49 protein-coding genes (1 of these 49 running past the window's edge) are annotated in these 57671 nt (G+C 68.2%); 26 read left to right on the forward strand and 23 right to left on the reverse strand.

Features of this window, described 5'->3' with window-relative positions; all coding sequences use genetic code 11:
* The 5 genes from ACFSJG_RS09565 to ACFSJG_RS09585 form a co-directional block, all read right to left on the reverse strand.
* Positions 1 to 1022 (reverse strand): inositol-3-phosphate synthase (locus tag ACFSJG_RS09565; protein ID WP_378484962.1); only part of this gene is annotated, 1022 nt, incomplete at its 3' end.
* The gene (locus ACFSJG_RS09570) at positions 1015 to 1575 is read right to left on the reverse strand and encodes a PadR family transcriptional regulator (protein WP_378484963.1); all 561 of its coding nucleotides are present in this window, start codon (positions 1573 to 1575) and stop codon (positions 1015 to 1017) included. The genes ACFSJG_RS09570 and ACFSJG_RS09565, both read right to left, overlap by 8 nt.
* A gap of 229 nt (positions 1576 to 1804) precedes the next feature.
* Positions 1805 to 2617: a DUF1707 SHOCT-like domain-containing protein gene (locus tag ACFSJG_RS09575; protein ID WP_378484964.1), complete on the reverse strand. Its 813-nt coding sequence runs from the start codon at positions 2615 to 2617 to the stop codon at positions 1805 to 1807.
* A gap of 10 nt (positions 2618 to 2627) precedes the next feature.
* Positions 2628 to 3482, reverse strand: coding sequence for a DUF1707 SHOCT-like domain-containing protein (locus ACFSJG_RS09580; RefSeq protein ID WP_378484965.1), 855 nt, complete (start codon positions 3480 to 3482; stop codon positions 2628 to 2630).
* Between the two features lie 10 nt (positions 3483 to 3492).
* On the reverse strand, positions 3493 to 4329 hold the full coding sequence (locus ACFSJG_RS09585; RefSeq protein WP_378484966.1) for a DUF1707 SHOCT-like domain-containing protein: 837 nt from the start codon (positions 4327 to 4329) through the stop codon (positions 3493 to 3495).
* A 150-nt stretch (positions 4330 to 4479) separates the two neighbouring features.
* Here ACFSJG_RS09585 and ACFSJG_RS09590 point away from each other — a divergent pair, with 150 nt between their 5' ends.
* The 3 genes from ACFSJG_RS09590 to ACFSJG_RS09600 all read left to right on the forward strand — a co-directional run bounded on the left by ACFSJG_RS09590 (position 4480) and on the right by ACFSJG_RS09600 (position 9433).
* Positions 4480 to 4905 carry a DUF5318 domain-containing protein gene (locus ACFSJG_RS09590; RefSeq protein ID WP_378484967.1) on the forward strand — a complete coding sequence of 142 codons (426 nt, stop codon included), beginning with the start codon at positions 4480 to 4482 and terminating at the stop codon, positions 4903 to 4905.
* A 214-nt stretch (positions 4906 to 5119) separates the two neighbouring features.
* Positions 5120 to 7735, forward strand: a complete 2616-nt coding sequence (locus tag ACFSJG_RS09595) for a transglycosylase domain-containing protein (RefSeq protein ID WP_417716643.1) — start codon at positions 5120 to 5122, stop codon at positions 7733 to 7735.
* Positions 7736 to 7828: 93 nt separating this feature from the next.
* The gene (locus ACFSJG_RS09600) at positions 7829 to 9433 is read left to right on the forward strand and encodes a glycosyltransferase family 87 protein (RefSeq protein WP_378485268.1); all 1605 of its coding nucleotides are present in this window, start codon (positions 7829 to 7831) and stop codon (positions 9431 to 9433) included.
* Positions 9434 to 9453: 20 nt separating this feature from the next.
* On the opposite strand, the gene ACFSJG_RS09605 is transcribed toward ACFSJG_RS09600, so the two are convergent.
* Complete coding sequence (locus ACFSJG_RS09605; RefSeq protein ID WP_378484969.1) at positions 9454 to 10827, reverse strand: hypothetical protein; 1374 nt, start codon at positions 10825 to 10827, stop codon at positions 9454 to 9456.
* 171 nt (positions 10828 to 10998) lie between these two features.
* Here ACFSJG_RS09605 and rpsF point away from each other — a divergent pair, with 171 nt between their 5' ends.
* From rpsF to ACFSJG_RS09635, 6 genes are all read left to right on the forward strand, one after another.
* Positions 10999 to 11286: a 30S ribosomal protein S6 gene (gene rpsF, locus ACFSJG_RS09610; protein ID WP_378484970.1), complete on the forward strand. Its 288-nt coding sequence runs from the start codon at positions 10999 to 11001 to the stop codon at positions 11284 to 11286.
* 82 nt (positions 11287 to 11368) lie between these two features.
* Positions 11369 to 11887, forward strand: coding sequence for a single-stranded DNA-binding protein (locus ACFSJG_RS09615; protein WP_378484971.1), 519 nt, complete (start codon positions 11369 to 11371; stop codon positions 11885 to 11887).
* A 70-nt stretch (positions 11888 to 11957) separates the two neighbouring features.
* Positions 11958 to 12200, forward strand: a complete 243-nt coding sequence (rpsR, locus tag ACFSJG_RS09620) for a 30S ribosomal protein S18 (protein WP_007537290.1) — start codon at positions 11958 to 11960, stop codon at positions 12198 to 12200.
* A 17-nt stretch (positions 12201 to 12217) separates the two neighbouring features.
* Positions 12218 to 12670, forward strand: a complete 453-nt coding sequence (gene rplI, locus ACFSJG_RS09625) for a 50S ribosomal protein L9 (protein WP_378484972.1) — start codon at positions 12218 to 12220, stop codon at positions 12668 to 12670.
* Positions 12671 to 13216: 546 nt separating this feature from the next.
* Positions 13217 to 15460 carry a replicative DNA helicase gene (dnaB, locus tag ACFSJG_RS09630; protein WP_378484973.1) on the forward strand — a complete coding sequence of 748 codons (2244 nt, stop codon included), beginning with the start codon at positions 13217 to 13219 and terminating at the stop codon, positions 15458 to 15460.
* A gap of 281 nt (positions 15461 to 15741) precedes the next feature.
* The gene (locus ACFSJG_RS09635) at positions 15742 to 20322 is read left to right on the forward strand and encodes an NACHT domain-containing protein (RefSeq protein WP_378484974.1); all 4581 of its coding nucleotides are present in this window, start codon (positions 15742 to 15744) and stop codon (positions 20320 to 20322) included.
* A gap of 300 nt (positions 20323 to 20622) precedes the next feature.
* On the opposite strand, the gene ACFSJG_RS09640 is transcribed toward ACFSJG_RS09635, so the two are convergent.
* Positions 20623 to 21804, reverse strand: coding sequence for a hypothetical protein (locus tag ACFSJG_RS09640; RefSeq protein ID WP_378484975.1), 1182 nt, complete (start codon positions 21802 to 21804; stop codon positions 20623 to 20625).
* Positions 21801 to 23387, reverse strand: a complete 1587-nt coding sequence (locus ACFSJG_RS09645) for an ABC transporter substrate-binding protein (protein WP_378484976.1) — start codon at positions 23385 to 23387, stop codon at positions 21801 to 21803. The genes ACFSJG_RS09640 and ACFSJG_RS09645 overlap by 4 nt, the downstream gene beginning before the upstream one ends.
* Before the next feature lie 124 nt (positions 23388 to 23511).
* Between ACFSJG_RS09645 and ACFSJG_RS09650 the strand changes: the two genes are divergently transcribed.
* The 4 genes from ACFSJG_RS09650 to ACFSJG_RS09665 all read left to right on the forward strand — a co-directional run bounded on the left by ACFSJG_RS09650 (position 23512) and on the right by ACFSJG_RS09665 (position 28768).
* Complete coding sequence (locus ACFSJG_RS09650) at positions 23512 to 24243, forward strand: IclR family transcriptional regulator (protein WP_378484977.1); 732 nt, start codon at positions 23512 to 23514, stop codon at positions 24241 to 24243.
* A gap of 230 nt (positions 24244 to 24473) precedes the next feature.
* Complete coding sequence (locus tag ACFSJG_RS09655) at positions 24474 to 24956, forward strand: type III secretion system chaperone family protein (RefSeq protein WP_378484978.1); 483 nt, start codon at positions 24474 to 24476, stop codon at positions 24954 to 24956.
* A 48-nt stretch (positions 24957 to 25004) separates the two neighbouring features.
* Positions 25005 to 26855, forward strand: a complete 1851-nt coding sequence (locus ACFSJG_RS09660) for an HSP90 family protein (RefSeq protein ID WP_378484979.1) — start codon at positions 25005 to 25007, stop codon at positions 26853 to 26855.
* The gene (locus ACFSJG_RS09665) at positions 26852 to 28768 is read left to right on the forward strand and encodes a hypothetical protein (protein ID WP_378484980.1); all 1917 of its coding nucleotides are present in this window, start codon (positions 26852 to 26854) and stop codon (positions 28766 to 28768) included. Before ACFSJG_RS09660 ends, ACFSJG_RS09665 begins: the two co-directional genes overlap by 4 nt.
* Positions 28769 to 29024: 256 nt before the next feature.
* Here the strand turns inward: ACFSJG_RS09665 and ACFSJG_RS09670 are convergent, their stop codons facing one another.
* From ACFSJG_RS09670 to ACFSJG_RS09690, 5 genes are read right to left on the reverse strand one after another with little or no spacing between them, the layout of a single operon-like run.
* Positions 29025 to 31193 (reverse strand): hypothetical protein, encoded by a 2169-nt coding sequence (locus ACFSJG_RS09670; RefSeq protein WP_378484981.1) that lies wholly within the window; start codon positions 31191 to 31193, stop codon positions 29025 to 29027.
* A gap of 12 nt (positions 31194 to 31205) precedes the next feature.
* Entirely contained in the window at positions 31206 to 31787 is a 582-nt protein-coding gene (locus ACFSJG_RS09675; protein WP_378484982.1) for a GTP-binding protein, read from the reverse strand.
* 6 nt (positions 31788 to 31793) lie between these two features.
* Complete coding sequence (locus ACFSJG_RS09680; RefSeq protein WP_378484983.1) at positions 31794 to 32183, reverse strand: DUF742 domain-containing protein; 390 nt, start codon at positions 32181 to 32183, stop codon at positions 31794 to 31796.
* A gap of 5 nt (positions 32184 to 32188) precedes the next feature.
* On the reverse strand, positions 32189 to 32602 hold the full coding sequence (locus ACFSJG_RS09685; protein ID WP_378484984.1) for a roadblock/LC7 domain-containing protein: 414 nt from the start codon (positions 32600 to 32602) through the stop codon (positions 32189 to 32191).
* Positions 32603 to 32604: 2 nt separating this feature from the next.
* A complete protein-coding gene (locus tag ACFSJG_RS09690; protein WP_378484985.1) occupies positions 32605 to 35043 on the reverse strand; it encodes a sensor histidine kinase in 2439 nt (812 codons plus the stop codon).
* Between the two features lie 681 nt (positions 35044 to 35724).
* Here ACFSJG_RS09690 and ACFSJG_RS09695 point away from each other — a divergent pair.
* Positions 35725 to 37185, forward strand: coding sequence for a cytochrome P450 (locus ACFSJG_RS09695; RefSeq protein WP_378484986.1), 1461 nt, complete (start codon positions 35725 to 35727; stop codon positions 37183 to 37185).
* Between the two features lie 95 nt (positions 37186 to 37280).
* Positions 37281 to 38255: a GAF domain-containing protein gene (locus ACFSJG_RS09700; protein WP_378484987.1), complete on the forward strand. Its 975-nt coding sequence runs from the start codon at positions 37281 to 37283 to the stop codon at positions 38253 to 38255.
* Between the two features lie 55 nt (positions 38256 to 38310).
* Here ACFSJG_RS09700 and ACFSJG_RS09705 read toward each other — a convergent pair whose 3' ends face one another.
* A complete protein-coding gene (locus tag ACFSJG_RS09705; protein WP_378484988.1) occupies positions 38311 to 38949 on the reverse strand; it encodes a TetR/AcrR family transcriptional regulator in 639 nt (212 codons plus the stop codon).
* Positions 38950 to 39104: 155 nt separating this feature from the next.
* On the opposite strand from ACFSJG_RS09705, the gene ACFSJG_RS09710 reads away from it, so the two are divergent.
* Complete coding sequence (locus ACFSJG_RS09710; RefSeq protein ID WP_378484989.1) at positions 39105 to 40244, forward strand: oxygenase MpaB family protein; 1140 nt, start codon at positions 39105 to 39107, stop codon at positions 40242 to 40244.
* Between the two features lie 12 nt (positions 40245 to 40256).
* On the opposite strand, the gene ACFSJG_RS09715 is transcribed toward ACFSJG_RS09710, so the two are convergent.
* Positions 40257 to 40751, reverse strand: coding sequence for a hypothetical protein (locus ACFSJG_RS09715; RefSeq protein WP_378484990.1), 495 nt, complete (start codon positions 40749 to 40751; stop codon positions 40257 to 40259).
* Between the two features lie 164 nt (positions 40752 to 40915).
* Positions 40916 to 41545, reverse strand: coding sequence for a maleylpyruvate isomerase family mycothiol-dependent enzyme (locus tag ACFSJG_RS09720; RefSeq protein WP_378484991.1), 630 nt, complete (start codon positions 41543 to 41545; stop codon positions 40916 to 40918).
* A 295-nt stretch (positions 41546 to 41840) separates the two neighbouring features.
* On the opposite strand from ACFSJG_RS09720, the gene ACFSJG_RS09725 reads away from it, so the two are divergent.
* Complete coding sequence (locus ACFSJG_RS09725) at positions 41841 to 43298, forward strand: glyceraldehyde-3-phosphate dehydrogenase (protein WP_378484992.1); 1458 nt, start codon at positions 41841 to 41843, stop codon at positions 43296 to 43298.
* A 130-nt stretch (positions 43299 to 43428) separates the two neighbouring features.
* A complete protein-coding gene (locus ACFSJG_RS09730; protein ID WP_378484993.1) occupies positions 43429 to 43857 on the forward strand; it encodes a hypothetical protein in 429 nt (142 codons plus the stop codon).
* A gap of 49 nt (positions 43858 to 43906) precedes the next feature.
* Here the strand turns inward: ACFSJG_RS09730 and ACFSJG_RS09735 are convergent, their stop codons facing one another.
* Complete coding sequence (locus ACFSJG_RS09735) at positions 43907 to 44485, reverse strand: TetR/AcrR family transcriptional regulator (RefSeq protein ID WP_378484994.1); 579 nt, start codon at positions 44483 to 44485, stop codon at positions 43907 to 43909.
* 86 nt (positions 44486 to 44571) lie between these two features.
* On the opposite strand from ACFSJG_RS09735, the gene ACFSJG_RS09740 reads away from it, so the two are divergent.
* The 5 genes from ACFSJG_RS09740 (at position 44572) to ACFSJG_RS09760 (ending at position 48297) form a co-directional block, all read left to right on the forward strand.
* Entirely contained in the window at positions 44572 to 45396 is an 825-nt protein-coding gene (locus ACFSJG_RS09740) for an alpha/beta fold hydrolase (protein ID WP_378484995.1), read from the forward strand.
* Positions 45397 to 45483: 87 nt separating this feature from the next.
* The gene (locus tag ACFSJG_RS09745) at positions 45484 to 46350 is read left to right on the forward strand and encodes an alpha/beta fold hydrolase (protein ID WP_378484996.1); all 867 of its coding nucleotides are present in this window, start codon (positions 45484 to 45486) and stop codon (positions 46348 to 46350) included.
* A gap of 35 nt (positions 46351 to 46385) precedes the next feature.
* Positions 46386 to 47003, forward strand: coding sequence for a class I SAM-dependent methyltransferase (locus ACFSJG_RS09750; protein WP_378484997.1), 618 nt, complete (start codon positions 46386 to 46388; stop codon positions 47001 to 47003).
* A 37-nt stretch (positions 47004 to 47040) separates the two neighbouring features.
* On the forward strand, positions 47041 to 47667 hold the full coding sequence (locus ACFSJG_RS09755) for a TMEM175 family protein (RefSeq protein ID WP_378484998.1): 627 nt from the start codon (positions 47041 to 47043) through the stop codon (positions 47665 to 47667).
* Between the two features lie 45 nt (positions 47668 to 47712).
* Positions 47713 to 48297: a DinB family protein gene (locus ACFSJG_RS09760; protein WP_378484999.1), complete on the forward strand. Its 585-nt coding sequence runs from the start codon at positions 47713 to 47715 to the stop codon at positions 48295 to 48297.
* Positions 48298 to 48305: 8 nt separating this feature from the next.
* Here the strand turns inward: ACFSJG_RS09760 and ACFSJG_RS09765 are convergent, their stop codons facing one another.
* From ACFSJG_RS09765 to ACFSJG_RS09790, 6 genes are all read right to left on the reverse strand, one after another.
* Positions 48306 to 49175, reverse strand: coding sequence for an STM4011 family radical SAM protein (locus ACFSJG_RS09765; protein ID WP_378485000.1), 870 nt, complete (start codon positions 49173 to 49175; stop codon positions 48306 to 48308).
* A 2-nt stretch (positions 49176 to 49177) separates the two neighbouring features.
* Positions 49178 to 50542, reverse strand: coding sequence for an STM4012 family radical SAM protein (locus ACFSJG_RS09770; protein ID WP_378485001.1), 1365 nt, complete (start codon positions 50540 to 50542; stop codon positions 49178 to 49180).
* Positions 50539 to 51366 (reverse strand): STM4013/SEN3800 family hydrolase, encoded by an 828-nt coding sequence (locus ACFSJG_RS09775; protein ID WP_378485002.1) that lies wholly within the window; start codon positions 51364 to 51366, stop codon positions 50539 to 50541. Before ACFSJG_RS09775 ends, ACFSJG_RS09770 begins: the two co-directional genes overlap by 4 nt.
* 25 nt (positions 51367 to 51391) lie before the next feature.
* The gene (locus ACFSJG_RS09780) at positions 51392 to 52465 is read right to left on the reverse strand and encodes an STM4014 family protein (RefSeq protein WP_378485003.1); all 1074 of its coding nucleotides are present in this window, start codon (positions 52463 to 52465) and stop codon (positions 51392 to 51394) included.
* 181 nt (positions 52466 to 52646) lie between these two features.
* Entirely contained in the window at positions 52647 to 53597 is a 951-nt protein-coding gene (locus ACFSJG_RS09785) for an STM4015 family protein (protein WP_378485004.1), read from the reverse strand.
* A gap of 136 nt (positions 53598 to 53733) precedes the next feature.
* Positions 53734 to 54693, reverse strand: a complete 960-nt coding sequence (locus ACFSJG_RS09790; protein WP_378485005.1) for a DUF808 domain-containing protein — start codon at positions 54691 to 54693, stop codon at positions 53734 to 53736.
* 210 nt (positions 54694 to 54903) lie between these two features.
* Between ACFSJG_RS09790 and ACFSJG_RS09795 the strand changes: the two genes are divergently transcribed.
* The 3 genes in view from ACFSJG_RS09795 to ACFSJG_RS09805 are tightly spaced (each overlapping or abutting the next) and all read left to right on the forward strand, a layout consistent with a single transcriptional unit that may run on beyond the window.
* The gene (locus tag ACFSJG_RS09795) at positions 54904 to 55959 is read left to right on the forward strand and encodes a FecCD family ABC transporter permease (RefSeq protein ID WP_378485006.1); all 1056 of its coding nucleotides are present in this window, start codon (positions 54904 to 54906) and stop codon (positions 55957 to 55959) included.
* A complete protein-coding gene (locus ACFSJG_RS09800) occupies positions 55956 to 57047 on the forward strand; it encodes a FecCD family ABC transporter permease (protein WP_378485007.1) in 1092 nt (363 codons plus the stop codon). Before ACFSJG_RS09795 ends, ACFSJG_RS09800 begins: the two co-directional genes overlap by 4 nt.
* Positions 57044 to 57671, forward strand: the 5' portion of a protein-coding gene (locus ACFSJG_RS09805) for an ABC transporter ATP-binding protein (protein WP_378485008.1). 242 nt of this gene lie beyond the right edge of the window; only the first 628 of its 870 coding nucleotides appear in the window; the start codon lies at positions 57044 to 57046; its stop codon lies off the right edge, out of view. The genes ACFSJG_RS09800 and ACFSJG_RS09805 overlap by 4 nt, the downstream gene beginning before the upstream one ends.

Genomic DNA, 57671 nt, shown 5'->3' on the forward strand with positions numbered 1-57671 from the left:
ATCAGGTACGCGGAGGCCGGGTAGACCGGTCCGCCGATGCCGCGGTCCTTGGCGATCTTCGCCGCACGGACGGCGTCGATGATGATGCCTGCCGAGTTCGGGGAGTCCCAGACCTCGAGCTTGTACTCCAGGTTCAGCGGGGCGTCACCGAAGGCACGGCCCTCGAGGCGGACGTACGCCCACTTGCGGTCGTCGAGCCACTCGACGTAGTCCGACGGGCCGATGTGCACGTTGCGGTCGTGCACCTTGCCTGCGAGGGGGCCCTCGAGGTTGGAGGTGACGGCCTGAGTCTTCGAGACCTTCTTGGACTCCAGGCGCTCACGCTCGAGCATGTTCTTGAAGTCCATGTTGCCGCCGACGTTCAGCTGGTACGTGCGGTCCAGCACGACACCGCGGTCCTCGAACAGCTTCGCCATCACGCGGTGGGTGATGGTGGCACCGACCTGCGACTTGATGTCGTCGCCGACGATCGGGACGCCGGCGTCCTTGAACTTCGCGGCCCACTCGGGGTCGGAGGCGATGAAGACGGGCAGCGCGTTGACGAACGCGACGTTCGCGTCGATTGCGCACTGCGCGTAGAACTTGTCGGCCTCCTCGGAACCCACCGGGAGGTAGGAGACGAGCACGTCGACCTGAGCGTCCTTGAGGGCCTTGACCACGTCGACGGGCTCGGCGTCGGAGAGCTCGATGGTCTGCGCGTAGTACTTGCCGATGCCGTCGAGGGTCGGGCCACGCTGGACGGGGACGTCGAGCGGCGGCACGTCGGCGATCTTGATGGTGTTGTTCTCGCTGGCGTTGATGGCCTCGGAGAGGTCGAACCCGACCTTCTTGGCGTCCACGTCGAACGCGGCGACGAACTTCACGTCGCGGACGTGGTACTGCCCGAACTTGACGTGCATCAGGCCGGGAACGGACGAGTTCTCGTCTGCATCCTGGTAGTACTGGACGCCCTGGACCAGGGACGAGGCACAGTTCCCCACGCCCACAATGGCCACGCGCACCGCGGTGCTGTTCTCACCCATGGTCGGGTTCTCCTTCTTTCTTGGGTAACGCTGTTGGTGTTTGCTCGGCAGCGATCAGTTCGTTGAGCCACCGCACCTCACGCTCGCTCGACTCGAGTCCGAGTTGGTGGAGCTGGCGGGTGTAGCGGTCCAGCGAGCCACTGGCCCGCCCGATCGCGTCGCGGAGCCCCTCCCGGCGCTCCTCGACCTGACGGCGTCGACCTTCGAGGATCCGCATCCGCGCTTCTGCGGGGGTGCGGCTGAAGAAGGCGAGATGCACCCCGAAGCCGTCGTCGGTGTAGTTCTGCGGTCCGGTGTCGGCAACCAGTTCGGTGAACCGCTGCCGGCCCTTGTCGGTCAGCTTGTAGACGCGGCGGGCGCGGCGCTTGACCGTCCCGTCCGGACCGGCGTCCTCGGCGATCAACCCGTCGGCCTGCATGCGGCGCAGCGTCGGGTAGAGCGACCCGTAGGAGAAGGCGCGGAACGCGCCGAGCAGCCCGGTCAGCCGCTTCCGCAGCTCGTATCCGTGCATGGGCGATTCGAGGAGCAGCCCGAGAACCGCGAGCTCGAGCATCCTGTCCACCTCCTCGATCGTCCGGACCTAACCGCATGATGCGATGCCCAACTATATCGCGCCGATATATACGAACGCACGGGTAGTACGTGTGATGTGGTGGAACAGTCAGTTCGACCGCGGGATCGGACAGCGAGGTTTGCGCCGCAGGCAGCGTTGTGACCTGCACATTCGCAGCGAAGCCTCGGACGTGACGCGGAGACGAGCATGACGGCACCGCGCGACGACCTCAGTCCGACGGGACCATCACCTCGAGAATCTCACCGTCGAAGGTGACGGTCATGAACGTGGATTCGTCGTACTCGTCCTGCACGTAGATCTGCACCACCGGTTCGGCGATGCGGTCGTTCGTCCCGTACTCGAACCGGACCTGCGACATCGTGCCGTCGGGTATCCGCACCGACTGCGGGGCGCCCGACACGAGTTGCGCGATCGCAGCCACGTTCACCGCGCCGAGGTCGAGGGTGCGGGTGTCCCGGGGGCGGGCCGAATCGCTCCCCCACGAATCGAACTCGCCGTCGTAGAGGTAGCCCGAGTACCGTGCCGGGTCGGTCTCCGACTGGCGTTCGGTCACTGCGTGCTCGGGGTAGAGCAGGACCTCGTCGGCAACCGTGTCACCGAACGTTGCCCGATAGTTGTCGATGAAGTGCGCGATCCCTTCACCGGTGGTGAGGGTGGGGATCGACGGGGACGACAACCCGGCGACGCCGCCGTCCGAACACGAACCGGCGAGGGCGCCGATCCCGGCCGCGACCACGACGAGTCCCGCAGCGCCGGCCCACCGCCGGCTGTCGACGGACTCCGTGTCCCGCGGTCGGCGGTCCGGGCGAACCACCGCAGACTTGGCGTACCGCGACGGGATCTGCAGATCGTCGACGAGCTTGCCCAACTGCTCGAAGGTGACCGCCTTCATCGCCCGATCGGTGCGAGTCGCGTGCTCGGCGTCGGTGAGCTGGCCTTCCGCGTGTGCGGTGTCGAGCAGACCGCACGTCTCGACGCGATCGGTGTCTCGCGCACGCAGCTGCGCGCCGGTCGTGGACATCGGGGACTCCTTATTGTCCGTACGGCGAGACGTCGAGTATCTCGCCGGCGAGGGACGCCTCGAGGTTGCCGCTCTCGCTGAAGTCGTTCCCGACGAAGATCCGGACGGACGCCGGACCGTACCGGCCCGGGGGATCCACGGAGATGTGCGTGATCTCCCCGCCGGGAACGTTGAGCATCGGAACGGCTTCGGCGAGCAGGCGCGCCAGCGCGGTCTGGTCGACGGCGGCGAGGTCCACGGTCGGCGTGTCCAGGCTCCGTGTCGTCGGGTCGTACCGCGGTGCGAACCCGTACCGGTAGGAGTACTCGACCTCCCGGTTCGGTTGCTGCGGCATCGCGCGGGTGAACATCGCGTACTCGTCCCAGATCGTGAGGTCGTCGACGACGGTGTCACCGAACTTGGCTCGATAGTCCTCGACGAACTGCGCGAACCCCTCGGCCGTCCGTAGATCGGGCGTCGCGACGACGCGAGCCGGCAGTGCAGCCACATCCGGAGCCGTCGTTGCTTCGGCAGGAGCGGCCACCGCCGGCGGTTCCTCCCTACCGACGAACCAGAACGCGGCGATCGCGGCAGCGGCGGCGGCAACCAGTGTTCCGACGAGAAAGCGGCGGGCACGGGTCGCGGGGCCCGCGGGCCCCGAGCTCGCGCGGACCGATGTGGTGGGCCGAGGCGGCGTCGCGTCCTGCAGATCTTCCACCAGGGCGGCCAGGTCACCGAGGGTTCTGGCGTCCGCGAGCAGGTCCGCCCGCAGGTCGTGCTCGGCCGCATCGAATTGTCCGTCGGTGAAGGCCGCATCGAGGAGCGCGAGCACAGCGGAGCGGTCGGTGTCGGTCGCACGGGTCGACGGCGGGTACGGGCGGGCCACGGGCGGAATCCTAATTCGCCCGAATTGTCTGGGCACCGCTGCCGTCGAGGCCGGCGACGACATAGCCGAGCCCCCGACCGCCGTCCTGCACGTAGACGGTGACGGTGGGCCTACCCGAATCGGTCACGTAGACGTGCTCGACGCGGCCCGCCGGTTCACCGATCCGCGCAGGGGCCTCGGCGATCAGTCGTGCGAGTGCCGCCGAGTCGATCTGGTCCAACTCCACCGGAGTGGCTTTCGGTGGCGACGCCTCGGTACCCGTGTGCACGAACGAGCCGGTCAGCTCGTAGACGTCGGAGCGGCCCGGTGCACCCGGCACGGCGCGGGTCACCCGTACCGCGTCGGGATACAGCGCGAGTGAGGTGGCGGCGGTGTCGCCGAACTGGAATCGGTAGCGGTCCACGACGATGTCGATGCCCGCCGCGGTGAACGCGTCGACCGGCTTCGTGAGGTCCGGCGGTGAGGCGTCGGAGCCCGAGCCGGGGTCGGGGTCGGCAACGACGACGACAGGCGTGTCGGGGGTTGCGGAGTCCGATTCGCCGCGGCCGACGGCCACCGCGACCGCACTCGCGACGAGACCGACACCCACGATCGCCGCGACGGCGGCGGCGCGACCGCGCGTCGACCGGCGGCCGACCGGATGGGTGTCGACGACCGAGGCGGGCAACTGCAGGTCAGAAGTGAGATCCCGGAGGTCCCGCAGTGTCGCGGCGGACGCGGCTTGAGCGATCCGGTCGTGATACTCACCGGCTCCGAGCTGCCCCTCCGCGTATGCGGCATCGAGAAGCCAGCGGGCGTTCGTGCGGTCGAGGTCCCGGGCCCGGGTTGAATCGCGCAGCGGTGACACCCGGGGAATCATAGGGGTGGGGTGACGATCGCACTGTGTGGACCGTCACCGCGCCGGACCAGGAGATTCGTCCTGTTCATCCAGGAACGGCGGCCCGAATCTGCAGCATGACCCGAGACCGCGGAGGGCCTCCCACGTACTCTGGTCCACGTGCGATTGCAGCGGCAGGTGGTGGACTACGCCCTCCAGCGGCGATCCCTGCTGGCCGAGGTGTACTCCGGCCGGACCGGGGTGACCGAGGTGTGCGATGCCAGCCCCTACCTGCTGCGCGCTGCGAAGTTCCACGGCAAGCCCTCGGACGTGACGTGCCCGATCTGCCGGAAAGAGCAGCTCACCCTCGTGTCGTGGGTGTTCGGCGACAGGCTCGGTCCGGTGTCCGGATCGGCCCGGACCGCCGAGGAGCTGGTCCGCCTCGCCGCGACGCAGGAGGAGTTCTCCGTCCACGTCGTCGAGGTGTGCCGGACCTGCAACTGGAACCACCTCGTGCAGTCGTACGTACTCGGATCGGTGCCGACACCGAAGCCGACACGGACCAGAACCACCCGCGCCCACAGCCGGCGCACGGCGAGTGAGTGAGTCGCGCCGACGACCTTGACCGAGGCCGAACCGGCCGACACCGAGTGACACAGTCGTGTCCAAGCAAGTACTGGAGATACCCCACGTGAGTTCCCCCTACAACGATCCGCAGGGTGGTCGACCCACCGGAGAGCCCCGTCCCGGCCCGCAGCAGGGTGGACGCCCTCCGGGGTACTCGCAGCAGCCGCCACCCGGTTACGGCCGGCCGGGCCCGATGCCGCCGCGTACCGGTCCGAGCCAGCCGCCGCGCCGCGCCGCGGGTGGCCGGCCCCCGCAGCCGTACCCGGGAGCGCCGCGGCCGGCGCAGGGTGCGCCGCGTCAGCCTCAGCCGTACTCGCCGCAGCCCGCCCAGTCGGCGCAGCGCCCCGGCCAGCCGCTCCCGTCCCGTCCCGCTCCGGCCACCCAGGCCGTGACCGCCCAGGCCGCTCGGCCGGGCAGCCCGCAGGACCGGTCCCGGACCGCGGCGCAGCCCCAGTCACGTAGCAACACCGGTGCCAACGCGACTTCACGCCCGACGCAGTCGGGTGGCGGTGGCGGCCGGCCCCCGGCCGGTCCCCCGCCCACCGGTCGCTCCGGACGGTCCGGTGGCACCGGCGGCGGGCCTCCGAAGCCTCCGAAGAAGACGAAGTCCAAGCGTTGGAAGATCGTGCGCCGCACCCTGTACAGCCTCGTCGCGCTCGGCCTGGTCGTCCCGATTCTGGTGTTCATGGTGGCGTACGTCGGGCAGGACGTCCCGCGGCCCGGTGACATCAAGACCAACCAGGTCGCGACGATCTACGCCAGCGACGGCAGCAGCGTCATCAGCACGATCGTCCCGCCGGAGGGCAACCGCACCGACGTGTCGGTCGACCAGATCCCCGAGCACGTCCGCAACGCCGTGCTCGCCGCGGAGGACCGCGACTTCTACTCGAACCCGGGCTTCTCGGTGTCCGGCTTCGCGCGCGCGGCTCGCGACCAGCTGCTCAACAAGGCGAGCGCCGGTGGTGGTTCGACGATCACCCAGCAGTACGTGAAGAACGCCCTCGTCGGTTCCGAGCACTCCTACACGCGAAAGCTGAAGGAGCTGGTCATCTCCGCGAAGATGGCACGCCAGTGGTCGAAGGACGACATCCTCGCCGCCTACCTGAACACGATTCCGTTCGGTCGTGGCGTGTTCGGAATCGCCGCCGCGTCGGAGGCGTACTTCGACAAGCCGGTCGGCGAACTGACTGTGGAAGAAGGCGCGGTTCTCGCCGCGACGATCCAGCAGCCGTACGGTCTCGACCCGTCGACGAACCCGACGGGTGCCGAGTCCCGATGGAACTACGTCCTCGACGGCATGGTGTCCGCCAAGACGCTCGACGCCACCCAGCGCGCCGGAATGGTCTACCCGTACGTCGTGCCGCAGTCGGAGGCCGACACCGGCGCCGTCGGCAGCGGACCCGCCGGACTGATCCGCAACCAGGTGATCAAGGAACTCGAGGCCAACGGCATCAACGAGCAGGTCCTCAACACCGAGGGTCTGCAGATCACCACGACCATCGACACGCAGGCACAGCAGGCCGCGCTCGACGCCGTCGCCAGCAACATGGAGGGCGAGAACGAGGAGACCCGCACCGCGGTCGTCTCCATCGACCCGCGGACCGGTGGCGTCAAGGCCTACTACGGCGGCGAGGAGGGTGCCGGCTACGACTTCGCGCAGGCCGGCCTCCAGACGGGCTCGTCCTTCAAGGTGTTCGGCCTCGCGTCGGCGCTGAACGAGGGCATCCCGCTGTCGAAGATGTACGACAGTGGCCCGCTCACCCTGGGCGGCGTCACCATCACCAACGTCGAGGGCGAGTCGTGCGGCAACTGCACCATCGCCGAGGCGCTCAAGCGGTCGCTGAACACCAGCTTCTACCGGCAGATGCTGTCCATCGAGGACGGTCCCGAGAAGATCGCGGAGATCGCGCACAAGGCCGGCATCCCCGAGCAGATCCCGGGCGTCGAGGGCACCAGCCTGCAGGAGGCCAACGGCAAGTCGGAGAACGGAATCGTGCTGGGCCAGTACCAGTCCCGAGTTCTCGACATGGCGTCGTCGTACGCGACGCTCGCCGCGTCCGGCGTCTACCGCGCGCCGCACTTCGTCCAGAAGGTGGTCACCGCGGACGGCACCGTCCTGCTCGACCGCGGCGAGGCGTCGACCGGTGAGGTCCGGCTCAAGGCGGCGGTCGCGGACAACGTGACCGCGGCGATGCAGCCGATCGCGCAGTACTCCAAGGGTCACGGCCTCGCAGGCGGGCGTCCGTCGGCGGCGAAGACGGGTACCGCGCAGCTCGGTGACACCGGCCAGAACAAGGACGCGTGGATGGTCGGGTACACGCCGTCGCTGTCGACGGCGGTCTGGGTCGGCACCGAACAGGGCCTGCCGCTGACCAACGCGTGGGGCGGTCTGATGTACGGCTCGGGTCTGCCGTCGGACATCTGGAAGGACACGATGGACGGCGCCCTCGAGGGCTCCAAGGTCGATCAGTTCCCGAAGCCCGAGGCGATCGGCGGCCAGGCCGGTGTGCCGGCGTACACGGCGCCGTACACCCCGCCGCCGACGACCACGACGACCGCGCCGCAGCTGACGCTGCCGCCGGTGGTGGTGACGCAGACGCCGGTCGAGATCCTGCCCGGTGTCACGATCCCGATTCCCGGCCTGGCGCCGGCGACCTCCCGACAGGGGAACGGCACCGGCACCGGCAACGGCACCACGCAGACCGGGCCCGCCGCCGGTCAGCCGACCGTGGACGACTACGGGGACGGCGACGACGCCGACACTGCGGGATCGCCCAACAACAGACAGCTCGTACCCCAGGGTCAGTAGGCGGTCGGTAACGTCGCCGTCGTGGCGGACGACTCAGGCGGCAGCGCAGCGGCGACCGGGCAGGACTCGATCCACGCCGACCCGGCGGGGTCGGTGGTGACCCCCGGCGCCGACGCGGCTGCCACGGCGGTGACGATCGTGTCCCCCGGTCCGTTGGCGGCCGACCTGCGCAGTGTCGACCGGGACCTGCCCAGCCGGAACGACAGCCTCACCGCGCAGGTGTCGACCGTCCTCGGTGGGCCAGTCGGCAGACGGGCTGCGATCGGCAGGCAGCGGTTCTGGACGCCGCTGCGGGTGATCCTGCTGCTGGCGGTGGTCTTCCTGGCGTTGGGGTGGACGGCCAAAGCGCCGTGCATCCAGCAGGCGCCGAACGGTCCCGAAGGCGCACTCGGCCTGGACTGGAGCGGCAGCAGGCAGTACACCGCGCTCTGCTATTCGGACACCGTGCCGCTGTACGGCGCGGAGCGGCTCGACGAGGGCGCGTTCCCGTACAAGAAGTCCTGGGAGGAACCCGCACCCGACGGTTCGGTGCAGACCCGGTACATGGAGTACCCGGTGGTCGCGGGGCTCTACCAGTACGCGTCGATGACGGTGGCGAAGGCGTGGCACGCGGCGCCGTGGCTGCCGGGGGCGCTGGAGGTGGTGCTGTACTTCACCGTCGTCGCGTTCGGGTTGGCCATCGCCTGGCTGGTGACGGTGTGGTCGACGGTGCTGCTCGCGGGCCGTCGCGTGTGGGACGCGACCCTCGTCGCGGTGTCCCCGCTCGTCGTGGTGCACGCCTTCACCAACTTCGACCCGCTGGCAACGGCTTTCGCGGGTACCGGCCTGCTGGCCTGGGCGCGGCGCAAGCCGGTGCTCGCCGGCGTGCTGCTCGGGATCGGCGGCGCCGTCAAGATGTATCCGCTGATGCTGCTGGGTCCGCTGCTGGTGCTGTGCCTGCGGGCGGGCCGGGTCCGGGACTGGTGGCGCGCCACGGCCGCCGCCGGTGCGGCGTGGCTGGTGGTGAATCTGCCGATCGCCCTGCTGTTCCCGTCGGGATGGTGGGAGTTCTTCCGGCTCAACTCCGAGCGCGGCGCCGATCCGGATTCGCTGTACAACGTCGTCTCCTCGTTCACGGGGTGGGCCGGCTTCGACGGTCCGCTCGCCCGCGGCGAGAGCCCGACGATCCTGAACGCGGTGTCGCTGCTGCTGTTCGTCGCCGTGTGTGTGGGGATCGCGTGGATCGCGCTGACGGCGCCGCGGCGCCCGCGGGTGGCGCAGTTGTGCTTCCTGCTGATCGCCGGATTCCTCCTGACGAACAAGGTGTGGAGCCCGCAGTACTCCCTGTGGCTGGTGCCGCTGGCCGTGCTTGCGCTGCCGCATCGCCGGATCCTGTTGGCGTGGATGACGATCGACGCACTGGTCTGGGTGCCGCGGATGTTCTACTACCTAGGGGTGTCGAACCGGGGCCTGCCCGAGCAGTGGTTCACCGCGACCGTTGTGGTCCGCGACCTGGCTGTGATCGCGTTGTGCGTCATGGTGATCCGGCAGATATACCGTCCGTCCGAGGACCTGGTTCGCGGTGCGGGCGTGGACGATCCCGTCGGTGGTGTCCTGGACGGCGCGACCGACGACCCGCCGTCGTGGCTGCCTCGATGGCTGCGGCCGGCGCCGTCCCCGCACGCGTGGTCGACGGCCGGTCCGGTCCGCACCGGCTGACGCGCCGGCGTGGGCGGGCCTCAGGCGGTGCTCTTCGCGGCCTCGGCGATGACGGGTTCGGGCACGGCTTCGTGCCTGCCGCGGCGGTATCCGCGCAGATCCGCGCGGAGGAACAGGACGAAGAACACCAGCAGCAGCACAGCGCGTCCCCACACGCCGAACTGCACCGCGAACTCCTCGGTCGACGCGTCCTCACCCGCACCGAGGGCGGCGAAGAACCGGAACACGCCGATGCCCAGCGAGAGGTCCGCGATCAGGTACGCGCCGACCAGCGTCCACGGCACTCGCAGCAGCACGAGGAACGGGATCAGCCAGAGGGTGTACTGCGGTGAGTGCACCTTGTGCAGCAACAGGAATCCGCACAGCATCGCTCCGCTGACCGCGACCCACGGATAGGTGCCCTCACGCAGGTAGCGGCGCCACCCCAGCCACACCGCCAGCGCGAAGGACGCGATGACGAGCAGCGGCGACGCGAACGACACGAAGTCGGCGTACGCGCTCCCGGGGCCGTCGACCGATCCGAACAGCGGCCGGATTCCCCAGTACCACACGGAGTTCGTGGTGACGTCGGCCTGCCGGTCGGACTGGAACGCGAACGACGCCAGCCAGCCCTCGCGGCCGAGGATTGCGAACGGCAGGTTGATCGCGACCGTCGTCGCGACCGCGGCGCCCGCGACGGCGAGGGCGCCCTTGACGTCGTAGCGGCCGGACACGGACGGCGGCAGTTCCCGGCCGCCCACTCCCCCGGTCAGCACGTACGCCATCAGGGGCAGGACGAAGGCGCCAGGATAGATCTTCAGGCACACCCCGATCGCGAAGAGGACCGCAGCGAGCACGGCGCGGGTGCGCAGCGGGACGGCGTCGTAGGCGAGGACGACGAAGATCCCCGCGGTGGCCGCCGCGACCACGGGGAGTTCCCAGTTGTGGAAGGCGTACAGCACGAGCGGCGGGCCGGCCGACCACAGCAGGGCGGGCCAGCCGGACAGCCGGCCGAGCATCCACGCGGTGGCGAGCGCGAACGGCGTCAGGATCAGCGCGGAATGGAGAAGGAAGGCGGCGTCGGTGTGCGAGCCGATCGCTCCGATCCACATCAGCAGTCCGCTCAGCACCGGGTACTCGACGGTGCCGCCGACGAGTCCGCCGGTGCCGTTGATGCCGCCGCTGATGTACGGGAAGACGTGGTCGTTGATGCTGCGGCCGAGCCAGAGGAACTGGATGTCGGAGTAGCAGACAGACGAGTCCTTGAGCCTGTCGAAGACGAGGCTGCGGCCCTGCTCGTCGTACGGCACTCCCGCGCAGCGCGCCTTGTTCAGGTATCCGAGCGCCAGGGTGAGCCCACACACCAACGTCACGACGAGGGGGGTCCAGAGGCTCGCCCGCATCGGTGTCCGCATGCGATCACCCTATGGGCTTCGGCACCCGTCGTCGGGTGCCCTGGAGGATGCGGGGGCGATTTCGCAGGTCAGCGGCACCTCGTGTACCCTGCAAAGGTTGCTGACGCAACGACCCTCCTGTCACGGATCGTCCGTGACCGTTTCACAGTCCATAGGAGGTGATGAGGTCTTATGCGTCATTACGAACTGATGGTCATTCTCGACCCCAGCCTGGACGAGCGCACTGTCGCCCCGTCGCTGGATACGTTCCTCAATGTTGTCCGCCAGGACGGCGGCTCCGTCGACAACGTCGACATCTGGGGCAAGCGTCGTCTCGCCTACGAGATCGCCAAGCACAGCGAAGGCATCTACGCGGTCATCGATCTGAAGGCCACCCCTGACACGGTGAACGAGCTGGATCGCCAGCTCGGCCTGAACGAGTCGGTGCTCCGCACCAAGGTCCTGCGCCACGCCAAGTGATCGCAGTGAGCACCGAGCCCGTGTCCGAGTGACGCCCTAGGCTCGGGGCAATCTGGATTCCACACACTGCAGGAGGAACCACATGGCAGGCGACACCGTGATCACCGTCGTAGGAAATCTGACGGCTGATCCCGAGCTCCGCTTCACCCCCGCGGGCGCCGCGGTCGCGAACTTCACTGTCGCGTCCACGCCCCGCACCTTCGACCGTCAGACCAACGAGTGGAAGGACGGCGAAGCGCTGTTCCTCCGCTGCAACATCTGGCGTGAGGCAGCGGAGAACGTCGCAGAGTCGCTGACTCGTGGTTCGCGGGTGATCGTGCAGGGACGGCTCAAGCAGCGGTCCTACGAAACCCGCGAAGGCGAGAAGCGCACTGTCGTCGAACTCGAGGTCGACGAGATCGGCCCCTCGCTCCGTTACGCCACGGCCAAGGTCAACAAGGCCAACCGTGGTGGCGGCGGTGGCGGCGGCGGGTTCGGTTCCTCGGGTGGCTCGGGCGGTGGACGCCCGGCCGCTTCCGGGCCGGTTGACGATCCGTGGGGCAGCGCCCCGCAGGCGTCCGGTTCCTTCGGTGGCGGTGGAAACGACGAACCGCCGTTCTGATCCCGGGTGGGGACCGTGTTCCCCGTCGCGGATCGAGCGCGAGAAACATTGAGAAGTACGGAGAAGGACAATGCCGAAGCCGCCGTTGCGCGACAAGGTGATGAAGAAGAAGGTCTGCACCTTCTGCAAGGAAAAGAACGTGCAGATCGACTACAAGGACACGACGCTGCTGCGTAAGTACGTCAGCGACCGCGGCAAGATCCGCGCGCGCCGTGTCACCGGCAACTGCGTCCAGCATCAGCGGGACGTGGCGGTTGCCGTGAAGAACTCGCGTGAGGTCGCCCTGCTTCCTTACGTCTCTACGGCTCGCTAAGGAAAGGGAGGGAAGTCATGAAGCTCATCCTCACCGCTGACGTGGACAACCTCGGTGCGCCCGGCGACACCGTGGAGGTCAAGGACGGCTACGGCCGCAACTACCTGCTGCCTCGCGGCCTGGCCATCGCTGCCACCCGTGGCGCGCAGAAGCAGGTCGACGGCATCCGTCGTGCCCAGGAAGCCCGCGCGGTGCGCGGCCTGGACCACGCCAAGGAGCTCAAGGCCGCCATCGAGGGCGTCGAGAGCATCTCGCTCTCGGTGAAGACCTCGGACTCGGGCAAGCTGTTCGGCTCGGTCACCGCTGCCGACGTCGCCGGTGCGATCAAGGCTGCGGGTGGCCCCGTGGTCGACAAGCGCGCCGTCGAGCTGCCGAAGGCTCACATCAAGGCCACCGGCAAGCACCTGGTTCAGGTCAACCTCCACCCGGATGTGACCGCCAAGTTCCACCTGAACGTCGTCGCCGGCTAGTCCGACGCCCGTTCATCGGCGGGGCCCCGCAGACCATGTCTGTGGGGCCCCGCTCTTTGGGTTTCACGCGAAACCGAGCACGTCAGCACGTTGTGACTGATGACCGACAATTGCCGAGGCAGTTGAGATCGGTCACTGTGTGGCGAATCACGTTGTCAAATCGAGTGGCATGCGCAACACGCCCGGCTTGTCAAGCGCTGGGACACGCCGAACCACTTTCAATCCACATGTGTGTGAACACATAAACAGGCCCTGACCAGGCTGTTCTGGATGTGTGATGTTCGTTGTCCCCAGTTTGTCCACAACTGGTGAACAGTGGTGTGCAGGCGATTCCACAATTCATCCACAGGTGTGTGCACACACCCTCCTTGCCCCGATCCACCGCGGTGCCTAACGTCGTCGCGGGCGTGTTCACGAGGCGCTCCGCGAGCAGGTCGCTTCGGACCGCAGCGGGCGCGAATGTCGGTGGGCAGGCGTAGAAATCTCGTACGGTGTCAGGCCGCGTTTCGCGCGACCAGTACGTACTTCGGAAGGGACGGTTATCGCGTGGCGGTTGTCGACGATCGCGGGCACTCGGACTACCCGGAACCGGACGAGCCGCCCCGGGAGGACTTCGGGCGTCAGCCCCCTCAGGACATGACGGCGGAGATGTCCGTGCTCGGCGGCATGCTGCTCAGCAAGGACGCCATCGCGGACGTGTTGGAGAAGCTGCGCCCGGGAGACTTCTACCGCCCCGCCCACCAGAGCATCTACGACTCGATCCTCGACCTGTACTCGCGCGGTGAGCCCGCCGACCCGGTGACCGTCGCGGCCGAGCTGGACCGCAAGGGCGAGCTGCGCCGCGTCGGTGGCGCCCCGTACCTGGTGACCCTCACCCAGACCGTGCCGACGGCGGCGAACGCCGGCTACTACGCCGAGATCGTCGCGGAGAAGTCGATCCTGCGCCGGCTCGTCGAGGCCGGCACTCGTATCGTCCAGTTCGGCTACGCAGGCGCCGACGGCCAGGACGTCGCCGAGGTCGTGGACCGGGCGCAGGCCGAGGTGTACGAGGTCACCGAGCGGCGCGCGGTCGAGGACTTCGTGATCCTCGAGGAACTGCTGCAGCCCACGATGGACGAGATCGACTCCATCGCCAGCCGCGGCGGCATCTCCCTCGGTGTCCCCACCGGCTTCAGCGAGCTCGACGAAGTGACCAACGGCCTGCATCCGGGCCAGATGATCATCGTCGCGGCCCGTCCCGGTGTCGGCAAGGCACTCGCCCTCGACACTCCCCTGCCCACGCCGACCGGCTGGACCACGATGGGTGAGGTCGCGGTCGGCGACCGCCTCCTCGACGCGCACGGGCGGCCGACCGTCGTCGTCGCGGCGACCGAGGTCATGACCGACCGCCCCTGCTACGAGGTCGCGTTCTCCGACGGCACCGTTCTCGTCGCGGACGAGCAGCACCAGTGGGCCACCGAGGCCGGTGGCGTCGCCGCCGTCCGGATCACCGGCGACATCGCGGCCACCCTCGACGCCGGGCACGTCGTGGTGAACACGCGGCCCCTGGATCTGCCGGCGGAGACGCTGCCGGTGCCCCCGTACACGCTCGGCGCATGGCTCGGCGACGGCACCGTCGCCACCACGGCCGCCGACCCCGAGGTCGTCATGCGGATCGAGGCCGAGGGTGACGCCGACCTCTCCGCCTTCTGCGACGCCGGCTCGCGCCGGATTCCCGCTCGGTACCTCCGCGCATCCGTGTCCCAGCGCCGGATGCTCCTCGCCGGCATCCTCGACACCATCGCGACCGTGCAGGCCGACGGATCGATCGACATCGACTCCCCCGGGACGGAATTCGCGACCGGACTCCGTGATCTTCTGGCCGGACTCGGCTACGAGTTCCGGGCCGACGACACCACGGTGACGTTCGCGACCGAGGACGATGTCTTCGGCGGTCACCGGAAGGCGATGCTGCACAAGGAACTTCGCTATGGGCGCGAGGGTCGTGTCGGGGTCAGGCGCATCGTCGCCGTCCGGCGCATCGGCAGCGTCCCCGTACGCTGCGTCGAGGTGGACAACGCCGACCACCTGTACCTCGCCGGACACGCGATGGTCCCGACGCACAACTCCACCATCGGCATGGACTTCATGCGGTCCTGCTCCATCAAGCACGGCATGGGCAGCGTCCTGTTCTCCCTCGAGATGAGCAAGACGGAGATCGTCATGCGACTGCTCTCGGCGGAGGCGAAGATCAAACTGTCGGACATGCGCTCCGGCAAGATGACCGACGACGACTGGACGCGTCTGGCGCGGCGGATGAGCGAGATCAGCGAGGCGCCGCTGTACATCGACGACTCCCCCAACCTCACGATGATGGAGATCCGCGCAAAAGCGCGGCGGCTCAAGCAGAAACACGACATCAAGCTCGTCGTCCTCGACTACCTCCAGCTGATGACGTCCGGCAAGAAGGTCGAATCCCGACAGCAGGAGGTCTCCGAATTCTCGCGTAGCCTCAAGCTGCTCGCGAAGGAACTCGAAGTCCCCGTCGTCGCGATCTGCCAGCTGAACCGTGGCCCCGAGCAGCGAACCGACAAGCGCCCGCAGGTCTCCGACCTCCGTGAGTCCGGCTCCCTCGAGCAGGACGCCGACATGGTCATGCTGCTGCACCGCCCCGACGCCTTCGAGCGCGACGACCCGCGCGGGGGAGAGGCCGACATCATTCTCGGCAAGCACCGTGGTGGACCAACGGCGACGATTACCGTTGCGCACCAATTGCATTACTCGCGATTTGTCGATATGGCTCGGGGGTAGCTGCGTCGTCGTCATCATCGCTGCGTGCGACAGCCATCGCCGAAATGTGAGACAGACTCGGAGAGGATGATTCTGGGACGAGCGTCGGGGGTGTCGCATCCGATGAGGCGGACAATGCGGCGAGGGGTGTCACCTCGATGCAGCCCCCACTACCAACCAGGGGAGGCGTCGTCGGGCACATGGTTGGTCAGTATCATTTCCCGCCGTCCGGTGAACGGTGCGCCGAACATTGGAACCGCGTCGCAGCGGCGAATGTCGCTCGGCGCAACTATTCTTTTGCTGTGACCGGCACCCCGCCTCCCTATCCGTCTGATGGGGAGATCGAGAAATCCGAACAGTCGAGCAGCGCGGCCACTCCCATGCCAGAGCATCCGGCACCACCCAGAATGACCGGCGCCAGTGGTGGCGTCGCGGACAAGCTAGGCAACAGATACGAATTGGCCTGGGCCATCCGTCACGCTCTGTTCTGCATCCAGGACGAGCGCCGCAGTCTCACGCTCGAAGAGATCGACCCCGAACTGGCTGACGGCTCGGAGTTCACCTATGTCAACGAGCACGGCGACATAGCGGTGACCCAGGTGAAGCGCCAGAACAACATCACCGATCACTGGACGATCGCAGCCCTCCGAGGACGCGGCGTCTTGGAGGCAGCTGCTCGCCACGTTGCCGCTGGGCGTGAGTTCCACTTCAGTTCGATGACTCCGAGCGGGGCACTTCGGGTCATGGCCGACCGATCACGGCAATCGGCGGACGCACAGCAGTTCGTTGCGCATCAGCTCACGCGCGAGCTGAGGTCGACCTTCGATGAGCTGACCGCGACGAATGTCTTCAAAAGCTCTGAGGTGGCCTGGCAGACCCTACGCGGAATGTGGATCGAGGTTGAAGTCGAAGAGCAGCTGGTCATGACCAACGCCATGCTCGCCGACGTCAGCTTGGAGGGCGCGACCGGCGACCTGATGGCGGTTGCCGTCGGTGCAGCACTGCTCGACAACCTGCGCACGCGCATGACGCGACGCGAGCTGCTCGATGCTCTAGCCCGCAAGGGCATTACGGCATGCGACGCGGTGGCACAACGCACCTCCCATGAGCAGGTCGTAGCGACGACCCAGAGTTGGCGAGGCACGATCGAACGCGAGCTACTCACGCCACCGATCAATAGGACGGAGTCCGCAGACCTCGTCGAACTGATGGGAAGTACCCGTCTCGCACTCGTCGTCGGAGCTGGCGGTGGGGGCAAGAGTTCTGTGCTTTACCAGGCTGCGCGCGAGTTCGAGGCGCAGGACGCCGAGGTATTGGCGTTCCGGCTTGACCGCCGTGGCGCCGTCGGTTCGACCGTCGAACTGGGTATTCAGCTGGGCCTGTCGACCTCGCCGGTTGCGGCGCTGCGACAGGCGGCAGACGGCCGGGACGCTTTCCTGATCATTGATCAACTCGATGCAGTGTCGCTAGCGTCCGGCCGCCTCTCGGAGTGCTACGACGTCATCGCCGATCTCATTCAGGAAGCAACGGCGGTTGACGGGGTGCGTGTCATCTTGGCCTGCCGACTATTTGACGTCGAGAACGACTACCGCATCCGCAAACTCGATGCGCGGAACGATGTCGAGCGCCTCACGGTTGGGTCGCTACCTGACGAAGCGGTGGCGGACGCTGTCTCAGCCATGGGTCTCGATCCCGACTTGCTCACTGCTACGCAAAGTGCACTCCTCAGGTCACCGCTCAACCTCGTTCTGCTCGAGACGATCGCCGACCAGCCAGGTGCCCTCAACTTCACCTCCCGAGGATCGCTCTTCGAAGCATTCTGGCAGCGCAAAGAACAGACCTCCGAGGAACGACGGCCTGGAACGTTGTTCAACGATGTGCTGGCCCGGATCGCCAACACTGCGAGCGACAACCAGACGCTATCCGTCCCCGTTGAAATCCTCGATCCCGGCGACTTCATCAAACACGCGCGGGTTCTCGCATCCGAACAGGTCATCGCGATCGAAGGTGACCGGGTCTCCTTCTTTCACGAGACGTTCTTCGACTTCACGTTCGCCCGCCAGTGGCTGTCGCGACAGCAGTCGATGGTCGAATTCCTCTGCGCCCAAGAGCAAGAACTGTTCCGACGCGCGCAGGTGCGGCAGATCCTCGAGCTTCTACGTGAGCGAGATCCCGATCGGTTCAGGGCGGAGGTCGAGGCGGTCCTCAGCAGCGCAGATGTTCGCTTCCACATTAAGGAGACGGTGGTCGCCGTATTCGTGAACGTCAGCGCCCCGACGCTCGACGATGTCGAACTTGTGCTGCGCCTCACCGAGAGCGAATCCACGCTCACGAAGCGGCTGTGGCTGCAGCTCGCACGCCCTACCTGGTTCGACACGTTCTACGCCCAGGGTCACATCGAACGGTGGCTGGACAGCGACGACGCCGCACTACGCGGAAGGAGCATCAACTGGATGGGCAACGCCGGCGCCGAGCACTGCGCCGAGGTGGCTGATCTCTTGACGGCGCGGAACCGGTCACCCGACTACGTGGCGTGGCTCCGTTCGGTGACCTGGCGCGCCGACCTGCACCATCACCGGCAGCTGTTCGAGTTGTTGCTAGACGCAGTCCGCGCCGGCGAGATCAATCCGGCCGATCAGAATTTCTGGCTCTCGGCACACGAGCTTGCTGAATACCAGCCGCTCTGGGCAATCGAGATGCTCAAGGCCTGTTTTGTCGAGAGTCCGTCTGCTCTGGTGCTCGGTGGCGACGGCAAGGTGGTCCTCCTTGGCATTCACGAGTACGGCGCTACTGAGATGATCGAGGCAGCATGCAAAGCAGAGCCGCAAGCGTTCGCCGAAGCGTTCGTGCCGCATCTGCTCGCAGTCATGAACGCCACGCACTACGACCGCCACGAGCAGTATCTTCTTCGCGACCGGCACTTCTTCCTGAGACTTCCTACGGAGTCGGGGCACGGCGACGTCGATGACGCGTTGTACAACGGCGTGGCGGACGCGCTCGGAGAGTGGGCGCAGACGTCGCCGGAAACCATCGAGTCGGTGCTGCAGCTCTTGGTCGCCAACGAGCACGACGCGGCGCAGTCGTTGTTGTATCGCGTCCTGATTGCTGGGGGCCCGACCTTTGCCCCGTGGGCAGCTGAGCTGATTCTCCAAGGCGGCAACCGCCTGGAAGCAGGCTACCTGTCGGATTCGCACTGGCTTTCACGTGAGGTCGTTGAGGCCATAGCGCCGATTGTCAGCGATGAGGTTCACCTGCAGCTCGAAGAGCAGTTCCGAGACCTTTCCGCGACATACCAATCCTCCGACCTCCATTACAGGCTTCGGTCGTTCGGCTACACCGCCTTCACGTTCCTTTCAGCGCTCGACCGCAGGCGGTTATCACCGGTGGGACTCCGCCGGCTACAGGAGTACCAGCGCAAGTTCGACCGCGATTTGCCCGAGCCACCGACCGGAATCATCACCTACACGGTCGGGTCCCCGATTGTTGGCCCAGCCACAGGCAAGATGAGCAACGCGCAGTGGCTCCAAGCCATGACAAAGCACGACAACGACGCCCGCGACTTCGGCAGCGAGGTAGGCGGCGCTCGCGAGTTGGCGGAGCAGCTGGAGGCGCGCACGGCTGAGGATCCTCGTCGATTCGCTGGATTGGCGATGCAGTTGACGACCGAGACCAATGCGGCCTATCCCGCTGCGATCCTACGGGGCTTCGGAGGAGCATCTGTTCCCCCGGAAGCACAGCAAGCCGTCTTCGACGCGATCCGCCATATCATGAGTCTCGGCCTCGACAGCTGCGATCGCTGGCTTGGCTGGGCAGTCCGTCACGCCTATGACGAGGTGCCTTTGGACATCGTTGAGATGGTTCTCGACCGGGCACTGCATGCTCCTCACCCTGTCGACAACTCGCCTGTCTTCGTGCGCCGAGACAACCACCAACCCGGACGTGACTTGTTCCAAAACGGATTCAACACCGCGCGAGGCGCGTTGGCCGAGGCGCTCGGCGACCTCTTGGTCCACGACTCTGATGGCACGCGCACCGAACTCGTAGCCCCGCACCTTGCCGAGCTGGCGTGCGATCCAGTACTGAGTGTCCGCGCTTGTGTCGCGCATACCATCGCGGCCTGCCTACGGTATGCACGGCCAACGGCCTATGCAGCCTTCGAACGTCTTATCGACGCCGACGATCTCCTACTCGCCTCGGACAAGTTGGACGACCTGATGATCTACATCGGCAACGCCAATCCAGAAATGGTCGATCCGGTCATCGATCGCATGCTCAGCTCAACGGATGCCGAGGTTCGGAGGGCAGGGGGTTGCGTGGCGGCATTCGCTGCGCTGCAATGGGGGCGTCCAGCGCTAATCGAGCGAGCCCTGGCCAGCGATGTGGAAGTTCGAGGCGGCCTGGCGGAGGTCTGCGTTGCGAAGGTTGATCGATCCGCCGATTCAGAACTCGTGCTGTCCACTCTGCGCCGCCTGATGGATGACGAGGATGATGAGGTTCGGAAAAAGGTTGGCACCCTGGCTGGTCACCTACGTGGGAACGGCCTGCGTCCTTACGCCGATTTACTCGCTGACTTGATCGCGTCACCAAGCTACGTGCACGCGATCCCGCAACTGCTAATCACGCTGCAGGAAGCGCCGGACAAGGTCGACGATCTCGTCGACCTTGCCGCGCACAGCTTTCTCGACATCCATGGTGAAGACGTGGCCGACATCAGGACGGGTGCTGCCGGGGAAGCTCATTACATCTCGGATCTGGTCGTCCGCGGGTTGGCACAGTCTCGCGACCGACGGCGCATCACGGCGCTACTCGACATCCTTGACCGCCTTCTCGAACTCGGCGTCTACGGAGTTGATCGAGCAATTGATGGAGCCGTGCGCAACTAGTGGCTCGTCGCGGATCGTTGGCGGGACTGCCCCGTGTCAAATGAACCGGGGGCAGTCCCGGCCGGGTAATCCCGGGTTGTGGGTGAGGTGAGGTGAACTGCAGACTGTCTCCCAGGTCGGGAAGGGAGGTGGTCGTGGCACGTCAACCGAGTGTGTTCGTCCGAACATTGAGTTTGGAAGAAGGGCGGCGGTTGACGAACTCGGCATCTCGCCGGAGGTAGGGCAACGTCGCGAGGCGTCTTTACTGAACTGCGCTGCATCTCGATAGCCAGCAATTCCACGCCGTCCTCTCCCGGTGCCTCACACCGATAGCACCACCCGGGGTGGGCCAGCTTTACCGGTGCTTGCGGCCGTCGACCAGTCCTGGACGTCCCACAGGACTATGTTGTGTGGCAGCACCTTTCCCAATGTCGCGAGGGTGGTCAGGGCGTTCGCGGCGCCGGCGATCAGGTGGGTGCCGGGCGGGAAGTCGACGAGACCGTCGGCGGCCAGTACATCCGCGGGCTCATAGCGGGGGACGTCGTCGTCGGGTGGTTGCTTGTCGCCGCCGACGGCCCGGTAGGCGTACCGGTGCCCGCGCAGGGCCTGCCCGAGGTCGACGTCCGGGCCGTCGGCCGACTGTAGCGTCAGCAGCGTCTTACCAGTGCTGTAGTTCGATTCGGCAAGTGCGTATTCCGGATCATGGCGGCGACCGGCCCGTGTCGGGGTCGTCGTGGGCACCGACAGGTAGTCGTCGACTGTGGGCACGAACGCGGTGGGTCGGCCGCCCGTTCCGGACCAGTCGAGCAGGCTGCCCGGTGAGGTCAGCAACGAGGATCCCGACACCACTGACGGCAGTACCACTCCGGACTCGACGCGGAAACCATAGGCGCGCTCCGGAATCTGCAGATCTGATACGGCGACGGCGGCGAGCCGCACCACGGCGTCGTGGCGGGGTGACCGGGTGAGCAGATCCGCGAGAAAACTGCGGCGCGCGTCCTCGACTCGACGTAGCCCGCGTTCGTCCACCAGCAGACGCACCTCCTCCCAGTTGCGGAACGGCAGCAGCGCGTCGCGGAGCACCACCAGCTGATGCAGCCACTCGTTGTACTGCTGCATCACGACGAGCGCGTTCGGTGAACCCGTCAGCAGCGCCGCGACTTCCGGCGTCCACACGTGGCCCTCGCAGTTGCTACGCACCCTGACAGCCGCGCCACGGTCGGCGGTCGCGGACGCGAGTTCCGCAATGCCCGTTCCGATCACCCGGGCCTGGACGGCGATCTCGCGTCGACGGTCATCCCCCGTGGACTCGAAGTGTTCGACCGCGACGACCGCCTCGCGCCCGGACGTGGCCAGCGACGCGGCGAGTCCGGTGAGGAGTTCGCCGCGCGTCCGCTCACCCGGCACGTCGGCCAGTATCGCGTCGAGCAGTGAGTTCGCAGCCGTCACGAACTCGGCCGCGGTGGCGGTCGAGCCGGCGCGCCAGTTGTTCCAGCCGGTCACGATTCGAACCTCGCTCCGTAGAAGAGGGGGCGGCTCGACGCGTCGAACGTGACGCCGTTCACCGCTGCGGCTGCGCCGACGACGGCGGACTGCTCGAACAGCGGTATCGCGTGGCCCTGACCGATCGCCTCGCGGGCCACCTGGTCGGCGAGCTGTTGCCGCGCAGCAGGTTCTGTGGTGCGGCCCAGTTCGGTCAGCAGGACGTCAATGTTTCCGGGTTCGGTCCGCCGATTGGGATTGCTCGCACTCGTCACGGAGAACAGCGTGTCGAGAACCACCGGGTCCGGTCGCGTCACCGCCCAGCACACGAAGTCGTAGTCGCCGTTCTTCTGTGCCTCGGAGTTCGCGCCCGCGTCGAGCGGTATCAGCTGCAAATCGACACCGAGGCGCGCCCACTGCTGCTGGACCACCTCGTACACCGGTGATCGCGTGTCGGTGGCCGCGAACACCAGGCGCAGGGTCAGCGGCCTACCGTCCTTGACCCGCACCCTGCCCGGCCCCGGCAACCATCCTGCGGCGTCGAGTTCCGCGGCCGCGCGATCCGGATCATGGGTCAGCTCACTCGAGAGGTCGGTGTACCCCGGTGTCACGGCGGACAGCACGCTGGTCGCGTAGGTCTCGTGCGGCGACAGCACCGCGGCCAGTTCCGGTCGGTCGACCGCGTGCACCAGGGCACGTCGCACGGCCGGGTCGGACAGCGCCGGACTCTGCTCGTTGGCGAGCAGGGTGTAGCCCACGCCGGGTCGTGCGCGCGCCGTCACCGGGACACCCGCACCGGACAGCGCCGCCTCGTCCTGGGCCTGCACGTCCGTGTCGACGTCGATCTGCCCGGTCTGCAGAGCGCCCGATCGGATGCCTGATTCGGTCATCACCACGAATTCGAGACCGTCGACCGCCGCGGCACCACTGTGCGTCGCGGTCGCGCCGGGCCACGCGTAGTCGGTGCGGGCGGACAGTGTCGTGGAGGCATTCGGGCTGTGCGTGTCCAGGACGAAGGGGCCCGACCCGATCAGCCCTCCGGTGCACCGCTCCTCCGGGGTTGCGGCGAGGGTCGCCGGTGCCAGTAGACCAGTGGTGACCATCGAGGTGGCCTGCAGGAACTGGGCACTCGGCGCGTCGAACGTGAACTCGACCGTGCGCGAATCCGGGGTCGCGATGTCGCGCAGCCCTTTGGTGTACGAGCGCCCGAACGGTGACTTCGCCCCGAGTGCCCGTAGGTCCTCGAAATTCGACGCGACCGCGGCCGCGTCGACGGGGGTGCCGTCGTCGAAAGTGACGTCCTCCCGCAGCGTGAACCGGTATCGGGTGGCGTCCTCGGACACCGTCCAGTCGGTGGCGATCCACGGCAGGATCTCGCCGGTCGTCGGGTCCTGGTCGGTGAGATTGGCGACCAACTGTCGTCCCACGTGCAGGGATTCCGTGTGTGGTGCCTGGTGGGGATCGAGGCACTGCGGATCCGCGGACAACGCGATCCGGAGTACCTCGGCACGTGGTGGCTGGTCGGAGCAGGCGACGACGCCGGTCGCGGCAACACCCACCGCGAGGGCTGCACCGGTAGCGCGCACGTTTCGTGGAACAGACATGATTCGGGCTCTCTGATGGTGGACGGAAATCGGGTGCGCCGAACTCTTCGCGACCGCAGCATGCGGGGCTACTTTCGGATTTCAGTGGTTGAAATCGAGTTGTCCACGTCACGGAGGTACACGCATGACCGCTCCGACCAGAACGGGTGTGGCCCGCCGTCTGTTCAGCGTCCTCGAGGCCTTCGAGGGCACGACCGAGCCGCTGCGCCTCCACGAGATCGCGGCGCGGTGCACCCTGTCGCCGGCGACGACGCTGCGCATGGTCCGCGAGCTCGTCGACTGGGGCGCCCTCGACCGTCTCGTGGACGGCCGGTACCGCGTCGGGATGCGAATGTGGTCGCTCGGTTCTCACGCGCCGTGCGTCCAGCGGATCCAGCGGGAAACCACGTGGCACGTCAGGAGTCTGGCTGCGGCCAGCGGACGAACGGTAGTCCTCGGTGCGGTGATCGGCGGCGTCGTCGTGATCGTCGACCGGGCCCACGGACCGCGGCAGGGCGGTGCTCCCGTCGAGATCGGCGACCGGTTCCCGCTGCACGCCACCGCGGTCGGCAAGGTGTTTCTTGCCGCGGGCGACCCGCCGGACTCGATCACCGAGCGCTTCACCCGCTACACGCTCGACGCCGCCGCCCTGCCCGCCGACCTCGCTCGGGTTCGACGCACCGGCATCGCGAGGGAACGTGAGGAGTACCGGTACGGTCGCTACGGCGCCGCCGCCGGGATCCGGGGACCGTCGGGTCGGATGTCCGCTGCGCTCGGCATTGTCGGCACCGGCTCGGCCGACGAGCAACGGTGGGTTTCGCTGCTCGAGGAGACGGTCGGTGCGGTAGCGGACAGCATAATGCGGCCGGATGTGTGAGGGTCGCCATCGGGGAACGGGATGACGGTAGCGGGCATCCCCCGTCGCATTCCCTACGTGCGGTGAACTGTTGACGCCAGCGACGAGACTTCACGCGGACGGTGTGTCCCGTGGGCCGGCCACACAGTAACGGTGGGGAGCGTGACTACACGAGGCCGGATGTGATCGTGTCGGTGGCCCCCGCTACAACTGTTGGTGCGATTCACACTCACCGACCGGAAGGGCACACGATGGGGTTTTTCACGAAGGACGCGGTACCAGGTCTCGGGAGCGTCCTCGCCCCATTGTCCCAGGACCGGATCAAGGCAGCGCTGGAGCTGTCCGACTGGACGTACGGTGTCGACTCCGACGGTGACATCTTCGGCACCTGGGAGTACGGGTCGTTCTTCTTCTTCGTCAACGGCGGCAGCGGCGAACTGCTGTGTGTGCGCGGCTTCTGGCGGGGCAAGCTCGACGAATCCGAGTACGTCCGTGCGCTCGAGTTCTGCAACGCGTGGAACTCCGAGAACCTGTGGCCGAAGACCTATCTCGAGCGTGACGGTGACGGCAAGGTCCGTGTCAACGCCGAACTCAACGTCGACTACGAGCATGGATTGACCGACGACCAGCTCCGACAGCATCTCGTGTGCGCTATCAACACGAGCATGACGTTCTTCGAGCATGTGAACGAGACGTTCCCGGAGGTGTGGGAGCAGTACAAGCCCGAGGAGTAGCGGCGCCCGCCCCGCTCGTAGCGTCCGTCTCGACAACCCAGGAGCCTCGTGTCCGATCGTTTCCAAGTCGACCTCACCGGCATGGTCGACCTGCTCTCCCGGCATCTCTACTCCGGTCCGCAGGTGTTCCTGCGTGAGCTCGTCCAGAACGCGGCGGACGCCGTTACCGCGCGGCGCGAGCTCGACCCCACGGCGGAGGCACGGATCCGGCTGAGCACGGACACCGACGCGAGCGGGCGCCCGACGCTCGAGGTCACGGACACGGGCATCGGCCTCACCGCCGACGAAGCCGCGGAACTGCTCGCAACCATCGGACGGTCCTCGAAGCGAGATCCGATGCTCGGACTCGGGCGAACCGAGTTCATCGGACAGTTCGGAATCGGCCTGCTCGCGGCGTTCATGGTTGCCGACCGCATCGAGGTGCGGTCGCGGAGCGCGCGGCACGATGCACCGGCGATCCACTGGATCGGATGCGCGGACGGCACCTTCGAGGTGAGCGAGGACGCCGATTCCGACGCGCCGGTGGGCACGTCGGTGTCGTTGACGGCTCGCCGTGACACCGAGCACTGGCTCGCGACCGACACCGTGCTCTCGCTCGCCCAGGAGTACGGATCGCTGCTCCCCTTCGACGTCGCCGTACGAGTACCGGTCGCCGGCTCGTCGCCGATGTGGCGGCGCATCACCCAACCCGAACTGCTTTGGCGGACAGCGCATCCGACACGCACTGCACGTGACAGGGCACTCGCCGAATACTGCGAGCGGACGTTCGGGTTCACTCCGCTCACCCACATCGATCTCGACCTTCCCGTGGCCGGGGTGTCCGGGGTCGCGTTCGTTCTGCCGCAGGCTGTCTCGCCCGGTTCGGGTCAGCACCGCGTCTACACCAAGCGGATGCTGCTCGGGCCGCGTGTCGACAATGTGCTGCCGGAGTGGGCGTTCTTCACCCGAGCGGTGCTCGACACGAGCACCCTCTCGCCGACGGCGTCACGCGAACAGATCCATGACGACGACGCACTGCTCGGGGTGCGCGACGCGCTCGGCGAGCAGATCAAGCGGTGGGCGGTCGACACGCTGAGCGAACCGAGTGCACTCGGCCGGTCCGTGCTCGACATCCATCACCTCGCGCTGCGCGCACTCGCGCTCACCGACAACGACGTGCTCGACCTGGTGGCGAGGGTGCTGCCGTTCGAGACGACGGACCAGCCCATGACCCTGGCCGAGGCAGCCCGAAACGGCGAGATCGTCTACACGACAACCACCGAGGCGTACCGACGGATCGCGGCCGTCGCACGAGCACAGGGCCTGGTGGTCGTGAACGCAGGCTACGTCTACGACGCCGACATCATGGACCGCCTCGCCCAGCGTCGTGGCTGGCGAACCCGGGAGTTGCAGAGTTCCGACCTCGTGCAGGTGCTCGGGGTGCCGGGTGTCGCGCGGGAGATGGAACTCGCGTCGGCGGTCGCGCACGCACGCGATCTGCTCGCGGAGGACGACTGTGACGTGGTCGTGCGTACCTTCTCGCCGAACACTGTGCCCGCGGTCCTGCTGCGTGACTCGGAGTCCGAGCACCGGCGCGACCGTGACCGGGAGCGCGCGGCCTCACCCGACCTCTGGGGTGGGCTGCTCGACTCTTTCGCGGAAGACGCTCCGGCGCGCACTCGTACGCTCGTCCTCAACGACGACGCCGCTGTCGCCCGCCGGCTCCTCGGCGCCCCGCACGGGGACGTCTTCGCGGCTGGCCTGCGGTCGCTGTACCTCTCCGCCGTCATGCTCGCAGGCGACGGGCTCCGGTCCGCCGAGTCTGCCGCGCTCTCCGAATCGCTCGGCGTCCTGCTCGACGCCTCACTTCGGGCACCTGCACTCGAATCCGACCACTCTCGACAGGAAGACACCCCGTGACCACCACTGCCGCTCTCGAACTCGGTGACATCCGACGGATGCCCTACGGGGTCGCTCGTATCGCCGCTGCCGAGGCCGTGACACGCAGAGTCGAGGCGGAGGGACCTCGCGACCTGCTCGCGGAAGCGCTGCTCGACCTGGTCGAGGCGTACACCTACGCCGGCGAGGGCGCGAAGTCGTTCGTCGTGTTCGCGCGCGCGCTGCGCCTCTGGGACGAAAGCCCCGAACTGTTCGACGACCAGGACGAGCACAACCTGTTCTGGGAGTTCAAATGGGTTGCCTCCGACCTTCCGCACTACCCCCAGATCACGGCGGAACAGGGTGCGGCGTTCCTGGAGGACATGGAGCGCCGGTACCGGCTCGTCGGGCACGGCCTGTCCGCGGTGCGGATGAGCCGATTCCGCTGGGACTGGCACACCGGCCGCCCGGATGCCGAGGACACGCGACTCGCGTGGATCGCACAAGCGCGCGACGAGTTCGACGACTGCCGCGCGTGCACCATCGGCCAGCAGGTCCTCTACTTCGCCGAGACCGGACGTCACGCCGAGGCCGTCGCGCTCGGCCTGACGCAGGACGACAGCTGCAACCTCGAGCCGACCATCACCCACCACGCCGTCGCCCTCTCGGCGTTGCTCGCCGGCGATCCGGAGCTCGCGCTGGACCAGCACCGCCGGGCACTCGCCTCACTCGACACCAGCAACCGGGAACTCGCGCCGTCGCGTGGCCAGGCTTTCGAGATGCTCGCCCGCGGTGGACATCTCGAACGAGCGTTGCGCGTCTTGCGCAACGACGACGTCGTGCTGCTCGACCACGCTCCGACGCCGCTGAAGCGTCTCTACTTCCTGGTCGGGGTGCTGGCGGGGCTCTCGGCCAATCTCGACCACGCCGACACCGTCACCGGCTTGCGTGAACCGGAGCGCCGCACCGTGGCCGCACTCCACGCGTGGGTGCGCGCGCAGGCCGACGAGCTCGCCGCGCGGTTCGACACTCGCAACGGAAACCGCTACTTCACCCATCTGATCGCTCGGGCTCTCACCGCGACGCGCACGGATCGTCCGCTCGACTTCGAGAGCACGGGAACGACCGCCGCCTCCGCGGCGCCATCGGGTGTCGTTTCTGCCGCTGCCGACGCGGGTGCGGACGACTCGGGTGACGACCGATTCGCGCGCGCCGAGACGCTCGCCTCGCGACGGGACCACCAGGCTGCGCGTGCCGAATATAATGCGGCCGCAGTACGATTCGAGGCCGACGGACTCCTCGACCGCGCCGGCCTCGCCTACGCCGAAGCCGCCCAGTGTGCGGCGGAAACAGGCGACGAGGACGCCGCACACGAGATGTTCGGCGCGGCGGTTCCTCGACTCGTCGCCGGCGGAGCACCCGACGACATCGTCGCTGCCGTCCTCACCGCCTGGGCGCCGCTCGCCGTACGGATGGATGCCATCGGTGAACTGCTCCCGACGCTGGCCGCGTCGCTGGCACGCATCGAACGGCCGCTCGACACCACCGATCTCACCGAGGACCTCGCCGAGCGTCGCCGCGCAGAACACGGGCGGACGGTCGCCACGGTGCGTGACACGCTCGCCCGCACACTCGCGGGCGCTCCGACGTCGCAGATTCCTGCCGACCTCGAAGCAGTGAATCCCGCTGACGAAGCCCTGCGGGCGGGCGAGGAGTTCGCCCGGCTCGGCCTCGTCGTCGATGCCGCGCACGCCTTCTGGCTCGCGGGGAGGGTGCAACGTGCAGTGGGCGTGACCGATGCCGCGCTCTGGGCGCTGGAGTCGGCGTTCGAGGGATTCACCGCATCGGGCCACGCCGCCGGACGCGCCGAGGTCGCGGGAGAACTCATCGAGCTCCTACGTGCGAGCGGTCAGACCGACCGGGCCGACCAGATCACCGCTCAGCTCACACGGTGACGCAACATCGGCAGGTCGACACTCGTACGGTCGCTCGCGTCGGTCGCAAAGCCCGACGCGGAATCGTGTTCATGACAAGGGGTTCGAGATCGTCCTGCTCGTCGGCGCACTTCTCGGATTGATCTTTCCGATCAGTGGACCGGTGTCGACCGTGATGATGGTGGCCATCGCAATGATGGGGACCGGCATCATCTGGCAGGGCACCAGGAATCTGCACCGGGACAGCTGAGCCGGGATCCTTCGCGCGGGAGACGCGTTACGCGGTCTCCAGCTTGTCGAGGATCGGGCGCAAGCGCGCAAGAGAGCGTTCGTCCTCGACCGCGACGTCGCCGCTGCAGTCGAAGCGTTCGTCGCGGTCGACGAGTGACCGGAGCGCCGCTGCGACCGCGTTGCGAACCGGTTCCGTTGCCGCCGTCAGCCGTTCGGCTAGCGCGAGGCCCTGGGCGCGAGCGTGCCGGTCGGTCACGGCACGGGTGACGACCTTCACGATTCGTGCTGGAGTACCGGGCAGGGCCAGCCCGATGTCGAGGAGGGCGATCGCGGCGACGGCGCTCGTCTTGGCCATCGGGCCGTTGTAGTCCCTGCGGTCGGTGAGGACGAGATCGGTGAGCAGCGACTCGAGGTCGGTGCACACGTGGGGTGGCAGCAACTGCTGTGCGCGCCACTCGAGCGCGAGCCCGATGGCCTCCGCGACGGGGCCGCGACCGGCGTCGATGGCGGCGCGCAATACGGTCCAGCCGGACTCCGCCTGACGCGAATCGGCGGCGGCGAGGATGCGTAGTGCGGTGACCTGATCTTCCCTCTGATAGTCGGCCGTCGCGGGTTCCGTGCCCACGAGACTGAGGCACCAGTCGAGGAAGCGCGGATCGGTGCGGTCGGCCCAGTGCGCCAACACGTCCGACTCCCGGTACTGGAGGTCGGCGCCGAGGACACGGTGGAAGTCGTCCGGGTCATTCGTCAAGCGTGCGAGAGCGAGCAGCACACTCACATCGCAGGCGCTCACCTCGCGGATTCGGTCGATGCTGGTGGTGTCGTGCCACGCGGCTAGTGCAGCAGCGGCCTGCTTCGGCTCGGCGGCGAGCAGATCCCGGATCTCGGGCAACGCGGAAGCAGTTGCGTCGGCCGGCCAGGAGGCGAGCAACTCCACGAGGTGTCCGGCGCCGTCGCGGGACGGATCGGCCGGTGGATCCTGTCGGAGCGCCTGCCGGATACCCGCGACGAGCATGGTCGCGGACGGGGCGTGCTCACGCAGGAGCGCATAGCCGAGCGCGGAACGTCCCGATGCCGATGTGGACACCATGAGGCCGCGTGCGGCGGGGTTCGAGAGGAGCGCCTGGGCCATCGGACGGGTCCACCGGCCGTCTCCCGCCTGCAGCAGGGCGAATCCGGCATCGGCCCGGGCGTCGGTGTCGAACGTGCTCGACCCGACCGCGGATGTGGCACCGGCAGTGACCTTCTCGGCGAGAGCGACCAGCGCATCGCGCAACTCGGGGGTGGCCGGGCACTGCCGGAGAGCTGCGATCATCACCTCCGGCTCGGCCTCGGGCAGCGCGGCGAGTGCGAGCAACCGGCGGATCGCGGCAGGAGCGCTGCCCCGCGAAGAGAGAACGACGTCGACGAGGCCCGCGATTGTCGCCTCATCCGGTGCGGGCAGCGCCGCCAGCACGTGAGCGGCCGCCTCCGGGTTGGCGTCGCTCAACCACTCCGGCAGGTTGGCGACACCGAACGCGATGAGTGGCGCCACCTCGACAGCAAGCTCCCAGCCCGCCGTCAGTGCGTCGAGGTCGGCGGTGTCGGTGCCTCCGGCCGCGATCCGCGCGAGCGTCGCCGCCATCGCGAGGCCCGGATCACCGTCGGCGAGAGCGGCCGGGACGTCGACACCGAGCGTCGTGAGCGCGGCGACACAGGCCTGTTCGACCTGTCCCGCCGGGCGGGCGCCCGCCCGTGCCGTGAGGGTCCCGACGGCTGCGGAGTCGGCCGGGCGCGCCGTGGCCTGCAGCAGCGCCGCCGCCGCGGCCTCCGGCCCGTCGCCGGAGATCAGTGATCGCACGTGCGCCGCGATCCGGGGCAACGACTCTCGGGCCGATCGGACGACGGCGGCCGTGTCGTCGTCGACCAGCTCGACCTGTTCGTACTCGTTCACGACATCGGCGAACATCAACAGCAGCCATGCTGTGTTCTCCGCATCCGCGGACTCCCCTGCGCCGAGCAGCGATGCGATCGACGTCATCGCGGGCGGTGTCGAGTCGTAGAGAGTCCCCTGATGCAACACCGCCGCCCACAGTTGGTGCAGGGACTCCTCGACGGTCTCCGCGTCGGTCAGCCGCTCGATCCAGCCGGGCACGTCACCGGCATCGCCGTACGCGTGCTCCAGCGTCGACCAGTCGACCTCGACGAGATGGTTCGGAACGTCCCTGCTGTTCATCTCCGATGTCGCTCAGGCCACCGAGGTACGTGCCTGCGTGATGAGGTGCTCGACGAGCGTGATCAGGACGGCCTTGCACGACTCGCGATCCCGCGCGTCGCACAGCACGATCGGGGTTCGCGCGTCGAGGTCGAGGGCGTCGCGCACTTCGTCGATGGTGTAGTTCTGGGCGTCCTCGAAGCAGTTCACCGCGACCGTGAACGCGACCCCACGTCGTTCGAAGAAGTCGATGGCGGCGAACGAGTTGTCCAGCCGGCGGGTGTCGGCGAGGACGACCGCGCCGAGGGCGCCGCGCACGAGTTCGTCCCACAGGAACCAGAATCGGTCCTGCCCCGGCGTGCCGAACAGGTACAGGACGAGGCTCGGGTCGAGGGTGATGCGGCCGAAGTCCAGGGCCACCGTGGTCGTGGTCTTGCCCTCGACACCCGACAGATCGTCGATGCCGGTGGACAATTCGGTGATCATTTCCTCGGTCCGCAGCGGCGTGATCTCGCTGACCGAGGACACCATCGTGGTCTTGCCGACCCCGAAGCCGCCGGCTACGAGGATCTTGACCGACGCAGCCAGGTCGGTGGAGGACGCATCGTCATGCATAGTGATCTACAGCTTTCGGATTCCGGCGAGTACTGCTTGCAGGATGTTCAGATCGTCGGACACGGCGATGCCGTTGTCGAAGTCACTGGTGGCGGGCGACCGGAAGTTCAGCAGCCCCTCGGTGATGAGGTCACCGACCAGGATCTTGGTCACCGCCAGTGGCAGATTCAGGTGCGCCGACACCTCGGCCACCGACTGCGCGTCGCGGCACAGACGGACGATCTCGGAGTACTCCGGTTCGAGGTACCGCAGCCGAGGGCCGGGTGTCACGGTCACCACGAGGGTGAGCATGTCGAGCTCGTGCCCAGCGCCCATGGTGCGGCCCCGCGTCACGGCGTACGGGCGGACCAGGGGACCGGCTGCATCGTCGAACAGCGGTTGGCCCATGTCTGTCACGGAACCTACGCTCCGTGCTCGGCGACGCTGGCGCGAGGATCGGTGGACAGATGGCTGCCGATGCGCTGCACGGTCAGGTTCATCTCGTACGCGACCATCCCCAGATTCGCTGTGGCGCTCGCCTGCAACGCGATACACGCGTTGTTTCCGGCCGCCGTCACGAACAGCACCGCGTTCTCGAGTTCGATGACGGCCTGGCGAACGCCGCCGCCCTCGAATCGGGCGCCCGCGCTGCGTGCCAGGCCGTACAGGGTCGCGGACATGGCGCCGAAGTGCTCGGCGTCCTCGCGGCTCATCGTCGTCGATCGGCCCAGCAGCAGTCCGTCGGTCGACAGCACGACCGCGTAACGCACCCCGGCGAGACGATTGACCAGATCGTCGAGAAGCCAGTTGAGCTCGCCTGAGTTGGGAGTCGTCACCTTCACCCTTCTTCACCTTCCGTCTCGTCCCTGGATGTGAACCCGTCCGGGTTCTCGGACTTTCGACCCTGCTGTGTGCCGTATGCGATGGCGGACATGAGATCCCGTGCCTGCTCGGCAGTCCGAGGTGCCTGCTGCGGTTCCGTTTCGACAGGCCGGTCCTCGGCCAGTTCCGGCGCCAGGTTGGCTTGCCTGCGACGACGCGGCAGGCTCGGGCGCGTGGCGCCGTCGGCGCCAGTCGCCGGACGTGGAGCAGGAGACTCGGGCTCGACCGCGGGCGCTACCGGCTCGTACGACGTGACTGTCGGGGCCGGGTCGGTGCGGGGGGTGCTCTCGAACCACTTGCCCGTCGACTGCTGCGGTGCCGCGACCCGCCTCACGGTGGGAGGTTCGGGATCCGCCGGTGTCAGGATCGCGGTACCACCGGACGGCGAGGCGGGCTCGGGAGAGGTGAGCGCCGGCCGTGCGCCGGCCGTCGGGCTCGCGGGCAGGCGTCCGGCGGGTCGATTCGGCATGTGTCCTGCCGTGGGGGCCGCATCGCCTGCGACGACCGAGTGCGGCAGCAGCACGATGGCGCGGATACCGCCGTACTCGGATTCGGAGAGCTGAATGCGGATCTCGTGCCGCGCGGCCAGCTGCGACACGATGAACAGACCCAGGCGTGACGTGGCCGAGAGTGTTTCGACGGCGAAGTCCGGGGGAGTGCGCAGCATCTCGTTGACGCGGTCGAGTTCCTCGGCGGACATTCCGATGCCCTGGTCGGTGATCTCGATCGCGACGCCCTTGCCGACCACGTTGCCCGTCACCTCCACGCGAGAATCGGGCGGGGAGAAGGCGGTCGCGTTGTCGACCAGTTCGGCGAGGAGGTGGATGAGGTCGGCGACCACGTTGCCGACGATGAACACCTGGGGCATGCGGCGGGTGTACACGCGGGTGTACTCGAGGCTCTCACCGATCGCGCTGCGCACCAGGTCGACCATCGGGACCGGGGTCCGCCACTGGCGCCCGGGCTCGCCGCCACCGAGGATGATGAGGTTCTCGGCGTTGCGGCGTTCGCGGGTGGCGAGGTGGTCCAGTCGGAAGAACGTCTCCAACATGGCGGGATCCTCCTGACGCTGTTCGGCCTCGTCGAGGACCTCGAGTTGCCGGTGCACGACCATCTGGCTTCGGTGGGCGATGTTGAGGAACACCGCGCGAACTCCCTCACGCGTGCGGGCCTCGGTGACCGCGGCGGTGACCGCTGCCTCGTGTGCGCTGTTGAAGGCCTTTGCCACGGAGCCGATCTCGTCGGTGCCGAAGTCCAGGTGCGCGGCCTTGGGGTCGAACTCCTCACCGGCGGCGAGCTTGCGCATGGTTTCGGGCAGTTCGACCTCGGCGAGGTCGAGGGTTTCCTTGCGCAGGCGCTTGAGTCGGCCGATCAGTCGATTGGCCAGCCACAGTGACAGCAGGAAGGCGAAGAGGGCCAGTACGAACACGACGCCTGCCACCCACGCCGAGTTCCACGCGGTGCGCTGACCTCCCTCCGCGGCGATCTCGTTGGCGCGGTCGTTCAGGTCCCTCCAGGCGTCGATCACGCCCGTGTAGAGCTGGTCCTGTGCCGCAGTCCACTCGGCGAAGGTCATCGGTGCGGGCGGGACGTCGCCGTCGCGGTCGGCCTCGGGCGGGTTGATGAGGTAGTCCTCCATCGCCGCCACCTGCTGCCATGCGGGCGACGCCAGTACTGCCTTGATCTTCTCGGCGGCCGGGTCGGTGCCCAGGTCGGCGGCGAGCTGGGGCAGTGCGGTTCGGTAGGAGCCGACCAGGTTTCGATACTCGTCACGGAGCGGACCGCCTGCGAGCTTCCCTTCGGTCTCGGCGGCGGTGAGCGCCGACGACCGCGAGATTCCCTCCATCGCGTGGAGGACACGGACGCCGTTGATCAGTGCGACGGAGGTCTCCGCGTCGGGCGCGTTGGACGTGACCAGGTTCGTGCCGAGCGCGACTGCGTCGAGAATGGCGTTGAACAGGCCGTACGTGTCCTGGAGCGGCATTCGTCCCGCATCGATCTGACCGCGGATCTGGGGCAGGCTGCCGAGCAGGGTCTCGAAGCCACCCGTGTCGGCGCCCATGGCGCCCTGTGACACGTCCTGCATCCTCGCGGAGTAGGGGGCCAGTTCCGCGAACGCGGTGTCGAGGTTGTTGCGCGCGGCGGCGAGCGCGGCGGGATCGACCCGCTCACCGGCGAGCTGCCACAGCGACAGCATCCGCTCCTGTTCGACACCGGCGACCACGGCACCGGCGTGGCCGACGGCTTCCAGGTTCGCGTCGGCCCACTGTTCGGCCTGACGGCCCTCACGAATCAGATACCCCGCGGTGCCGACACCGATACCGAGCAACGCCAGGCTCGGAATCAATGCGATTGCCAGAACCCGGGCTCGGATACCGAGGCGCTTTTTCAGCATCGGGGGAATATAGCCTGTTCGAATTCGACCGTGTCACTCGGTCCCACGTGCCGGCCCGCTCGATTGAGCAGGGCCGCTTGGTGTTTAACCGCGTGCTGTGACAACGGCATTGTGCATTGGACGGCTAACGAAATTCTCGCTTCGGGAAATGCCGGAGTCGATCGAGGCGCGGCCATGAATTGATTGTGAATTCAATCTGTCGGATCGGCGGCCGCGACGCCAACCAACGGTGGGAATGCGAGCGGGACCCGCCTTCCAGCGGTTGCAACAGGTCACGCCGCCGCATACAGTCCCGATCGCGCTCCTACCCGGGAGTTACCCGAGGCCTGTCGACGTCGGCTTCGGATGTGGCAGTCAACGCACGGAACACGTCTGTCCACCGACGTGTCCGCACCGCCCCCCGGGAGGAGGGATCCCTTGGCATTGCGGGTATTTCGCCAGGTCAGGGTTGCGCGCAATTCCGAGCGCGGCAGCGCCCACCATCCGTGACCGGTGTCGGTCCTCCGGCATCGGCACACGAAGTCGGCATCGCGATGAGCGGCGCGGTGCAGCCCTGCCGCCGCATGCCCCGCAGGGGTGGGCATGCGGCGGCGCCGGGCTCGTTCGAGAGCCCGGATCCACGTGCTGGGACGTCGCGGCACTCGGGGGTTGCGGGGCGGGGTGGTCGTGCAGACTCGGACGATGTCCGCCGAGAAGTGCCCGCACGCCGCCGTGAGTTCGCCCGACACCGGTGCGACCACCGGCGTCGCCATCCTGTCGGGGCGCGGTGAGCCGGTCCCGACTCCTCGGTTTCGGCTGCCGCTGCTGGGGGATCTGCTGAGCGTGGATCCGGCGAAACCGGTGCAGAAGGAAATGAGGATGGCCGCCGACCTCGGCCCGATCTTCGAGCGGAAGATCGTGTCGACGCGGCTGGTGGTGGTGTCGGGTGTCGACCTGGTGGCCGAGGTGAACGACGAAGCGGCGTGGGCGAAGTCGCTGGGCGCACCGATCCGTAAGCTGCGCTCGGTCGCGGCGGACGGCCTGTTCACGGCGTACAACAGCGAACCGAACTGGGCGAAGGCGCAGCGAATCCTGAACCCGGGTTTCAGCCAGGCCGCGCTGCGGAACTACCACGGGTCGATGCTGCGGATGCTCGAGCAGATGACCGGGTCGTGGGATGCGGCGGCCGAGGAGGGCGCCCGGGTCGACGTCGCGGCGGACACGACGCGACTCGCGCTCGACGTGATCGGGTCGGCCGGGTTCGGTCACGACTTCGGATCCTTCGCTCGAGCGGCGGGCGACGACCCGTTCGTCGATGCGATGTCACGGGTGTTGGCGCACGTGAACAGGACGTCGAACGACATGCCGCTCCTGCGGACGGTGCTGGGACGCAAGGCGGACGCGCAGCACCGGGCGGACATCGCGTTGATGCACCGGGTGGTCGACGACGTGATCGCGCAGAGACGGCAGGATCCCGACGTGGAGCATCGCGACCTCCTGGACCTGATGTTGCACTCGACCGACCCCGAGACGGGTGAGCTGCTCGATCCCGTGAACGTCCGCAACCAGGTGGTGACCTTCCTCATCGCGGGCAACGAGACGACGGCGGGCACCCTCGCGTTCGCGCTGTACTTCCTGGCGCGGCACCCCGAGGTGGCCGCGGCGGCGCGCGCAGAGATCGACGGCGTGGTGCCGGGGGACGGACCGATCGCATTCGAGCAGGTCGGCAAGCTGCGGTATCTGCGGCGGGTGGTCGACGAGACGCTGCGGTTGTGGCCGGCCGCCCCGGGCTACTTCAGGAAGGTCCGCCACGACACGACGCTCGGCGGCCGATACCGGATGCCGAAGGGCTCGTGGGTGTTCGTGCTGTTGCCGCAGCTGCATCGCGATCCGGTGTGGGGACCGGATCCGGACCGCTTCGATCCGGACAGGTTCCTGCCGGAGGCGGTGCGGGCGCGGCCGGCGCACGCGTACCGGCCGTTCGGGACGGGGCCACGGTCCTGCATCGGCAGGCAGTTCGCGTTGCACGAGGCGGTGCTCGCGCTGGCGGTCCTGCTGCGTCGATACGAGTTGGAGCCCGATCCCGGATACGAGCTGGACGTGCGGGAAGCCATCACGCTGAAGCCGCAGGGATTCGAGTTGCGTCTCCGCCGCAGGGGCTAGGATTCCGCGGCTGCGCGAGGTCTGCGTGGATGGATCGGCTGTGACGGGCTGCGGTGTGGGTGTTCCTCGCGGGAGCGCCGGGTTTGGGGTGAAACGTGAACGAGTGGCATCTGATCGAGACGTTGGCGGGGGACACGCCGACGGTGGTGAGCACTGGTGGAGTGGTCAAGGCGTGGTCGTCGCTGTCCCGGCTCGCCCCGGCCCTCACCGCCGACGTCGTCGCGCTGATCGCGGAGGTGCAGCGCTCCCGTCGCCGTGCCGTACGGCTCGCGTCCAGCAGGAAAGGGAGGTTCCGGCTGGAGGCCTTCCCGGTCCTCGGCCCGTCGGGGGACGTGCACGGGATTCAGTTGTGGATCGGTGAGCAGGGCACGCCGGTCGCGGCGCCCCGGATCGCGTCGGGCATCTCGTGGCTGTTGCACCGCCTGGTGATCGCGCAGACCCTCGAGGCGTCGATGATGTCGGGTGTACTGCCCGCCGATCACGTGCCCGAGCGGACGGTCGCGGAGTACTACGCGAAGGCGGTGAAGTTCGACGAGTCCGAGTCCCTCTTCGCGCTGGCCCTGGCACCCGAGCACGGCAGGCAGTGGGACGCGGACATGAGTGTGCTGCACGCGGACGGTCGAATCATGCGATGGCACTGCTGGGGTCGTGGCCGTACCGACGGTGACGACACCGGGATCCGCCTGCTGTGGCACGACGTCACCGACACGGAGGCACCGCGGAAGCCGACGCCGGCGGAACTCGGGATGCAGGAGTCGATGCGGACCGTGGGCGTCTACACGGCGATCGTGATGACGGGTCCGGCGGTCCCGGCGATGTGGTTGCCGGATGCGCCGCCGTGGGTGCGGTGGCGGAACGCGACCGGCGGGAACAAGGTCATCCACCCGGACGACCACTGCCTGTTGCACCGGGCGCAGGAGAAGTTCGATGCCGGTGATCCGACCCCGGTCGACGTGGTGGCCAGGCTGTCGGCGGGGGAGGACCGGTGGACGGCGTCGAAGGTACGCATCCTGCCGTATCCGGGGGCGCTGTCGGATCGGCTGGCGATCGTGCAGGTGTCGGAGCTCTGAGAACGGAGGACTTCGGGACCGCTGGCCGCAGCCGAAGGGCAGCAACGGTTTTCGATCAGTCCGAGGAGACCTCGTGGCCCTGTCCGAACGTCATGCAGAGGCGGGTGCACTGCTCGGCGAGCTCCAGCGGGGTCTCGTCCTGGTCCGCGAGCCAGTTGTCGATGAGGTGGTTGACGCCTCCGGCGACGAAGCGGGCGACCTGCCGTCGGTCGATGCCGGGCCGGGGGTCGAACCCGGGAACGTCCGAGCCGTACCGGACGATCAGTTCCGCGACCATGTTGAGGCTGTCGACGCGTCGGGTCTCGAGCCCGGGTACGCCTGCGAGGTCCGTCCGCATGATGTGGTGGATGTCCGGATCGTCGGCGATCACGCAGAGGAAGGCTGTGAGGGCAGCGCGCAGTTTGTCCTCGAGGCCGCCGTCCGCGCTGCGACTGGAGTCGACGAGCGTCGTGAACAGTTTGTCGCGGACCTCGTCGGCGACGGCGACGATCAGCGCGTCGCGGTTGGCGAACTGCTCGTAGAAGTAGCGGGGTTGCAGGCCCGCGGCTGCGCACACGCCCCGGACGGTCACCTCGCCGAGTCCCGCGCGGCCCCAGGCGTGGCGGCCGGCGTCGAGGAGCTTGCGGCGGCGCTCGGCGCGGCGATCGTCCGCGCTCACTCCGCCGTAGTCCCGCACCGCCTGTCCACGCACCATTGACAGCACTCTACCGCCGCCCTATGTTTTGGAACACAAGCGTTGCCCAAATGGGTGTCGATCGAGGGGGTGTTCCGTTGGCGTCTGCGATTCCCGCACGTCATCCGTCCGAGCCGTGCGACGTCCCGCCCGGGATCAGGCTCTTCAGTCTCATGATGGGCATCCGGAAACCCGACGCCACCCAGTTCCGACGCCTCGGTGAATGCCTCACCGAAGGCGACCCCCTCGCGGATCGGCTCGTCGAGTGGATGTACACGGTCGGATCCGCCTCGGCGCGCCCGTTGTTCGAGCGCGCCCTCGCGGACGGCATCGACACGGTCGACGACGCGCCGGAACCGTTGCGCGCCTTCTTCGACGAGGTGGAAGCGACCCCGGCATGGGTCGACCGGGACAAGATCGCGCTCGGTGCGGAGGTCATGCGCGGCGGCGGAGCGGACGGCCTGTACGTTGCCCGCGACGTCGCCCTGCTCGGCGGCTACATGTTCGCCGGGTTCAACCAGACCCTGCTGCGCACGGGCGCACTGGAGAAGGGGTCGAACGCGCGCTTCGCGGAGACGGCGCAGTGGGCCCTCGACGTCATCACCGAGCGGGGGCTCGAATCACGCGGCGTCGGCTACCGCTCGACGGTGCACGTCCGGTTCATCCACGCGATGGTGCGGCGTCACGTCGGGAACCTCCCCGACTGGGACGTCGACGCCTGGGGTGTGCCGATCAACCAAACCGACATGGCGGCAACACTTGTCGGGGCGCTCGTCGCCCCGATCATGGGCGGTGTCGGGCTCGGCAAGTTCCATACGCCGCAGGAGTACGAGGCCGTCGCCCACCTGACGCGCTACGTCGGATGGCTGATGGGTGTGCAGGACGAGTTCCTGCCCAAGAACTTTCGCGACTCGATCCGGGTCCTGTTCCACACGTCATGTGCGCTCTCCACGCCCGACGAGACCACCAGGCAGCTCTCACTTCCGATGATCGACGACCCGCTCGGCTGGCACTACGAGACGCTGCCGGGTCTGCGGCGCCGCATCGCACGGTCCCAGCACCTGTCGATCACCGGGACGTTCCTCGGCCCGGCCGCGATGCGGACGCTGGGGCTGCCCGCGCTGGTGGTGCCCTGGTACCCGCTGCTGAAGTTCCCGGTCAACGCGGTCCGTTCGGTGGCCGCGCTCCGCCCGGGTGGGCGTGCCCGGGCCGCTGTTCGTGGCATGGCGGAGCACGAGAAGTTCATGCGCACGATGCTCGACAGCGACGCGACGATCGGTCACTCCGCCGCGGGGATCACCCACCGGGCGGCGTGACCCGGCCGGTGCTCAGGCGCCCGGAGGCTCGGTGTCCGGTGGCGTGGCGTCCGGATCCGGTGCACCTCCACTGCGGATCTCGATCGCCACGACGGATTCGTGCAGCTTCTTCCCCAGGATGCGACTGCCGAACACGGTGAGCACCCCGGCGAGGGCCTTCCCCTTGAGGTTCTTGCCGTCGCGGACCACGTCGACGTCGATGTCGGTCGTACCCCCGGGCTGCTGCGTGAGGGTGTAGGTGTGGCCGGAGGCCCCGCCCCACAGGTTGGACTCGGTGGTCGTCATCACCACGCGATGCGGGTCGGTCCAGTCGTAGTGCAGGCGCTCCCAGATGCCGTTCGAGCCTTCCGTGACATCGGCGTCGTGATCGCCCACCTGGTGTACCTGCAGGTATTCGTCCGTGCTGTTGCCGAACAGGTCGCCGCGTCCCGGCCCGAAGTCGGTCAGTCCGGCGAGGAACTGCTCGGGGGTGGCGGTGGTGGTGTCGTGAAGGTGGATCGTGGTCATGGCGTCTCCAAGTCGGTGAGCCGGTTTCCGTCCGATCGAGGGCGGTGATCCATCCAGGACACCACGCGGAGGCACGGCAGGGAAGGGCTGCGGGGTGACCGATCGCCCCGACGCGGTCGGTCGGGAGACGGTACGTCACGGCCGGTGACGAGGCCGCGGCTCGGTCACCGGAGCAGCGCCACCCCGTCGCCGGTGAGCTCACCGGCAACGCTGTCGGCGCGACCGGTCATGGTGAGCAGTAGCGCCTCGCCGGTGCCGAACACCGCGCGTCCGTGCCCGGCGGACCACTCGGTGTCGGTTGCGACGAGCCGCACACCGCGGGTGCGGCGGGCGCCGCCGATGACGGGACTGTGTCGGGCGAAGTTCAGTGAGGCGCGCAGTCGGTCCTCGGGGATCGTGCGCGTCAGTGCGAGTGGGCGGCGGACGTCCTGTTGATGGACGAGACATTCGATCAGCGCGACTCGGCACCCGTAGAGCGCCGCCGCGCCCGTCGGCTCGGCGTCCGACCGCAGGAGCGCGACCAGTCGGTCGGCCGTCAGGTCGGGGTGCTCGCGCAGACCGTCGGCGTTCAGGCAGTCGACGTTCCAGTGGGACCGAATCATGTTCAGTGTCAGACCGCTTCGTGACTGTCCGAGGTAGATCACGGTGTGGGCGACGACGTCGCGTACCGACCACCCGGGGCAACGGCTCGGCGCGGCCCACTGCTCCGGCGTCAGTACGGCCGCGAGGTCGGCGAACTCCGATCGCTCCGCGCGCGCATGGTCCCGAACGGACCACGGTCGGTGAAAGGCCATTGATCGACGCTAGCCCGGCAGGGTGCCCGCCCGGGGCGAGCGGCGACCTCGCGGCAGCGTGACCCACGACACACGCAGGTCCGGGTGGGTGAGGCGGTCCACAGCGGATCGGTGACCGGCTTGTTGACCCGAAACGGGCCTTCAATATGCTGGTAACCGCGCACGCCTGTTTCCGTGCCTCGCGCGAACCGGTTCACACCGATCCGGAACGCTCCGACGCGGTGATGTGCGCCTCATCAAGCCGGCATCCAACCCACGGACCGCCGCATGAGCCCAGTAAGGACAGAGGAGCGCAGTGAGCACAGCGGAACTTACCCAGTGGAACTCCGAGGAGGCTCTTGCAGAGGCGATGATTCCGATCATCGGCGGTCTGCACCGGACGCACTCGGTGACGGTTCTGCTCCACAGCCGCTCGCTGGTGAACCGGTCGGTCATCCAGATCCTGCGCACCCACCGCTTCGCTCGGCAGATCCGCGGCGACGAGCTGTCGGTCGAGGAGACCTTCCCGTTCCTCCAGGCGCTGACGGATCTCGACCTGCGCCCCTCGAAGATCGACCTCGGCCTGCTGGTGTCGGCGTACCACGCCCACGGTGAGGGCACCTCGATCCCCGAGTTCGTCGCGCAGCGTCTCGCCGACCTCGTCGGTGGCGCCCAGACGAGCCCGGCGAAGCCGCAGGACGTGGTCCTCTACGGCTTCGGACGCATCGGTCGCCTCGTCGCCCGTCTGCTCATCGAGAAGGCCGGCTCCGGCAACGGGCTGAACCTGCGGGCCGTCGTGGTCCGCAAGGGTGGCGACGACGACCTGGTCAAGCGCGCCTCGCTGCTGCGCCGCGACTCCGTCCACGGGCAGTTCAACGGCACGATCAAGGTCGACGCCGAGAACAGCACGCTGACCGCCAACGGCAACGTCATCAAGTTCATCTACAGCAACGACCCGACCACCGTCGACTACACCGAGTACGGCATCGACAACGCCATCCTCGTCGACAACACCGGTATCTGGCGCGACCGCGACGGGCTGTCGAAGCACCTGCGCCCCGGCATCGCGAAGGTCCTGCTCACCGCTCCCGGCAAGGGCGACGTCCCGAACATCGTGCACGGCGTCAACCACCGCAGCCTCGACCAGGACGAGAAGATCGTGTCGTGCGCGTCCTGCACCACGAACGCCATCGTCCCGCCGCTGAAGACCATGGACGACGAGTTCGGGGTCTCGCGCGGCCACGTCGAGACGGTGCACTCGTTCACCAACGACCAGAACCTGCTGGACAACTACCACAAGGCAGACCGTCGTGGTCGTTCCGCGCCGTTCAACCTGGTGCTCACCGAGACCGGTGCCGCGTCGGCCGTCGCGAAGGCCCTCCCGGACCTGAAGGCGAAGATCACCGGCAACTCCATCCGCGTTCCCACGCCGGACGTGTCCGTCGCGATCCTGCACCTGCAGCTGAACCGCGAGACCACGAAGGCAGAGGTCGTCGAGCACCTGCGTCAGGAGTCGCTGACCGGTGAGCTGAGCCGGAACCTCGACTTCACGGCCGCGACCGACGCCGTGTCGAGCGACTTCATCGGCTCGCGGGCGGCGTGCATCGTCGACGCGAACGCGACCATCGTCGAGGGCGACACCGCCATCCTCTACGTCTGGTACGACAACGAGTTCGGCTACTCCTGCCAGGTTGTGCGCACCGTGCAGTACCTGTCCGGCGTCGAGTACCCGATCTACCCGATGGTCGAGGCGGCGGACCTGGCGTCCGTCTGACGACACCGTAGTTCTCCGGCGACGCCCGGGAGGAGCCGTACCGGTTCCTCCCGGGCGTTGCTGCATTCGGAGGCGGCCACGTGGGACCACCGGATGTCGGGTGGCGGGTCCCGCCCATTAGAGTCCCCGTGTGATTTCGCGTGAGGGCATCTTGGAACGGTCGGCCGACGGCAGCGATCGCTACCCGCTTCTGACCATCCGCGAGTTCTTCGACGGCAACTCCGCCGAGGACTCGATCGCCCCGAATCAGTACGGATACGGGCGTCCCGACCTCGCCGAGATCGCGCGCCGCCTCGACGCGCTCGCCGCCGATCGGGCGGTCGCGTGGATCTGCGTCCAGCCGCACGAGGAGATGTTCGTGGACGGCTACGACGGAGTCGCCGCCGAAGGCATCGCGATCTGCACCACCTTGGCAGCGGAGGACGTCGACGCCCGTCTCGACGTGGAGAGTCTGCAGGCGGGGCCGACGTGGGAGGGCCTGGTCTACGACCTCGACGACTTCTGCGACGTCCCGGCCGTCCCGGCGGGCCACCGCGTGCTGTCCCTCGTGTGGGACTGAACTCCCGGGCAGGACTCCGGCCCGGACGGCGAGGTCACGCCGCCGACGATCAGCCCCGGCCTGCGGCGGCGCGCACCGCTGCCTGCACCCCGTGCCCGGCCGCGACGAGCGGCTCGGTGGAGCGCATCGTCCGGCTCAGCACGAAGGCGCCTTCGAGTGCGGTGAGGGTGACGATCGCCAGCCGTCGGCACTCGTCGTCGTCGAGACCGAGTGGGCCGAACCACGCCGCGAGTCCTGCGAGCCAGCTCTCGAAGACGCCTGCGGCTTCGATCCGCAGTCGCTCGTTGGTGCTCGCGACCTCGAGCGCGATCGTCTCGATGGAGCACGCCTCCGCGTAGTCCTGGGACTCCAGCAGGGCGCCCGCGTTCTCGAACAGCTGCGGGATGCCGCCGAGGGGGTCGGTGTCCGCGAGTTGCGCGCCCACGAACTCGCCGTAGCGGATGCCCTCGAACCGGATCACCTCGACGCTGATGGACTCCTTGCCGCCGGGAAAGTGGTGGTAGATGGATCCGAACGGCGCGTTCGCCGCCGCGGAGATCTGCTTCAGACCGGTGGCGGGCATGCCCTGTCGCCGGTACAGCTCCGCGGTGGCCTCCAGGATCCGGTCGCGGGTGCTCGGCTCTGCCATCGGACTTCTCCTCTTGCGGGTCGCTGCACGTCAGCCTACCGTGGCTGGATAGAACGTTCTTTCCAGGCCCTGTCCAGGAGGATGACGTGCTTTCTGTGGAAACCACCTCCGGCCCGGTCGCCTACGAGGACACCGGCGGCGACGGGCCCGTACTCGTGTTCGGTCACGGTCTGCTCATGGACGGCAGGCAGTGGCGCAAGGTGATTCCCGAGCTGTCCGAATACCGTTGCATCACACCGACGTTGCCGATGGGTGCACACACCGCCCCGATGCACGAGGACGCCGATCTCACCGAGACGGGCGTCGCGAACATCCTCGCCGACTTCCTCGACGTCCTCGACCTCGACGACGTGACGCTCGTCCTCAACGACTGGGGTGGAGGGCAGTTCGTGATCTCCGAGGGGCGGGACAAGCGCATCGGAAAGCTGGTGCTGGTCTCGTGCACCGCCTTCGACAACTACCCGCCCGCCCCGGCTCGGCCGGCGGCCCTGCTGTGCCGAATCCCCGGCGGCGGATGGCTGCTCACTCGACTCTTCGGCACCCGGCTCTTCCGGCACAACAAGCGCGCCTACGGGGTGCTCGCGAAGCGGGGAGTACCGGATTCGCTGTTCGACGAGTGGTTCCGGCCCGCCACCCGGGACCCGGAGATCCGCCGCGATCTGGTCAAGTTCGCCACCGGGGCGCCGTCGAAGGCGCGGCTGCTCGAGATGTCCGAGCGGATGCGCTCGTTCGACCGGCCGGTGCTCGTCGTCTGGGCGCGGGAGGACCGAATGATGCCGCTCGCCCACGCCGACCGGCTCGTCGAGCTGTTCCCGAACGCGTCGAAGATCGTGGTGGATGACTCGTGGACGCTCATCCCGGAAGACCAGCCCGAGACGATGGTCGAGGTGCTGCGCACGTTCGTCGGCTGACTGCGCGTCGGGGTTGCCGCGCGGCGATGAGTTTGCGGTACTCGAACGGTCTACAGGTCAGTTCACCCGACCACGAGGAGATGCACCATGACCGCCACCGTCGACACCCGCACGATCAGCGTCCCCGGCGCCACCCTCACCTACGACGTCCATCCCGCCGTCGGCGATCGGCCGCCGCTGTTCGTCTTCGGATCCCCGATGGAGGCCGAGGCGTTCGGCACCCTCCGCGGGCACTTCGCCGACCGCACCGTGATCACCTACGACCCGCGCGGGGCCGGACGCAGCACCGTCGACGATCCGACCTCTCAGTCGACCCCCCTCGAACACGCCACCGACCTGCAGGCAGTGCTCGACGCCACCGGTCTTGGCGAGATCGACGTGTTCGCGACCAGCGGCGGTGCCGTGAACGCGCTCGTCTGGGTAGCTGCCCACCGGCCGAACGTGCGGGTCCTGGTCGCGCACGAGCCTCCTGCCACCCAGTTCGTCCCCGACCGCGAGATCGTCGAGGCCGTGGTCAACGACATCGCGGACACCTACCAGGCTGCAGGTGAGGGACCCGCGATGGCGAAGTTCATCGCGCTCGTCTCGCACGAGGGCCCGTTCCCCGGTGACTACCTCGACGCACCCGCACCCGACCCGGCCATGTTCGGGATGTCCGCCGAGGACGACGGCTCCCGCACGAGTCCGCTGCTGGGCCAGAACATGCGGACCTGCTGCCCGTTCGTCCACGACGTCGACGCGCTGACGGCGGCCCCGACCCGGATCGTCGTCGCCGCCGGCGCGGCCTCGGGTGAGCAGTTCGCCGCCCGAGCTGCGCGGGCGCTCGCCACTACGGGCGGATTCGAGCAGGTCGTGCTTCCCGGCGATCACGCCGGATTCCTCGGCGGCGAGTACGGGCAGGTCGGTGAACCCGACGCGTTCGCCGACGCGCTGCACGGCGTCCTCGACAGCTGACGGGAGACCGCGGCGGTGTGACGGATGATCGACGGATGCCGTCCGCACAGACTCGACCGACCATCGTTCGCGACGCGTACGCCGAACGATCCCGTGAGTACACCGAACTCTTCGGGTCGATGGAGTCGGTGCATCCGTCCGATCGGGTGCTGGTGGGCAGTTGGGCCGAATCCCTGACCGGCCCGGTGCTCGACGCCGGATGCGGGCCGGGTCAGTGGACGGACGCCCTCGCGTCGGCGGGCCTGACTGCGCGGGGCATCGACCTGGTCCCCGAGTTCGTCGAGCGGGCCCGGCGGGAGTATCCACACCGCGACTTCGTGGTCGGAAGCGTCGACGACCTGGACGCCGCGGACGGATCGCTCGGCGGGATACTCGCCTGGTACTCGCTGATCCACAATGATCCCCGGGACATTCGGGTCACGCTCGCCGAGTTCGCCCGGGTGATCCGGCCCGGAGGTGGGTTGCTGATCGGGTTCTTCGAGGGCGCGCGGATCGAACCGTTCGACCACGCGGTCACGACGGCGTACCGGTGGCCCGTGGCCGAACTGGGCCGCGAACTGGACGCGACCGGATTCGAGGTCGTCGAGACCCACACGCGCACCGCAGCCGGAGCGCGACCACACGGTGCGATCGTCGCGCGGCGGGCGCTCTGACCCTGCGGGGGCGGTGTCGGAGCGCGACAATCCCAGCATGGACACGCAGCGCGGATTCGAGCGGCTGGTCAACTTCAGCGACGCGGTGGTCGCGATCGCGGCGACGCTCCTCGTCCTCCCGCTCGTCGAGATCGTCGCGCCGGAACGGGACCTCTCGGTCCGGGAACTGCTCGCGGAACACCGGAGCGACCTGTTCGCGTTCGTGCTCGGCTTCCTCGTCATCTATCAGCTGTGGCTGCTGCACCACGGCTTGTTCCGGAACCTGCGCGGCTACGACAGTGCACTGATCTGGACGAACTTCGTGTGGCTGCTGAGCATCGTTTTCCTGCCGTTCGCGACGAAGCTGCTCGCCCGGGGCGAGGGATTCGAACGCGGCACCGCTGCGCTGTACATCGGCACGATCGCCGTCGCCGTCGCCATGATCACCGCCGCGCGGATCGTCGTGGTCCGGCACCCGGAACTGGAGTTCGACGACGCGCGGGGCAGCACGCGCGTGCTGCCGTCCGCGGTGGCGACGGGTATCGCCTTCGCAGCGCTCGCGCTGTCACTGCTGTTCCCCGCCGTCGGGATCTGGTTCCTGGTGGCGTTCGCGTTCTCCGGTGTGATCACCGATCTGATCCGACGTGTGGTGAGCAGTCGGCGTGGATCCGAACGGGTGCCCTAGCGCGGGCTGCGGAGAATGTCGCGCCGGTGTCGTTACGCTGGCCGTGTGACCGAGCGTGACGTGCGCAAGTCCGACCTCGTCGAACGACTTCAGGTGCTGCGGGAGTCGGTGCTGTGGAAGCTCGACGGACTCTCCGAGTACGACCTGCGCCGGCCGATGACCCCGACCGGCACGAACCTGCTCGGCCTCGTCAAGCACCTCGCCACCTGCGAATTCGGCTACTTCGGAATCACTTTCGGGCGGCCGTACCCGATCGAGATGCCGTGGGTGCTGCCCGGAGCCGAGGTGGGTGCAGACATGTGGGCGACACCCGCCGAGTCCACGGAGTACGTCGTGGACGGCCTCTATCGCAGGTCCTGGAGGTATGCCGCCGACACGTTCGACTCCCTCGACCTCGACACGACCGGCACTGTTCCCGGTTGGCCGCGCGAACGCGTGACGCTCCATCAGATCCTGCTGCACATGAACATCGAAACGGCCCGCCACGCCGGGCACGCCGACATCGTCCGCGAACTGATCGACGGGGCCGCCGGTATGACGCCGGGCGCCGCGAACCTCGAGATCACGGGCACCGACGAGCAGCGCGCACAGTACGAACGGATCCAGGCCGCCGCCGACACCTTCCGCTGAGCCGGGTGCTACGGCACCCGGGCCGGGAGCGGCAGCCACACCGGCTCCGCCGGAATGCGTTCGAGAACTCCACCGGCGAACATGTCGTAGAGCGGCAGCTGCTCGGTGTGCACGTAGCCGATGTGGCAGTCGCAGACGTCCAGCGGGCAAGGCCTCGGACGCAACGCCTTTCGGAAGGAGCCGTCGTACAGGTTGCCCAGCAGCTCGGGGACGAAATGGCAGCGGCGCACGTCGCCGGCCCCGTCGACGGACACCACCGACTCGCCGGTCCGGCAGGCACGGCCCCGCGTTCGGTGCGGGTCCCTGCTGTATCCGAAGAGCGGGTCGATCGCGGTCCAGTCGGCCGCAGCGGCATCGGTGTAGGTGTGCCCCTCGGCGGCGTTCACCCACAGGTACACCGAATCGGGGAGCTCGGCTCGCAGGCCGCGGGCGGCGTCGAGGTGTTCCGGCAAACCCACGACCCCGACGCTGAACCGCACACCGAGCGCGGCGAGTTCCGCTGTCTTGGTGAGGAATCGGGTGTGCGGTGTCTCGCCCGGGTGGTAGGTGCACCACAGTGCGACCGTGTCGCGGTCGGCGTCGGCGAGCCAGCCGGTGCGAGTACTGAGGTTCGTCTGGATCGCGACCCGGCGCACTATCGGCAGTCGGGACAGGTCGACGAGCGCGCGCCGGTACCAGGACCGGACGAGACCCTCCCCCCACGGCGTGAACAGGATCGACATCTCCTCGTCCTGGTCCGCCACCCACGCGCAGAAACGTTCCAGGGCAGCCCGGTCGGCCCGCAGCTGCTCGGTGCTGTCCCGACGTTTCGCGAACGGGCAGTACGGGCAGTCGTAGTCGCAGGACGCCAACGGCCCGCGATAGAGGATGGTCAGCACCGTCAGCGGCCCTCGTACTCGGCCATCGCCGCCCGGACCCGCGCCGAGAACAGTTCGGGTCCGAGGGCGTCGGAGTACGCCATACCCAGTTCCGTCAGCTGTAGCCGGTCGTCGCCGGAACGCACCCAGCCGCGGCCCGCCCACCGGTCGATCTCGTCGCCGAAGTGCTCGCGAGGATCGGTTCCGAAGCGGGAACGGTAGTCCGACAACGGCATCCCGTCGGCCTGCAGCACCGACTGCAGCAGGTGACGGCGCCGGGCCTCGTCCTCCGTCATCGCGTGCCCCACGACAGCTCGCCGGAAGTCGTCGACCGTGCCGGACACGTAGTCGTCGATGATGGCCCGCACCTCGTGCGCCCCGACGGCGTAGTCGAAGGAGTAGTGGAGGTCTCGTGTGTACGAGCGCGCACCGCAGCCGAGGCCGATCATGCCGTCGGTCTGGCAGGCGTAGTCGTCGGGGCCGACGTCCGGTGCGTCCGCGCGACGGAACATGCGCATCGACTCCTGCACGTAGCCGGCCGCGAGCAAGTGGTCGCGGCCGCGGCGGTACAGGTCGAGTCGGTGCGCGTCCCAGTCCGGGTCCGGTCCGCCTGCGCGTCGCGCCAGGCCCGTCAACGGGCGGACGTACAGCGGATACAGATACAGCTCCTCGGGGCGCCACGCGAGCGCGGCATCGAGGGACGCGGCCCACGACTGCGGGGTCTGCCCGTCGATCCCGTAGATCAGGTCGATGTTCAGCACGTCGATCCGGGCGTCCCGAATCCGTTGCAGCGCTGACTCGACGTCCGCGCGCTTCTGCGGACGGACTGCCGCCCGGGCCTCGGTGTCGTCGAAACTCTGCACCCCGAGGCTGAGTCGGGTGGCGCCGCGTTCGGCGAGTACCGCGAGCCGGTCGGCGGTGGCCGTCGCGGGGGAGGCCTCCACCGACAGCGGAACGGCACGCAGGTCGGCGCCCATCCTCTCGGCGATGTCGCAGAGCCGTTCGAGCTCCGCTGCCGTGAGATAAGTGGGCGTGCCGCCGCCGAACGCCGCGGTCGCGAACCGCGCGGACGGGGACAGCGCCTCGCTCACCGCCTCGGCCTGACGTTCCAGCGCGTCGAGGTAGCGGGTGGTGAGCTCGTCGGGCGCGCCGACCCGGGTGAAGAGGTTGCAGAACCCGCAGCGCACCTCGCAGAACGGGATGTGCAGGTACAGCGACAACGCGTCCTGCGGTTCGCCCGCCCACAGGTCGGTGAGGGTGGGCCGTGGGTCCAGTGGCCGGTACGCCGTCTTGTGGGGATACGCATAGACGTAGTTCTGGTACGGCGCAACGTATTCCGTGGAAGCGACGGCCGTCGAGGCGGGCATGGGCAGCGAGGTGATGGTCATTCCGGTCCCTGGAGGAAGAAGTGGGCGTAGGGCACGGTCCACACCACGGGATGCCCGAGGCGGTGCCCCGTGTAGCCGTCCTCGCCGTAGGCGGTGCCGTGGTCGGAGCACACGATCGCGAAGCACCGGCGCCTGCTCGACATCGCGTCGAACAGGCGGCCGATGTGCCGGTCCACGTACTCCAGTGCCGCGGCGTGGGTGGCGCGACTGTCGCCTGCCGCGGCGGTGGCGCCCTCGGTGTGGAACCAGTTGGGCTGGTGGAGCGCGGAGACGTTGACGAACAGGAACAGCCGGCGGTCGGCGGGGAGCTCGCGCACGATGTCCTCGGCGAGGGCCACCTGCGACTCGAAGGACGTCGGTGACGTCACGCCGAGTTCGGGGGACCAGTGTGCCTCGGTGAACAGATCCGGCAGCACCGAGCCCAGCGCACCGCGACGGTTGAAGAACCCGACGCCGCCGACGCACGCCGTGTGGTACCCGGCACCGGCCAGTCCCGCAACGAGATTGGACTCCGAGAACACGAACGTGCGCTCGGCGGTGGACTCGCTGCCGCCGAACTCGGCGGCGAACAGCCGCGGGTGCGGTCCCTGCCCGACCGGCGTGGGCAGGAACCCGGCGAGGATCGCCTGATGCGACGCGTAGGTGAAGCTGCCCGGGGCGTGGCGCTCCTCCCAGGCTCCGCCGGGAAGGTGCCGTGCGAGGTTCGGCAGGCGCCCGGCCGCGGCCAGTTCACAGGCCACGTCGTAGCGCAGCGTGTCCAGTGTCACGAGGAGGATGTCGTCGGAGCCGACGACCTGTCGCATGTCCGGTTGGGAGGAAGGCATTCTCGGTTCTTCGATGCTCGTGTGGTCAGGCTGCGGCACGGTCCGTCCATTCGTCGAGGGCGGCGAGCTGTGCCTCGTAGGTGTCGTGACCCGCGGCCCGCCCGGGCAGTCCGGTGAGTCCCGGCAACAGGTCACCGAAGGCGTTGACCTCCCCGACCGTGGCGCTGCGCCAGCCGGCGGCGGGTAGCAGGTCCACCCCGACGCACAGGGTGCGTGGGAACACGGCGGCCGCCCGCTCCGCGACTGACAGCGCTCTCTCCCAGCCGAATCCGCTGTTGTCGAATGCGCGTTGAGCGATGGCGAGGTCGCCGCGGCGCCCGCCCAGGTGCAGGTTCGTCATGGGGTGGGTGCTGGTGCGGAGCACTGCATGGGTCGCCCGTCCGGCGACCACCACCACCCGCAGGTCGGCGGCGTGCCCCCCGATGACGGGTTTCGGTTGCCACGCCTCGACGTGTAGCCCCTCACCGGCGACGGCATCGACGACGGCGGCGACGTCGTCCTCGCCGGTGACGCGGCGGACACGGAGCGAGTTGTGGACGCCGTCCGCCGCGATCTCGATGCTGCTGCGTGCCTGCACCCGGCCTCCGGGTGCGGTCTCGACTGCGATCACCCCGGCAGCGGACGATCCGTGTGCCGGCTTGAGGAAGAAGCGCCGCAGCCCCGCGCTCCGGGTGACCTCGCGGATGTCGTCCCAGCTCCGCGGCTCGAGCGAGGTGCCTCCCGAGGTGGGTGACAAGGGCACTGGAATAGCGTGTTTCGCGAGCATTCCGTGGCACACGCGTTTGTCGAACAATGCTGCCAGGTCGTCCGGATGCGTCAGCAGACGACCGCCGCGCAGCGACGTGACCGCCGCGAGCAGCGACGCGTACCAGCGCGGGCCCCCGGCGATGCGGGTCGCATCGCCAGGGCCGCGCAGCAGTGCGTCGACGGACGCGTTCTCGCCGGGGGAGTCGAGGCGCACGACCTCGTCGGGGTCGAACGCGGCCCCGCCCTCGGTGAGGACCTGCTGCCACGGCACCACCCGCGGGGTGGGCACGCCGCGGCGGGCTGCGGCGTCGAGGAACAGCGTGACGCGGCGGTTCTCCGGATTGCCCACCACAGCTAGGGCGTGTCGCCCGATCCCTCTCGGATGCACCTGGCGCCTCAATCGTTGTCCGGCAAGGCTGAGGAGAAGCCGATACCGGGGTTGTATCGGCGCCGACGACAACGCAGCGGGGCGGCGATTGAACGCCAGGGATGCCGACAAGGGGATTGGGAGACATGCCCCAAGCGGGGGAGGGTCATTCGCCGACCGCGACCGATCGGTAGACGGTGCCGTCGTAGTCGTCCTCGTCGGCGTCCTCGGGGTCCAGGTTCAGTTCCACGCCGGCTGGTTCGAGCGCCGCCCGGAAGCGTTCCTGCATTGCCGAACTCAGGTAGTTGTGGTGCAGATCGAGCGAGCCGAGGTGGGTGAGCGACTGTCCCGCGAGCAGCGACCCGGCGCCGTCGTCGGTCAGCACACCCTTGGAGAGGTCGAGAGCGCGCAGCTGCGGCACGATCGGAGCCGTTGCGACGGCCTCTGCGATGGCGTCCTGGTAGTCGCTGTTGGACAGCGCGAGGCTGGTCAGCGCGGGCAGCTTCGCGCCACCGAAGATCGGAGCGAGGTCTTCCACGGTGGAGTTGGCACCGTAGTTCTCGGTGCCGAGCCACAGCTCCAGGTGTGTCAGCGCGGGCAGGTCCGAGCCGGCCGCCGCCCACACCACGTCGTTCGGGAGGCCGCCCGACTCGACGACCAGGCTGCGCAGGTTCTCGTGCCGGACCGGCGCCAGTCCCAGCTGGGTGCCGCCGCGGACCTTCAGGTGCTCGAGCCGGGGAAAGGCGGTGAGCAGCGGCGTGACGTCGGACTGCACGATCCAGGAGATCTCGCAGTCCTCGAAGGTCATGTCGCCGAGGAAGATCGACCGGAGGTTCGGGAACTCGTCCGCAGCGGCGACCAGGGCCTCCACGACGTGCGCCGAACTCTTCTCGTACGGGTCCGACCAGGTGCCGACGACGATGGCCTGCACGGTCGCGGGATCGACTGCGGCGCGGAACTTCGCGAACACCTCGGGCCATTCCGCGGGAGCGTCGTACGACTCGGCGGAGACCCGCCACGCGACCGGGCTCTCGGGGTTCGGCGTCGGGGTGGCGTCGTCGGTGGGAAACTCGACGACGGGAAGGTCGTGGAACTCGTTCTGCAACTCGCTGATCACCGTGCGCTCCTGGTCTCGATGGGGTCGCTGGGCAGTATGCCCGACTGCGGTGACAGGAAGTCCGGGCGCACTGTTCCGGTGTCGTGAAACCCGTTGTCAGACAGTATTCACAGTGATTTCCCGAGCTCCACGGGGATCAGTGCGCCTCGGCGCCCTTCTTCTTCCGCTTCGGGACCAGGTGCATGACCAGCACGACGATCGCGCCGAGGACGAGACCGACGACGGCGGAGGTGACGGTGCCGGCGGTCCACGACAGGAACCCGCCGAAGCCGCCCGACACGAGGTCGCCCGCCCAGTGCTCGACGTCGTGGAGTACGTCTGCGGGCCAGTGGAATCCGGCCTCGCCGACGTTCACGAGCAGGATGTGCCCGCCGACCCACAGCATCGCGGCGATCCCGACCACGGTGAGGAACGACATCACCTTCGGCATCGCGGCGACCAGCCCGCGCCCGACGCGCTGACTGAACGCGGACTTGCGCTGTGCCAGTGAGAGGCCGACGTCGTCCATCTTCACGATCAGCGCCACCACGCCGTACACGAGCGCGGTGATGAGGAACGCGACCACGACGAGCACCAGCAGTCGGGTGACGAACGGCTCGTCCTCGACCGACGACAGCGAGATGACCATGATCTCGGCGGACAGGATGAGGTCGGTGCGGATCGCGCCCGAGATCATCGACTTCTCGAACTCCGGTCCGCGCTCGGCGGCGGGCTCGTCGCCGTGGGCGTCGTGGTGACCGCCGCCCAGGGCTTCGTAGACCTTCTCGGCGCCCTCGTAGCAGAGGAAGAGGCCACCGGCGATCAGGAGGTACGGTAGCGCCGCGGGGAGGAACTGGCTCAGGATCATCGCCACCGGCAGGATGATCAGGAGTTTGTTGCGGATCGACCCGATCGCGATCTTGCGGATGATCGGTAGTTCCCGATCGGGGGTGAACCCGTGCACGTAGCGGGGAGTGACGGCGGTGTCGTCGACGACCACACCCGCCGCCTTGATGCTGGCCTTGCCCGCCGCGGCCCCGATGTCGTCGATGGACGCAGCCGCCACCTTCGCGATCGCAGCAACGTCGTCCAGCAGGGCGACGAGACCACCAGCCACGGGAACCTCCCCAAGTTCGGATGTACGGAGCCGGGCCCGCCACGCAGGTCGCGGGTCCTGACGATGCGGCGGCAGGGCCGCCTCGATGTCTCCGAACGGTACCGAACCGGCCCTGTGGGGCGCGCGGGCAGCGCCCGCTTCTCGACCGGTGTGTGAGGTGAGCCTGCCCTATAGTGGCAACTGGCCCAGGTCCCGAGACGGGTGGTGCACGTGAGTGTCGACACCGCTGATCCTTCCGCTCGCCGGGCGCCGTCGACGCCCGGCGAGCGGATCGGGGCACTGTCGCGTCTCGGCCTCCTTCTTGTGCTGCTCGTGGTCGCCGTCGGCCTCACCTTCCTCGGGTTCTTCGTCGGCTCGGGTGACTACACGGTCACCGACGCCTGGAACGCACTGTTCGGTATCGGAGAGCCCACCACTCTCGAGGTGATTCGCAACAACCGCGTCCCCCGGACCCTGCTCGCCGTCCTGGTCGGCGTGGCGCTCGGCGCGGCAGGCGCGATCATGCAGGGACTGACCCGCAACCCGCTCGCAGACCCGGGCATCCTCGGCGTCAACGCGGGCGCCTACTTCGCGATGGTGGTCGCGGCCGTCGCGTTCGGGGTGAGCGGCACGGGCGGCTACATGGCCGCCGCGATGATCGGGGCGTTCTTGGCGGCGACGCTTGTGTATGTCGTCGGGTCCCGTGGCATCAGCGGCGCAGCCCCCGAGAAGCTGGTTCTGACCGGTGTCGCCGCGGGCTCGATCTTCAGCGGAATCGGCTTCGGGCTCACCATGATCAACCCGAAGTCGTTCGACATGATCCGGTCCTGGCAGGTCGGAACCCTCGACGGCCGGGGGTGGGCCGAGGTGTCCGTGGTGTGGACACCGATTCTCGCCGCCGCACTCGCCTCGATGATCCTGATTCCCTACCTCAACGGACTGGCACTCGGCGACGACCGCGCCCAGGCACTCGGCATTCCGGTGCGCCGCGTCCGACTGGCCGGTTTCGTGCTGGTCACCGTCCTGTGCGGTGCCGCCACTGCGGCGCTCGGCCCGATCACGTTCGTCGGCCTGATGGTGCCGCATGTCGTTCGGATCCTGTTCGGGCCCGACAATCGGTGGCTGCTGCCGATGTGTGTGGTGGTCGGCCCCGTCGTCATGGTCGCCTCCGACCTCGTTGCCCGGGTCGCGACCCCGAGCGAACTGCCCGTCGGCATGGTCACCGCTTTCATCGGAGCGCCTGTGCTGATCGCGCTCGTTCGACGTCAGCGGGGCGTCGACGAATGACCCTTCAGGAGAACGGGACCGACCCCGTGCCCACCGCGCCGTGGCCCAGCCGCGTCAGATTCGTCCGCACTCGGCGGTTCAGCCTCAAGGTGGACGTCAAAGCCGTCGTGATCGCGGTGGTGCTCGTCCTCGTCGCCCTTGCCGTGGGTGTCTGGTCACTCGGCGTCAGCACCACCGACCGCCCCCGGCTCGGGTTCGGCGAGACCCTCTCGGTTCTCGCGGGCCAGACCTCGGGCGCGCCCGCCGATCTCGTCGCCGCCGCGTTGCCCGCGGTGCTCCTGGCGGTGGTCGGCGGCGCGGCGCTCGCACTGTCCGGGGCGATCTTCCAGACCGTTACCCGCAACCCGCTCGGCAGCCCCGACATCATCGGATTCACCACCGGCGCCTACACGGGCGCACTGATCGCGATGCTGGTCCTGGACCTCGACTACACCGGTGCGACGATGGGAGCACTCGTCGCGTCACTGGTCACGGCGTTCGTGGTGTACCAGCTCGGCATGAAGAACGGCACCGGCAGCTACCGATTCGTCGTTGTCGGCATCGGAGTCAACGCCATGCTCGTCGCGTTCAACGGCTACCTCGTCGCGACGGCGAACGTGCAGAACGCGGCCTCGGCGGCGGCGTGGGGGATGGGCGACCTGCACGACATCCGCATGTCCGACACCGTGCCGGTGATCGTCGGCGTGATCGTGCTGGTGCCGTTCCTCACCGTCGTCGCACCGCGGATGCGGATGTTCGAGCTCGGTGCGGACTCGGCGGAGAGCAAGGGTGTCGACGTCGCCCGCACGCGGCTGGTGCTGCTGATTCTCGGGGTCGGATTCGCGGCGATCATCACGGCCGTCGCCGGTCCGATCGCGTTCGTGGCACTCGTCGCCCCGCAGCTGGCCGCCCGGATCTCCCCTGGGCCGGGAATCCCGCTCGTCACGTCCGCCGCCGTCGGGGCCGTATTGCTGGTCAGCTGCGATGCGATCGCCCGGACGATCCTCGCGCCCGAGGTGCAACTCCCCGTCGGTGTGGTCACGACGTCCGTCGGCGGCATCTACCTGTTGGGGCTCCTCATCGCACAGTCACGAAAGGCGACGCCATGACGACCGATCATCCCGAACGGGACGGGCCGGCGGGCCGGCTCGTCGGCCGCGGACTGGAGATCGGGTACGACCAGAACCCCATCCTCGACGACCTCGACGTGGTGATCCCCGACGGATCGTTCACTGTCATCGTCGGACCCAACGCGTGCGGCAAGTCCACCCTGCTCCGGGCTCTGTCCCGATTGCTGGCACCCCATCGCGGCGCCGTCGTCCTCGACGACAAGGACGTGAAGGAGTTCGGCGGCAAGGAGTTCGCCCGGCAGGTCGGTCTGCTGCCGCAGCAGTCGCTCGCCCCCGAGGGCATCACGATCATCGACCTGGTTTCTCGCGGTCGGTTCCCGTACCAGACGATGTTCCGGCAATGGACCGACGCCGACCAGGCCGCCGTCGATTTCGCGCTCCAGGTCACCCGGCTCACCGATCTGTCACGGCGAAAGGTGCAGGCGCTGTCCGGTGGCCAGCGGCAGCGGGTCTGGATCGCGATGGCCCTTGCGCAGCAGACGCCGATCCTGCTACTGGACGAACCCACCACTTATCTCGACCTCGCCCACCAGATCGAGGTGCTCGAACTGTGCAGCACCCTGAACCGGAGCGGTACCACTCTCGTCGCGGTCCTGCACGACC

It is taken from the genome of Rhodococcus gannanensis (assembly GCF_042681175.1).
GTDB classification, from domain to species: Bacteria; Actinomycetota; Actinomycetes; order Mycobacteriales; family Mycobacteriaceae; genus Rhodococcus_G; species Rhodococcus_G gannanensis.

Excerpts from the sequence above, each read along its gene's own strand:
- ACFSJG_RS09605 (WP_378484969.1), bottom strand. The coding sequence starts at position 10,827 with ATGCGGACACCGATGCGGGCGAGCCTCTGGACCCCCCTCGTCGTGACG.
- ACFSJG_RS09770 (WP_378485001.1), bottom strand. The coding sequence starts at position 50,542 with ATGACCATCACCTCGCTGCCCATGCCCGCCTCGACGGCCGTCGCTTCC.
- ACFSJG_RS09655 (WP_378484978.1), top strand. The coding sequence starts at position 24,474 with ATGGGGTTTTTCACGAAGGACGCGGTACCAGGTCTCGGGAGCGTCCTC.
- ACFSJG_RS09750 (WP_378484997.1), top strand. The coding sequence starts at position 46,386 with ATGCCGTCCGCACAGACTCGACCGACCATCGTTCGCGACGCGTACGCC.
- rplI (WP_378484972.1), top strand. The coding sequence starts at position 12,218 with ATGAAGCTCATCCTCACCGCTGACGTGGACAACCTCGGTGCGCCCGGC.
- ACFSJG_RS09715 (WP_378484990.1), bottom strand. The coding sequence starts at position 40,751 with ATGACCACGATCCACCTTCACGACACCACCACCGCCACCCCCGAGCAG.
- ACFSJG_RS09720 (WP_378484991.1), bottom strand. The coding sequence starts at position 41,545 with ATGGCCTTTCACCGACCGTGGTCCGTTCGGGACCATGCGCGCGCGGAG.
- ACFSJG_RS09645 (WP_378484976.1), bottom strand. The coding sequence starts at position 23,387 with ATGTCTGTTCCACGAAACGTGCGCGCTACCGGTGCAGCCCTCGCGGTG.
- ACFSJG_RS09695 (WP_378484986.1), top strand. The coding sequence starts at position 35,725 with ATGTCCGCCGAGAAGTGCCCGCACGCCGCCGTGAGTTCGCCCGACACC.
- ACFSJG_RS09690 (WP_378484985.1), bottom strand. The coding sequence starts at position 35,043 with ATGCTGAAAAAGCGCCTCGGTATCCGAGCCCGGGTTCTGGCAATCGCA.
- ACFSJG_RS09755 (WP_378484998.1), top strand. The coding sequence starts at position 47,041 with ATGGACACGCAGCGCGGATTCGAGCGGCTGGTCAACTTCAGCGACGCG.
- ACFSJG_RS09735 (WP_378484994.1), bottom strand. The coding sequence starts at position 44,485 with ATGGCAGAGCCGAGCACCCGCGACCGGATCCTGGAGGCCACCGCGGAG.
- ACFSJG_RS09705 (WP_378484988.1), bottom strand. The coding sequence starts at position 38,949 with ATGGTGCGTGGACAGGCGGTGCGGGACTACGGCGGAGTGAGCGCGGAC.
- ACFSJG_RS09650 (WP_378484977.1), top strand. The coding sequence starts at position 23,512 with ATGACCGCTCCGACCAGAACGGGTGTGGCCCGCCGTCTGTTCAGCGTC.
- rpsF (WP_378484970.1), top strand. The coding sequence starts at position 10,999 with ATGCGTCATTACGAACTGATGGTCATTCTCGACCCCAGCCTGGACGAG.
- ACFSJG_RS09775 (WP_378485002.1), bottom strand. The coding sequence starts at position 51,366 with ATGCCTTCCTCCCAACCGGACATGCGACAGGTCGTCGGCTCCGACGAC.
- ACFSJG_RS09575 (WP_378484964.1), bottom strand. The coding sequence starts at position 2,617 with ATGTCCACGACCGGCGCGCAGCTGCGTGCGCGAGACACCGATCGCGTC.
- ACFSJG_RS09615 (WP_378484971.1), top strand. The coding sequence starts at position 11,369 with ATGGCAGGCGACACCGTGATCACCGTCGTAGGAAATCTGACGGCTGAT.
- ACFSJG_RS09800 (WP_378485007.1), top strand. The coding sequence starts at position 55,956 with ATGACCCTTCAGGAGAACGGGACCGACCCCGTGCCCACCGCGCCGTGG.
- ACFSJG_RS09710 (WP_378484989.1), top strand. The coding sequence starts at position 39,105 with ATGGGCATCCGGAAACCCGACGCCACCCAGTTCCGACGCCTCGGTGAA.
- rpsR (WP_007537290.1), top strand. The coding sequence starts at position 11,958 with ATGCCGAAGCCGCCGTTGCGCGACAAGGTGATGAAGAAGAAGGTCTGC.
- ACFSJG_RS09670 (WP_378484981.1), bottom strand. The coding sequence starts at position 31,193 with ATGAACAGCAGGGACGTTCCGAACCATCTCGTCGAGGTCGACTGGTCG.
- ACFSJG_RS09595 (WP_417716643.1), top strand. The coding sequence starts at position 5,120 with ATGCCGCCGCGTACCGGTCCGAGCCAGCCGCCGCGCCGCGCCGCGGGT.
- ACFSJG_RS09745 (WP_378484996.1), top strand. The coding sequence starts at position 45,484 with ATGACCGCCACCGTCGACACCCGCACGATCAGCGTCCCCGGCGCCACC.
- ACFSJG_RS09675 (WP_378484982.1), bottom strand. The coding sequence starts at position 31,787 with ATGCATGACGATGCGTCCTCCACCGACCTGGCTGCGTCGGTCAAGATC.
- ACFSJG_RS09570 (WP_378484963.1), bottom strand. The coding sequence starts at position 1,575 with ATGCTCGAGCTCGCGGTTCTCGGGCTGCTCCTCGAATCGCCCATGCAC.